Genomic DNA, 55,008 nt, shown 5'->3' with positions numbered 1-55,008 from the left:
GCGGCGTTGCTCTATGTCTTGCGGCGAGCCACCGAGCAGTTGCACCACGCCGGTATCGGCATCATTCAGACCCAGCCACAGCGAGATCGCGGTGGACTTTCCGGCGCCGTTGGGGCCCAGCAGCGCGAGCAGCTCACCGCGCTTGAGTTCCAGGTCCACGCTGCTCAGCGCTTCGAGGGCGCCGTAGCGCTTGGACACGGCGCACAAGGAGGCGACGACATCGCCGCTTGGCTCGATGGGTACTGTTGTCGCGGCCGCCGCGTGGCGTGGGTAGACCTTGCCATTCAAGACCTTGCCGATGACGGTCCTTCGCACGAGGTAGTGATAGCTCAGGAACAGCAAGCCGAGGCTCACGAGCACGACGAAGGGGAACTTCAGGCTCCAGTGCAAGGGCCAGTCACCGACCCAGACCTGCAGCGCGACCACCACGGGCAGATGCGCGAGATAGATCCAGTACGAGGCATCTGCGACATAGCGGCGCACGGGGCTGTGGCTTGGGAGGAAACGCAGCGCGAGGCCGGTGAGGGCGAATGTCCAGCCCCAAGCCGACACGCCATAGGCCAGCGCGAAGGTGATCTTCATGTTCTGGGGCATCGCCATCAGCGGCTGCGTCTTCATCAGGTAAAGGCAGACCGCCGAGGCGGTGATCGCCAGCAGCAGATGCGGCAGCCAGCGCGCCGTGAGCGCTTGCAGTGCGCCGTTGGAGCGATGCACCAGCCAGCCGAATGCGAAGGCGGTGCCGAAGCCGACCGTGGCCGGCAGCTGTGGCACGAGCGTCTGGTCCGGCGTTGGAATGCCAAGCCACGGGAACCACATCGGCAACGACAAGAGGCTGGCCACCAGCGGCAGGCCGAGCAGCAAGGCGCCGAGCGGCCAGCGCAGCGAGGTGACGACGGCCTTGTCCACCAGCGACCGCAGCGCCTGATTCGGGTCCAGCTTCGCGACGATGCCGCGTATCAAGAGCGCACCGGCATAAAGCCACAACAGTTGATAGAGGAACCACAGATGGAACAGCGGCAGTGCGCCAAACTCCTTGCCCATCGCCGGTGGTGCCGGCGGCGCGCCGTTGAACACCTTCTGCAGGCCGAGGTACCAGACGAAGACGATGGCCGGGAACAGCAAGAGCCAGCCGACGATCATCGGCACCGCGATGCGCTTGCCGCGATTGGCCCAGAAGCCGGCCGTGCCGGCTCGCTGATGCAAGAGGCGCGCGAAGTAGCCGGCGATGAAGAAGAACAGCAGCATGCGGAAGCTGTGCGCCACGAAGCCGGCGTCGGCCAGGAAGGGGCTCGGCGAGTTGTCGCTCATGGCCCAGAGCCCCTTGGGCATGTCGGGCAGGAAGGACAAGGTGGCGTGGAAGGCCACGCCCAAGAGCAGCGCGAAGCCGCGCAGGGCGTCTAGCGCGTGCAGCCGCTCGGGACTTGAGGCTTGCGAAGGGCTCATGGCCGACTCCTCAGGAGATGTCGCGGCGGCGCGCGGCGAAGCACAGGGGCAGGCAAAGCAGCAGCAGCGTGATGCCGATCTCGGCACCCAGCACCTGCCAGAAGCTGAGGCTCCAGACCGGTGTGGGCGAGAGCATGTGGGCCGCGATCTCTGGCAGCCGGCCCACGCCCATCATGAACAGCGTGACCGACATATTGGTCAGGATGATCACGCCGCCCATGCCCGCGTCCGAGCTGACGTGCAGGGCGCTACAGAGCACCAGCACATAGTTCAGGAGCAGGTAGAAGCACAGCAGCAGGGCGTAGACCAGCAAGCCGTCCGGAATGCCGGGCATCAGGAGGATCAGCGTGGCCGCACCGGCCGTCAGCAAGGCCCAGGGAATGAAGAAGCAGAGCAGGAGGCCCAGCAGCTTGGCCCGCACATAGTCGCGCGGCGAGAGCGGCAGGCTCATCACGAACAGCAGCGCGCGGTCCTTGCGTTCCTGCGAGACGCCGAACAGCGCGAGCATCACGCCCAGGGCGATCAGGGCCGTCATCCAGAGCAGGAAGCCGACGTTGAACGCGACCTCGCCACCTGCAGCGACCACGAGCCCCACAAAGCCTGCAGCCACGACGCCGATCAGCAGCCAGCGGTAGAGATAGAGCTCCTTGAGCACGAGCTTGCGCATGACGGTGTTCATTGGCCCAGCGCCTCCCGCGCTTCCCGGTTGTGCATGACAGTGGCGACGAAGATCTCTTCCAGGCTCATGCGCTGCACGGTCTGCACGCTGTTGCCGAAGCGGGCCAGCAGTTCTTCGGAGTAGCGGTTGGTGGTGAGCGTGGCAAAGCTGCCGTCGAGCTCGCTGCGAACGATCTCGGCAAAGGCCGGCAGGGCCGTGTCTGCGGGCAGGCGCAACTGGATGCGGCGCCAGCTCTCCAGGAAATCTTCCTTGTCGCTGGCGGCCACGACCCGGCCGCGGTCGATGAAGGTGATGCGGTCCGAGATGCGCTCCACGTCCACCGTGTTGTGCGAGGAGAAGAGGATGGAGCGGCTGTCGTCGCGCAGCACGTCCATGAGCTCGGTCAGCAGCTCATGGCGTGCCACCGGGTCGAGGCCGGAGGTGGGCTCGTCCAGCACCAGCAGGCGAGGGCGGCGGGCCAGCGCGAGCAAGAGCAGCGCCTTGACCTGCTCGCCGCTGGAGAGGCTCTTCATCGTCTGCGCGGCATGCAGGTTGAAGCGCTTGAGGAGGAGGGCGGCATAGGCCGGGTCCCAGCCCGGGTAGAGGGACGCGACGAAGTCCATGTGCCAGGCCAGCGTGGCGTGCGGGAACAGGCGCATGTCGTCGCTGACGAAGGCCACGTCGCGCTTGGCGGCGGCCTGCTCGTCGGGCATGGCGTGGCCCATCAGGCGGATCCCGCCGGCCTCGGGCGCGAGCAAGCCCATCAGCAGCCGGATGGTGGTGCTCTTGCCGGCGCCATTGGGGCCCACGAGGCCCATGATCTGGCCATGCTCCAGCTCCAGCGAGACATCGTCCAGCGTGAAGAAGCGGAAGCTCTTGCGCACGCCGTTCATCGCGATCGCCTTGGCGTTCATTGGTGCACCCTTCGCGCTACGCGCTGTCCCGCCAAGCGGGAGTGAGCCCCTACGGGCGGCCGGGCGGTGCTCATTCGGCTTTCTCCTCGTCGCGCATCGCTTGGCGCAGTCGGTCTATCAGTTCGCTGGGTTTCATGGCGAGGCTGCGGGCGATGCCGGCGGCAGCGCGCAGATGGGTTTCGAGTTCGGCGTGGTGCATGCCGATGGCGAGGTCCTGCGCATCGGCCACGAAGGAGCCCTTGCCATGCCGCGTGACGATCACGCCCTCGGACTCCAGGTCCAGGTAGGCACGCTTGACGGTGATGACGCTGACCTGCAGGTCGGCCGCCAGCGCCCGGATCGAGGGCAGTTCCTTGCCGGCCGGCCAGTCGCCCGCGGCAATGCGCAGCCGGATCTGCTCCATGATCTGCAGGTACATCGGCCGGGCGTCGGCCTGGGAGATGATCAGTCCACTGTGCATAATGTATATACATAGTATGCGAGGCGACTCGCCCTCGCAAGCAGTGACCCCCGCCTGGCGGGGGTAAATTGCCGGCCTCAGCTTCAAGCACCTCCTCAATCACCTCCTCATGCGCCTCTCCGCCTCCTCGCTCACTCTCGCCTTGCTGCTTGCGGCCAGCCTGGCCGCCCAGGCCCACGAGCCGCTGCCGCAACTGCAGGCCTACACGGTCCAGCCGAGCTGGCTGACGCCTATCGAGCCCTTGCAGATCAGCGACCATGTCTGGCAGATCGGCACGGCCAACATCACGGCTTTGCTGGTCAAGACTTCAGAGGGTGCGGTGCTGATCGACGGTGGCATGCCGCAGGTGGCGGGCCTGCTGCTGGCGAACATGAAGAAGCTGGGCGTGGCGCCCGGTGAGCTGCGCTACATCCTGCACACCCATGCCCATGCCGACCACGCCGGGCCGCTGGCTGCCATCAAGCGAGCCACCGGTGCGCCGCTGATCAGCAATGCCGAGTCGGCCGTGTTGCTGGCGCGAGGCGGCAGCAACGACATCCATTTCGGCGACGACATCGTGTTCCCGCCGGTGCAGGCCGACCGCCTCTTGCAAGACGGCGAGGTGGTCAAGCTGGGCAGCATGGCGTTCACCGTCTCCTTCACCCCGGGCCACACGCCGGGCAGCATGAGCTGGGCCTGGACCGATACCCGCAAGGGCGCCGCCGTGCGCACCGTGTACGCCGACAGCCTCAGCGCGCCCGGCTATCAGCTGGCGGGCAACCCGGCCTATCCCAAGCTGCTGGAAACCTATCTGCGCAGTGCCGAGGTCGTCCGCAAGCTGCCCTGCGACCTGCTGCTGACGCCCCATCCGGACCAGAGCGGCTGGAACTATGCCGACGCTGCCCAGCCGCATCCCAAGCCTTTGACCTGCGCGGCCTATGCCGATGCGGCGGAGCAGCGTTGGCGGCAGCAGGTGCAAGAGCAGAAGGCCAAGGCCAAGCCCTGAGTTCAGGCCTTGCGGGACGATCCTTGCCAATGACCTCCGAAGCTGCCCAGGACGCAGACCCCATGCCCCAGCCGCCGCATCAGCCGGACCTCGATGCCTGCTGTGGCAATGGCTGCGATCCCTGCGTCTTCGATCTGCATGACCTGGCGATGGATGCCTACCGTCAGGCGATGCGGGCCTGGCGGGCCCGCCATCCCGAACCTATGCCGGACGCCGCCAGCCGCTAGTGGCGGCGAGAGAGTTCAGCCCCGGCCGCGCTTGGCGTCGAAGCTCCAGGCGCCGGCACCGCAGGCCGCCAGGATGAAGAGCCCGCCGGCCACGGCGATGTTCTTGTTGAAGAGCAGTTGCACCATCATTTGCGCATCCGCCGGTGCTGCCCAGTAGGCATGGAACAGGAAAGACGCCACCAGGGTGAACAGCGCGAGCGCCAGCGCTGCCCAACGCGTGCAAAGGCCGAGGATCAGGGCGATGCCGCCGGCGATCTCCGCCACCAGCGCAGCGGCCGCTGCCACCTGCGGCATCGGCAGGCCGACCGAGGTGATGTAGCCCACGGTGCCGGCAAAGCCCATCAGCTTGGCAATGCCGGCCGGCAGGAACAGATAGGCCATCATTAGCCGGCCCATGAGCAGGGCGAGGTTTTGCAGGGAGCTGTTGTTCATAGGGTTAGTCCTTGCTGTGAGAAGCCAACAGCTTGCCACGAGCCGGCCTTGCTCGGCAGCGGGCCGGCCCTGGGTCTTTCCCTCTGTGCCGAGGGTGGCTAGCCGATCCTGTAGGGGCCCGCAATCGGCCTTCTCCCTCAATGCAATCCGGCACTCCAGCGCAGTTCGGCGCCTCGCCATCATGCGTGCGCCTGTCATTGCGTCCGCTGCGCTGAGCCCGCCTGCCGTGGGTGTTTCGCTGCTAAGGTTGCCGCCGTTCGCGCTGGTCCCGGTGATTTGAAGTTTTTCGTGCCCCTCGTCCGGGCTCTTTGGCTTTCGTCTCAGGAGATTCCCTCTATGGAACGCCGTTCTTTCCTCAATGTCAGCGGCCTGGCCGTTGGTTCCTTGCTGCTGCCCGTGTTCGGGCGCGCCGTGGCGGCGGAAGACCTGCTGAGCCCGATGGCGGTGAAGCTCAAGAAGACCCTGGCCGATGTGGCGCTGAATGCCGCCACGGCCGCTGGCGCCAGCTACTGCGATGTGCGCATCGGCCGCTACCTGAACCAGTTCATCACCACGCGCGACCTCAATGTCGAGAACGTGGTCAACACCGAATCGGCCGGCGTCGGCGTGCGCGTGATCGCCGGGGGTGCCTACGGCTTCGCGGCCACCAACGACATGTCGCCCGATGCCGTGGCCAATGCCGCGCGCCAGGCCGTGGCCATCGCCAAGGCCAATGCCAAGCTGCTGACCGAGCCGGTGCGCCTCGCGCCGGTCAAGGGCGTGGGCGAGGTCTCGTGGGCCACGCCCATCAAGAAGGACTGGCGCGCCGTGCCCATCAAGGACAAGGCCGAGCTCTTGATCGCCGCCAACAAGGCCGGCATGGATGCTGGCGCGAGCTTCATGCAGTCGGTGATGTTCCAGGTCAACCAGCAGAAGTACTTCGCCTCGACCGATGGCTCCTACATCGACCAGGACGTGCACCGCATCTGGATGCCGGTGTTCGCCACGGCCGTGGACAAGACCACAGGCAAGTTCCGTTCGCGCCAGGGCCTCTCGTCGCCGGTGGGCATGGGCTATGAATACCTGGACGGCAAGGCCGAAGACAAGGTGCAGGCCGCCGGCGGCGTGGCCACGCTCTACAAGAATTCCTACGACCTGATCGAGGACGCGCGCGCCTCGGGCCGCCAGGCCAAGGAGAAGCTGACCGCCAAGTCGGTGGAGCCGGGCAAGTACGACCTGGTGCTGAGCCCTGAGCACATGTGGCTGACCATCCACGAATCGGTGGGCCACCCGACCGAACTGGACCGCGTGCTGGGCTACGAGGCCAACTTCGCCGGCACCAGCTTTGCGACGATGGACAAGTGGCAGAGCAAGAAGTTCAAGTACGGCGCCGAGCGCGTCAACATCATTGCCGACAAGGTGGTGCCCGGCTCGCTGGGCGCCGTGGGCTACGACGACGAAGGCGTGGCCTGCAAGCGCTGGGACATCGTCAAGGACGGCATCCTCGTCAACTACCAGGCCACGCGCGACCAGGTCCACATGCTGGGCGAGAACGCCTCGCATGGCTGCTCCTACGCCGACAGCTGGAGCAGCGTGCAGTTCCAGCGCATGCCCAACATCTCGCTGGCTGCGGGCAAGACGCCCCTAACGCCCGACCAGATGATCAAGGACGTCAAGAAGGGCATCTACATCGTCGGTGCCGGCTCCTTCTCCATCGACCAGCAGCGCTACAACTTCCAGTTCGGCGGCCAGCTGTTCTACGAGATCAAGGACGGCAAGATCACCCAGCCGCTGGAGGATGTGGCCTACCAGAGCAACACCACGGAGTTCTGGAACGCCTGCACCGCCATCTGCGATGAGCGCGACTGGCGCATGGGCGGTTCCTTCTTCGACGGCAAGGGCCAGCCCTCGCAATCGAGCGCCGTCTCGCATGGCTCCTCGACCACGCGCTTCAATGGCGTGAACGTGATCAACACGGCCCGCAAGATCGGCTGAGGCAGGAGCCCGAGATGAAGCTCCTGAGCCCCGATGAAACCAAGCGCCTGTGCGACAAGATCCTGGCGCTGTCCAAGGCCGATGAGTGCACGGTCAACCTGAACGGCAGCCGCACCGGCAATGTGCGCTTTGCCCGCAACGCCGTGTCCACCGCCGGCCTGGTGGAAGACACGCAGTTGGTGGTGTCCGTCGCCTTCGGCAAGAAGCAGGGCGTGGCCACGATCAATGAGCTGGACGACAAGTCGCTCGAGAAAGTGGTGCGCCGCGCCGAGGACCTGGCGCGCCTGGCGCCCGAGAACCCCGAGTTCATGCCGGCCGTGGCCAAGCAGGCCTACAAGGCGACGCCCACCTTCAGCCAGCGTACGGCCGACATCGATGCCGGCTACCGCGCGCAAGCGGCGGCCTACACCATCGAGGCCTGCCGCAAGAAGGGCCTCACCACGGCCGGCTTTTTCACCGACCAGACGGCTTTCTCGACGGTTGCCAATTCCAACGGCGTCTACGGCCATCAGCTGAGCACCGGCCTCGACTTCACCTGCACCGTGCGCACCGAAGACGGCCGCGGCTCGGGCTGGGTCAAGCGCACGGCCGGCGATGCCGCGCAGTTCGACCCGCGCGAGGCGGCCGAGGTGGCGATTGAAAAGGCCATCCGCTCGGTCGAGGCCAAGGCGCTGGAGCCGGGCCGCTACACGGTCATCCTGGAGCCGGCCGCCACCTCGGAGCTGATCGGCTTCATGCTCGGCGGCTTCGATGCGCGCCAGGCCGACGAAGGCCGCAGCTTCCTCTCCAAGAAGGGCGGCGGCAACCGCCGGGGCGACAAGCTCTTCGACGAGCAGGTCAACATCTGGGCCGACCCCTGGGACAAGGACGTGGGCGTGCTGCCCTGGGACGGCGGCTCGATGCTGGCCCGCGAGCGCACCGACGTGATCAAGAACGGCCGCGTCAATGCGCTGGACTATTCGCTGTTCTGGGCCAAGAAGCAGGGCGTGAAGCCCACTGCAGGCCACGGCAACATGATCATGGCCGGCAGCAAGAAGAGCACGGCCGAGCTGATTGCCAATACCAAGAAGGGCGTGCTGGTGACGCGCACCTGGTACATCCGCCTGGTGGACCCGCAGACCGTGCTGCTGACCGGCCTCACGCGCGACGGCACCTTCTACATCGAGAACGGCAAGATCAAGCACCCGATCAAGAACTTCCGCTTCAACGAGAGCCCGGTCACCATGCTCAACAACATCGAGGAGATCGGCAAGCCCGTGATCATCGGTGGCGACGAGGTGCCCTACCAGATGATGATTCCGGCGATGAAGGTGCGTGACTTCAACTTCACCAGCCTCTCTGACGCGGTCTGAGCCCAATCCCTAGGAGTTGTATGGAGAGGCGTCGTTTTCTGAACCTGTCCGGCCTTGCGGCCGGAACCTTGCTGGTGCCGGTGATGGGCCGCGCGATTGCGGCCGAGGAGCTGCTGAAGCCCGTCGCGCCGGCGCTGAAGAAGACGCTGGCCGACGTGGCGCTCAATGCCGCCACGCAGGCCGGCGCCAGCTACTGCGATGTGCGCATAGGCCGCTACCTGAACCAGTTCGTCACCACACGCGACACCCGCGTGGAAAACATCGTCAACACCGAGTCGCTCGGCGTGGGCGTGCGGGTGATCGCCGGCGGGGCCTATGGCTTTGCCTCGACCAACGACCTCTCGCCCGATGCCGTGGCCGGCACGGCGCGCCAGGCCGTGGCGATTGCCAAGGCCAATGCCAAGCTGCAGAGCGAGCCGCTGCAGCTCGCGCCGGTCAAGGGCGTGGGCGAGGTGGCCTGGGCCACGCCGGTCTTGAAGGACTGGCGTGCCGTGCCGATCAAGGACAAGGCCGACATGCTGATCGCGGCCAACCGGGCGGGCCTGGATGCGGGCGCGAGCTTCATGCAGTCCTCGCTGTTCCAGATCAACCAGCAGAAGTATTTCGCCTCGACCGACGGCTCCTACATCGACCAGGACATCCACCGCCTCTGGTCGCCGATGACGGCCACGGCCGTGGACAAGGCCACCGGCAAGTTCCGCACCCGCGAGAGCCTGGCCTCGCCGGTGGGCATGGGCTTCGAGTATTTCGAAGCGAAGCCGGCCGACCGCATCCAGGCCGCCGGCGGCGTGACCACGCTGTACCGCAACTGCATCGATCTCGCCGAAGAGGCGCGCGCCTGCGGCCGCCAGGCCCGGGACAAGCTCACGGCCAAGTCGGTGGAGCCCGGCAAGTACGACCTGGTGCTGAGCCCCGATCATTTGTTCCTGACCATCCACGAGTCGGTGGGCCACCCGACCGAGCTGGACCGCGTGCTGGGCTATGAGGCCAACTACGCCGGCACCAGCTTTGCCACGCTCGACAAGTGGCGCACCAAGCAGTTCAAGTTCGGCGCGGAGCGCGTCAACTTCTTTGCCGACAAGACCACGCCGGGTTCGCTCGGCGCCGTGGGCTACGACGACGAAGGCGTGGCCTGCAAGCGCTGGGACATCATCAAGGACGGCGTGCTGGTGAACTACCAGGCCACGCGCGACCAGGCCCACATCATCGGCGAGAGCGCCTCGCATGGCTGCTCCTACGCCGACAGCTGGAACAGCGTGCAGTTCCAGCGCATGCCCAATGTCTCGCTGGCCGCTGGCACCGAGCCGCTCACGCCCGACGAGATGGTCAAGGACGTCAAGAAGGGCATCTACATCCTGGGCCGCGGCTCCTATTCCATCGACCAGCAGCGCTACAACTTCCAGTTCGGCGGCCAGCTGTTCTACGAGATCAGGAACGGCAAGATCGTGGGCCCCATCGAAGACGTGGCCTACCAGGCCAACACGCAGGAGTTCTGGAACGCCTGCAGCGCCATCTGCGACCAGCGCGACTGGCGCATGGGCGGTTCCTTCTTCGACGGCAAGGGCCAGCCCAGCCAGGTCAGCGCCGTGTCGCACGGCTCCAGCACCGCCCGTTTCAACGGCATCAATGTCATCAACACCGCTCGCAAGATTGGGTAATCAAGCCATGAAAGCAAAGATCATGCAGGAACAAGCCAAGCTCATCTGCGACAAGGTGCTGGGCTACTCCAAGGCCGATGAGTGCCGCGTCACCATCCAGGGCAGCCGCACCGGCAACATCCGGTACGCGCAGAACAGCGTCTCGACAGCCGGTTTGAACGAAGACACGCAGATCAACGTCAGCGTCTCCTTCGGCAAGCGCCAGGGCTCGGCCTCGCTGAACGAGTTCGACGACAAGTCGCTGGAGAAACTGGTGCGCCGCGCCGAAGACGTGGCCCGCCTCGCGCCCGAGAACCCCGAGTTCACCTCGGCCGTGGGGCCGCAGGCCTTCAAGGCCTCGGCCACCTTTGCCAAGACCACGGCCGCCATCGACCCCGAGTTCCGCGCGCAGGTGGCAGCCCACAGCATCGAGGAGAGCCGGAAGAGCAAGCTGCAGGCGGCCGGCTTCTTCATCGACAGCTCGGGCTTCGAGGCGATCGCCAATTCCAAGGGCGTGTTCGGTTATCAGGAGTCGACCAATGTCGAGTTCACGGTGACCACGCGCACCGAAGACGGCCGGGGTTCCGGCTGGGTCACGCGCAGCGCCAACGACGTGAGCCTGTTCGACCCGCGCGAAGCGTCCAGCGTCGCCATCGAGAAGGCCTTGCGCTCGGTCGATGCTAAGGCGCTGGAGCCGGGCCGCTACACGGTGATCCTGGAGCCGGCCGCTTCGAGCGACATCCTGAGCTTCATGTTCGGCGCCTTCGATGCGCGCCAGGCCGAGGAGGGACGCAGCTTCCTGGCCAAGAAGGGCGGCGGAACGCGCCTCGGCGAAAAGCTGTTCGACGAGCAGGTCAATGTCTGGGCCGACCCCTGGGACAAGGACGCCCCGGTGCGCCCCTGGGACAGCGGATCGATGCAGGCGCGCGAGCGCCAGAGCATCATCAAGAACGGCAAGATCGAGTCGCTCGAATACTCGCCGTTCTGGGCCGAGAAGAAGGGCATCAAGGCACCGGGGCGCAACGGCAATGTGATCATGGCCGGCGGCACGAAGTCACTCGCGGAGCTGATCGCCTCGACCAAGAAGGGCGTGCTGGTCACGCGCACCTGGTACATCCGCTCGGTCGATCCGCAGTCGGTGCTGGTGACCGGCCTCACGCGCGACGGCACCTTCTACATCGAGAACGGCAAGATCCTGTACCCGATCAAGAACTTCCGCTTCAACGAGAGCCCCGTCACGATGCTCAACAACATCGACGAGCTGGGCCGCACGCAGGTGATGGGCGGCGGCCGGCGTGCGGTGGTGCCGGCAATGAAGGTCCGGGACTTCAACTTCACCTCGCTGTCCGACGCAGTCTGAGAGAGCGCTGAGCAGAGGGCATGGCGGGTTCGTTCGATTTCTATTTCACCCGCCTGATTTATGAGTCCGGCGACTGGGATGTCGACATCCGCATGCCCAGCAATGTGCTGAACTCGCTGGTCGAGTACACGACGCTGCGGGTCGATCCGGTCGAGCGTGTGGTGGCGCTGTCCGACCCCAAGATGCTGGAAGCGCCGTTCTGCTACCTGGCTGGGCACAAGCTGGTGCAGTTCACGCCGGCCGAGCGCAAGAACTTCGAGCGCTATGTGAAGGGCGGCGGCTTCCTGTTCGTTGACGACTGCAACCACGACATCGACGGCCTGTTTGCCAAGTCCTTCGAGGCCGAGGTGGCGCGCATGTTTGGCGGCAACGCCTTGCGCAAGATCAGCAACAAGCACCCGATCTATTCCAGCTTCTTCAAGTTCGACGGCCCGCCCAACACCGGCGTGGAGCTGAATGGCTGGGGCGACGACCTGGTGCACGACTACCTGAAGGCCGTGGAGATCAACGGCCGCATCCGCCTGCTCTACAGCAACAAGGACTACGGCTGCGAGTGGGACTACGACTTCCGCAACAAGCGCTGGCTGGCCATCGACAACACGCGCTTTGCCGTCAACATCATTCAATACGCGTTGGGAGCTTGAAGTGTCTGAGATCGATGCGAAGGATTGGAGCGAAGCCGAGGTTGCCTCGCTCACCGTCAAGCTGAAGGAACTGAGCGCCAGCATGTCGCGCGTCATCATCGGCCAGGCCGAGGTGATCGAGTCGCTGGTGATCTGCCTGATCGCCGGCGGCCATGCGCTGGTGGAGGGCGTGCCCGGCCTCGGCAAGACCCTGCTGGTGAAGTCGCTGGCGCAGGCCACCGACATGCAGTTCCGTCGCGTGCAGTTCACGCCCGACCTGATGCCGTCCGACATCGTCGGTACCGAGATCCTGGAAGAAGACCAGAGCACGCATCAGCGCGTCTTCAAGTTCCAGCGCGGCCCGGTGTTCACGCAGGTCTTGCTGGCCGACGAAATCAACCGCGCACCGCCCAAGACGCAATCGGCCCTGCTCGAAGCGATGCAGGAGCGCTCGGTCACCTTCGCTGGCCAGACGCACCGCTTGCCGCAGCCGTTCTTCGTGCTCGCCACCCAGAACCCGATCGAGCAGGCCGGCACCTATCCGCTGCCCGAGGCGCAGCTGGATCGCTTCCTCTTGCGAATTGACGTCGGCTACCCGAGCGAAGACGAAGAGATGCAGATGGTCTCGCGCACCACGCATGCGGGCCTCGCCGATGCCGTGCCCGCGATGGACGTAGCCACGCTGTTGCGCCTGCAGCAGCTGGTGCGCGACATCGAGATCGGCGAGCACCTCTTGCGCTATGCCACCCGCCTGGTACGTGCGACGCGGCCGCAGGAGAGCACGGTCGCGAGCGTCAAGAAGCATGTGGGCTGGGGCGCCGGCCCGCGCGCCGGCCAGGCCCTGGTGCTGGCCTCCAAGGCGCGAGCGTTGATGCACGGCCGCCTGGCCGTCACGCGCGAAGACATCGCCGCCATGCTCCTGCCGGTGCTGGCGCACCGCGTGCTGCGCAACTTCGAGGCCGAGGCCGATGGAGTGGCGATTGCCGAGATCCTGGCGGCGCTGCGCAACGACATCAAAGTGGACTGACGGGCATGCTGGCGACCGCGTCGCTGCTGGCCCAGACGGCCGATCTGGACCTGGTCATCCGCCATGTGCTGGCGGGGCTGGGCCATGGCCTGCATGCGGGCCGCGAGCGCGGCGCAGGCGTCGAGTTTTCCGAGTACCGGGCCTATGTGCCGGGCGATGAATGGCGGCGCGTGGACTGGAAGCTGCTGGCCCGCGTGGACCGCTACTACGTGCGCGAAGCTGAGCGCGACAGCCATGTGGCGATCTGGCTCTTGCTTGACACCAGCGCCTCCATGGCCGAGCCGAGCCGCAGCATCGAGGGCCTCACCAAGCTCTGGTTCGCGCGCACCGTGCTTGGCTGCATCGCGGCCGTGGCCCAGCGCCAGGGCGATGCCTTCGGCCTGATCCTCGCGGGCCAGGACCGCGTGACCTTCACGCCGGCCTCGCGCGGGCCGCGCCAGCTGCACAAGGTGCTGGCGCAGCTGAGCCGGGTGGAGGCGGGCGGTGGCTTGCCTGATGAGCCCACGCTGCGCGCCCACCTGCACTTCGCGCGCTCGCCGAGCCTGATCTTCGCGGTCAGCGATTTCCTCGATTGGCCCTCGCCGTTGTCCGAAGCGCTCTTGCGGCTGCGCCACCTCTCGCATGACGTGCGCTTGCTGAGCCTCTCCACGCAGGCCGAGGAAGAAGCCAGTTTCGCCAGTGGTGGCGCCTACCGCGACCCCGAGCAGGCGGAAGGCCTGCATCGCTTCGACGCCGAGGCAAAGGCGGCCTATCGCGCGGCGCGCGGTGCTCATTTCGAGGCGGTGAAGACCCAGTGCCGGCAGCACGACATGCCGCTGCTCACGGCTTCGATTGAGCAAGCCGTGGGCTCGGTGCTGCGCAGTTGGCTGCAATTGGCGGGGCGGGCATGAGTTCGGCCTTTGTTGCTTGGTGGTGGGCTTTGCCCGTCTTGCTGCTGCCGATCTGGTGGCACCGCGAGAAGCGCCAGCGATTGAAGGCCGAGCTGCTCGCCACCGCTCGCTTCTTGCCCAAGGCGCCGCCGCAGCAGCAGCGCGTGTGGGTCTGGGTCGAGCGCCTGCTGCTGCTCATCCGCTGCCTGCTGCTGATTGGCGTGATTGCGTGGCTGGCCGAGGTAGCCTTTGCTTGGCGAGGCGATACCGTCCTGGTGACCCGCGGCACCGATTCGGCCTGGGTCGAGGCGCAGATCAAGGAGGCCGGCATGCAGGACGCGCGGCGCCTCGAGCTGCCCGAGGGCGATGCGCTCGCCTGGCTGGCTGCGCACGAGCGCGAATGGCAGGCCGAGGCCCGCTGGCTGCTGCTGGCCCGTGGCGATGCCGTGCCCATGGCCATCGAAGCGCCGAAGTTCGCCCACCCACTGGCGCTGCGTGTGCAGCTCGTCCCGCTGCCCGCCGAGAAGCGAGAGCGCCGTATCGTCATCGCCAGTGAGCGTGCCGCCGAATGGCGCGCTTTGTTCAAGGCCTATGAGAGCGCAGGCCAGGGGCGGGATCGCTACCTGATCGACGAAGCACCGAACGAAAGGACCGAGCTGATCGTCTGGGACAAGCCCGAAGCCCCCGACGCACGCTGGCAGGCGCCGCTGTGGTGGGCCACCGAACGCAGTGCCTTGAAGACGAAAGAGGGCGCGCGCGCCGCCGTGCTGGCCGTGGATGCAGCGGCCCTGCAGGACATCACTGCCGCGCGCTCGCTCTACCAGCGCTGGCAGGCACTCGCGCATGCGCCCGAAGCCTATGCCGCACCCACGATGACGCTGGCGGCTGCAGCGGGCGCCACGCCGGCTCTGCTGCCCATTGGCGCGCTGCACGCCTGGCTCGCGCCGCTGCTGGCCCTGCTGTTCGCGCTGGAAAGGGGGCTCGCGCATGTCCGCCGCCGCCGCTGACGCCTACCCGGCCCTGCAGCCGCGCCTCTTGCGCGCGCTGACGTTGCGGCGTTGGCCCTGGTGGCTGGCGCTGCTGCTGCCCTGGCTGCTCTTGCGCTCATGGCCGGGCTTGCTGGTCGCCGTGCTGGTGCTGGCCTTCGATTTCTGGCGCCTGCGCCAACAGGCGGCGAGACAGTGGCCGCGCTGGCTGGACGCTGCCGTGCCGGCGCTGGAAGACAGCAGTGCCTTGCTGCAGCAAGCAGAGTCACCGCTGGCCCGCTTGCAGCAGCAGCGCCTCTTGGGCCGGCTCGCGCAGGCGGTCGATGCCGAGGCGCTGCGTCGCATCGCCAGCGTGCAGGCTCGCTTCGATTGGCGCTGGTTGGCGCTGAGCTTCGCCGCAGCGGCGGTGCTGTGGCTGTGGCCGGCTCGTTCGTCCGGTCTTGCACCGCAGGCGATGCCAGCTGCGGCGGCGGCCGCCAACGAGTTGATGCTGCAGGTCACGCCGCCGGCCTACACCGGCATTGCCGCCTACGAGACCGCGCCCAAGGCCTTGCAGGTGCCCGAGCACAGCGAGATCCGCTGGTGCCTGAAGACCGGGCCCGCAGAAGCCGCGTTCATCGAGCTGAGCGACGGCAGCCGACTGCCACTCTCACCACGCTGCGCGAGCTGGCAGGCCAACGAGGCCATGTTCTGGCGCTGGCAAGGGCAGCGCTACACGGTGCTGGTCACGCCCGACCTGGCGCCGCGCATCACCATCGAATCACCCGATGAGCTGATCCAGGTGCTGGCCCGCGAGGCACGCTCGGCCCGCATCGCCGTGACCGTCAGCGATGACTACAGGATCGACCGCGCCAGCCTGCACTTGACGCTGGCGCGTGGCAGTGGCGAGAACATCCGCTTCAGTGACCGCGAGATGCCACTGCCGCAGTCCAGCGACCCGCGCCAGCGCCGCTGGGACAAGACCTGGCTGCTGTCCGAGCTCGGCATGGAACCGGGCGACGAGCTCTACTTCTTCGTGCGCGTGGCCGACAACGCCGCGCCGCGCCCGCACATCGTCAGCTCGCCCACCTACACCTTGCGGCTGCCGGGCCTGCAAGCGGCCGAGACCGAGAGCTCGGCCCTGCCCATGCTGGCCAAGCCCGAGAACCTGCGCAGCCAGCGCCAGATCATCATCGACACCGAGCAATTGCTCGCCGAGCTGAAGGCCAACCCGCGCTTTCCGCCCGGCCAGCTGCGCGCACGCAGCGAAGCAATCGCGGCCGACCAGTCGCGCCTGCGCCTGCGCTATGGCCAGTTCCTCGGCGAGGAGTCCAGCCTGTTTGGCGATGACCATGGCGATGAGCATGGGGGCCAACATGGTGGTGATGAGAAGCAGGACATCCTGCACCGCTTCGGCCACGCGCATGACCAGGCCGAGAACGCGACGCTGTTCGATGAGGCCACCAAGAAGACCCTGCGACGCGCGCTCTCGGCCATGTGGGACGCCGAGAAGCAGCTGCGCGCTGTTTCTCCGCAGCCGGCCCTGCCGCACGAATACAAGGCGCTGGAGGCGATCAAGCAACTGCAGCAGGCCGACCGCATCTACCTGCACCGCACGGCCTTCGCGCCACCGCCCATCAAGGAAGAAAAACGCATGAGCGGCGATGCCGTGGGCACGGCACCCTACCGCCGCGAGCAGGGCGCGGCACCTGAGACCGTGCCGGCGCCGCTGCGCGAATTGATGTCCGCGCTGGACAGCGAGCAGGCCGCCTTGCCGGCCTTGTGGAGCCGCATCGCGCAGGACTGGATACGCGAACGCATCCGCACCGACGAAGACCGCCTGGCCGCCCAGCGTGCGCTGCAGGACGTGATGGACGGCTGCGGCACCTGCCGTCCCGCGTTGCGCGCCTGGCTGCGCAGCGGCATCACCGAAGCCGGCGTGCGCCTGCAGGCCGAGCCGGCCACGGCCACGCCCTTCAGCAAGGCCTGGCAGCAAAGGCGTGTGCCATGAGCGGGCCCCTGCTGCTGGCAATCGTGGTGGCGCTGATCGGCCTAGCGAGTGCCGGGCTCTACCTGCGCTCGCGCCAATGGGTCAAAGCCGCACTGGTCTTGCTCGCGGCGGCGGGCCTCGCCTTGTTGGTCGCCGATCCGACCGTGCCAGGCGAACGCGCGCAGGCATCCGCGCGAGCGCCTGCTAGCGAACCCAGCATCCAGCTCGACTTCCCGCGCCAGCTGGCCCTGGGCCGCACGTTCAGCTTGACGCTCAAGCGCAGCCAGCCGCTCGCCAGCTGGCGCCTGCAACTGCTCGACGAAAACGGCAGCCTGCTTGCGCAGACCAGCGCCAGCGGCGCTGAGGCGAGCGTGAGCTGGCTGCCGCCGGTGGCTGAAGCCATGGTGCTGCAGGCCCGCGTGCTCGATGCTGCCGGCAAGCCGTTGGAGCAGGGTCCCGTGCCACTGGACGTGCGGGAAAGTGTGCCGCTGCAGGTCCAGGGCCGCTTCGGCGCACCGTCCTTCGACGCGCAGGCGCTCAACCAGCTGCTGCTGACCAGCAATGCCAATCTCGATTGGCAACTGACCCTGGGCAAGACCGTCACCCGCGCCGAAACCCCGCGCAGCACCATGGCCGTGCCCGAACTGATCGTCATCGACGCGGCCCACTTCGAGAGCCTCGCCACCAGTGCGCGCCAAGCCTTGCTGGCGCAAGTGGGGCAGGGCGTGCCGCTGGTTGTGCTGGCCGGCAACGCCCGCGATGCCGGCGTGTGGAGCCGTGAGCTGCTGCTGCCGCTCTCACCGCAGGAACCTGCCGTTCTGCAGCCTTTGCCGGGCTTGGAGCTATCGACGGTTGCGCTGCGGCCTTCATCCAATGCGCGCAGCGCCTGGAGCGCCAACGCGAGCGACAAGCCCTGGCTGTGGCATCGCCCCTGGCAGCGGGGCCGCATCGTCTGGCTCGGCCTCAGCGACTGGCACCGCCACGCGATCAACGCGCCGCAGTTGCTCGGCAGTTGGTGGCAGACCGTGCTTGACCAGGCCGGCTTGCGGCAGCAGCGCGAGGCGCAATGGGTGTTCCCGGATGCCATGCCATTGGTGGGCGATCGTGCGGTGGTTTGCCTGCGCGGTGGGGCGGGTGAGCTGACGGCGGAGGTGCCCGCTGACAAGGTACGGCTGCAACTGCAGCGGCGTGCGGATCGGGCCGACGATGCCTGCGCGGCGCTGTGGCCGCGTGCTGCGGGATGGATGGTGATTGCGCCGGCGGATGGCAAGCTTGCGTCGGCGCGGATGTATGTCTTCAGCCAGGACGCTTGGCCGCAATGGCAGCGGGGGATCAAGCGCGAGGGGGCGGAGGCGTTGGCAGCGGCCGCGGCGCTTGCGGCGGCGCATTCAACTGCCGCGGCCGTGCCAGTGCCTGCGTGGCTGTTTGCGCTGCTGTTCGGCCTTGGGGCGCTGGCGCTGTGGTGGCGCGAGCGGCGGTGATGGGCGGGTGAATCAGAAGGGCCGGCGTCGGACAACTCACATTGCCCTCGCCCGGCGGCGAGATGCCCGCTGCGTTGATGCAGGTCTTGTCGCGCCAGCGCCATGCCGGTCGCTGAATGAGGGGCGTTCGTCGCTTCGGCAAGGCAAATGTGTCACGCCTCCGGCATCCTTTTGTTCATCGGTCGGCATGGTGCCGACCAAAATGAACGGCCACCCGCCACTCCATTCCCAGCGTGCCACGCACGTTATGACGAAATGGTGCGGGTCGAACTTCGCTGCGCCGGCCCGGTCGGCTGATGGTGCCGCCGAGCAATCACCGCCTGTTTCGGGCCATGGTGGCCCTTCGCTCTTGCTTCTCAATGAAATCAAGCGCACCTGCGCTGTAACCGAAAGAAATTGCCTGCAATGAAATACACCCTTCAAAAGATCTTTCTGGCTGTTTTCTGTGGTGCGTTCATTTTGGGCGGCCTGGTCTATTCGCTCCGCGTTCTATCCGGCGATGGACGGCTCGACGACCTCATGATTAGCGTGCCGTTCATGGTGATCGGCCTGCTGGTCCTGGTCACCCAGTGGCGCCAGATCAGCCGTTTCCAGACCATGAACTACCAGTGGTACTGCAAGACCTATCCCAAGCATGCGCAGTCGGGCCGCCTGAGCTGCTTCGCTTGCGGAGGCAACCGGGTCCAAGTGCGCGCGCTGATGAATCGAACCTTTCATCGCGAGCACTTCTGCCCGCAGTGCGGCAAGACCCTGTATTTCTCTCCCGAGCAAGGCTGACGCTGGAGGCGAAATTCGCCACGGGTTCGGCGAGGAATTGAGCGGGCCTGCAATGCCGGCTTGTCAGGCCGCCTCACATCTGTCTGAAATTTGACATGCCGTCACGACGGCAGAGCGTCTCTGAGCGCCGCGATGTCGCAGAAACGGCCGGGCCTCGCGAGACCTTCTGATGCTGCGAGAGTCGGTCTGAGTGGCGGGCTTGTCGCCCGGAGCTTCACCTCCATCAGCGCGGTACGTGCTTTCGCCACATGGGCCGGGCCCCGCGCGCGGCCCTGATCTGTCTTCAGTGACCCTGGCAAAGTCCGAGTATTTGGAAGCTGTTACCGTCAACCCTGTTTTCTGTTCAAGCAACCACGCCTCTCATCACCATGCTGTTCAATCCGATTCAAGTTGGCCCCCTGACCCTGCCTAACCGCATCCTCCTGGCACCGCTGACCCGCACCCGTGCCGACGCTGGCCACATGCCCAACGCGCTGATGGCCGAGTACTACAGCCAGCGTGCCACCGGGGGCCTGCTGATTACCGAATGCACCATGGTGGCGCCCGGGACATCGGCCTTCGTCAATGAGCCTGGCATCTACAACGACGCGCAGATTGCAGCCTGGAAGCAGGTGACCGACGCGGTGCATGCCAAGGGCGGACGCATCTTCATGCAGATATGGCACGCTGGCCGCGCAGCCTACCCGGGCGCCGCCGATGGCGCGCCCATCGTCTCCAGCAGCGCCACCGCCATCGAGGGCGAGATCCACACGCCCCAAGGCAAGGTGCCGCACGCGGTGCCGCGTCCCCTCGCCGCCGAAGAGATTCCTGGCATCGTGGCCGCGTTTGCCCAAGGCGCACGCAACGCCATCGCCGCCGGCTTTGATGGCGTGGAAGTGCACGGCGCCAACGGCTACCTGATCGACCAGTTCCTGCGCGACACGCCCAACCAGCGCAGCGACGCCTATGGCGGTTCGCTGGAAAACCGCGCGCGCTTGCTCTTCGAAGTCCTCACCGCCGTGACCGAGGCCATCGGTGCCGAGCGTGTGGGTTTGCGCCTGTCGCCGCTCAACAGCTACAACAGCATGAAGGACAGCGACCCGGTGGCCCTCATCGGCTTCCTGGCCGACAAGCTCAATGCCTACAAGCTGGCCTACCTGCACGTGATGCGAGCCGACTTCTTCGGCGTGCAGAAGGCCGATGTCATGCCGGTAGCGCGTGAGAAGTACAAGGGCGTGCTGGTAGGCAACATGGGCTACAGCCCTGATGAAGCCGAGGCTGCCATTGCCGCAGGCAAGCTCGACGCGGTGGCCTTTGGCACAGCCTTCCTTGCCAACCCAGACCTGCCTGCACGCATCAAGGCCAAGGCACCGCTGAACGCACCTGACTCCAACACGTTCTACACCGGTGGTGCCAAGGGCTACACGGACTACCCGACACTGCAGGCCGCGTAAATCACCGCCCCAGAAGATCGAAGCAGCGAGCCACTGTCTGCGCATGGCTCTGCGCTTCGGTCTTGCGAAGTTGTGAATCGATGGCGTTTACCGAAAGTTCTGCGCCCTGACGAGCGGGGCAAGCCTGATGTCAGGCCCGCCGAGCCACCCCCTTGGGAAATGGAGCAGCATCAATGGCACTGACGAAGAAGGGCGAGTTCTGGTACGGGACGACGTCCGGCGACACCCAAGCCGAACTGCGCAGCTACAGCATTGAGAATCGCCATGAGGCCACCCGGTTTGCCGCGTCCAAATGCGATTGTGGTTGCCGGACCTTTGCGCTGCAGACCGATGAAGAGGCCGGTGTGGCCATCCGCACCTGCACCGACTGCGGGCAGGAACACCTGATGGGCGACAGTGCAGAGCATGTTGAAGGAGCCGCGCCCGAGACGCACGAATGCCTGTGCGAGAACGAGGTGTTCGAGCTGATGTCCGGCGTCTCCGTGCACCAGGGCACCCATGACGTGCGCTGGTACTACATCGCTTGCCACTGCGTGGAATGCAAGCTGGTTGCCGTGTTCGCGGATTGGCCGTGTGAAGCCGGTGACGCGGCGGCTTTCCTCGCCAAGGTCTGAGCGGCCGCCCCCCCAGTCCTTCGCGTGTGGGTGTCGATGCTTGCGGCTCAATGAACCCGCAGCACTTCGAACTGCTGCCTGACGGAAGCGATCTGTATCGACACCTCGTCGCCTTCACACTTGCCCAGCAGGGCCCTGGCCAATGGGGCTTCGCTGCTGATGACCTGCACAAGCTGATCCTCGATCACCAAGCTCATGCTGCCCCCATCCAGGCCGAGGAAAAGATGCTGCTGCTTGCCGTCTAGGTCCACCAGGCAGACCAGCGCGCCGAGCTGAATGCCTCTGCTGGCGTCGTAGGGGCTGGGGCGGAATTGGCGCCAGTTGGCCATCGCCTGGCGGATGGCCTCGGCGCGACGGGCCTGCCCGGTGGCCAGGTAAGCAGCTTCGAGCCCCAGCGTGTCGTACTTGTTCTCGGCGATGTTCTCCTCGTGAGTCGCCGTTTCATGCGCCGCGCGGGCTGCGCGTTCGACATGCAGCAGGTCTTCGGCGAGCCGTTCCAGCACCTGTTGCTGCAGCAAGAATTTATCCATGATGAGAAGTGGGGAGGGCTGCAAGAAAGCAGAGCACTTGATTGTCGAGGTGCCCGTCACGAACGTCAGCATCCGTGACTCGTGGCAGTATCCGGTCAGTCGGTATCCTTCGAGGACCAACCAACCGGCGCTCAGGTCCTGGCAGTGCAAACGACCAGACCAGCGACCCGGGATGGCATCGACCTTGAGTTCTTCGGTTCAACCGTGGTGGAGTGAGTGAGATTGAAACAAAAGCTGATGGGGTTCTTGCTGGCTCTGGCTTTCGCAACAACTGCGGTTGTTGCGGCGGACTCGGGGGTTGCTTACCCGCCGCCGCTGCAGCCGGCGGCGCAGGATGCGAAGGCGGCCCGGCTGGCTGCAGAGCTGCTTTCTCGCTTTCATTACAAGGCCGTCCCGCTTGATGATGCCTTGTCGAACAAGATGTTCGACCAGTATTTGAAGGCGCTGGACCCCGAGAAGCTCTACTTCCTGCAATCGGACGTCGACCGCCTGGCTGTCGATAAGAGCCGGCTGGACGACGCGATCCTGGGCGGGGACTTGCGGGTGCCCTTCGAGATTTTCAATCTGTACGAACGCCGGGCCGTCGAGCGCATGGCCTATGCCCGCAGCCTGCTGCCCAAGGGCTTCGATTTCAGCGGCGATGAAACGCTGATGATGGACCGCAAGGACCAGCCCTGGCCCGCGACCGAGGCGGAATCGCTGGACCTGTGGCGCAAGCGCGTGAAGAACGATTGGTTGCGGCTCAAGCTCGCCGGGCAGGACGATGCGGCCATCGCCAAGGTGCTCGACAAGCGCTACGACAGCGCCGAGAAGCGCATCGGCAAGATCAAGGCCACCGACGCCTTCCAGGCGTTCATGAATGCCTACACGACGGCGATCGAGCCCCACACCAACTACCTGGGCCCGCGCGCCGCAGAAAACTTCGACATCTCGATGCGCCTGTCCCTGGCGGGCATTGGCGCCGTCCTGACCGATATCGACGGCTACGCCACCATCCGGGAATTGGTGGCCGGCGGGCCCGCCCTCCTGTCTGGGAAGCTGCAGGTGGGCGACCGCATCGTGGGCGTCGCACAAGGTGAGAACCGCCCCCCGGAAGATGTGGTCGGCTGGCGCCTGGACGACACGGTCGCGCTGGTGCGTGGCGCCGTGGGTTCGACGGTGCGTCTGGATGTCCTGCCCGCCGACCAGGGGCCTGATGCGCCGATGAAGACCGTGGTCCTGGTCCGCAAGACCATCACGATGCAGGACAGCGCGGCCAAGGGCAAGGTCTATTCGGTGGCGACGGGTGAAGGCAAGCGCTTGATCGGCGTGATCACCCTGCCATCGTTCTACGAGGATGTGGACGGGCTGCGCAAGGGTGACAAGAACTACCGCAGCGCCGGGCGTGACGTGGCGCAGTTGCTGGCCGACATGAAGGCCCAGAAGGTGGAGGCTGTGCTGATCGACCTGCGCAACAACGGCGGCGGCTCGCTGCGGGAGGCCGTTGGCCTGACCGGCCTGTTCGTCGGCAAGGTGCCGGTGGTCCAGACCCGCAATGCCCGCGGCGAGATCAGCGTCGAAAGGAACGTCAATACCGGCGTGGCCTGGGACGGGCCGATGGGCGTGCTGATCAACAGGTCCTCGGCTTCAGCGTCAGAAATCTTCGCGGCCGCGATTCAGGACTACGGCCGGGGCCTCATCATCGGCGAACCCAGCTTCGGCAAGGGGACGGTCCAGACCGTGGCAGACCTCGACCAGATCGCCAAGAATGCGAGCCCCGTGTATGGCGAATTGAAGCTGACCATCGCGCAGTTCTTCCGGGTGAACGGGGGCACGACGCAATTGCGCGGCGTGACACCGGACATCAGTCTTTTGGCCAGCGGCGACGAGGCCTCGCTCGGCGAATCGAGCTATGGCAACGCCTTGCCGTGGACCCGCATCCAGGCGGTGGACTACGTGCCTGTGGGTCTGGTCACCGCCCAGGTTCCGCGCCTGCTGGCGTGGCACGAGAGCCGGGTGCAACGCGACCGGGAATACCAGGGCCTCCTGGGCGATCTTGCCAAGGCCCAGGAGCGTCGCAAGAGCAATGTGATTTCGCTCAACGAAGCGAAGCGGCGCAAGGAGCGCGCCGATGCAGAGGCTCGACTGAGCGCCATCCTGGGCGCTGGCGGCAGCGGAGCGGCTGGCGTGCTGGCGGACGATGGCTTGCAGTTCAACGAGCGCAAGCTCAGCAAGGACCTGGCCATCGAGAAGACGCAGAAGTCCGTCGTCGACGTGCTCCTGAATGAGGCGGTCAGCATCCTGTCGGACAGCGCTGCCTTGAAGGAGGGCAAGTCTCAGATGGAAGCGAGCGCCCTGTCGACCCGCCCCGTCGTGCTCACGTCACTGCCCGCCGAGCCCAAGAAGCAATAGCCGGTCTACGGTCCTCGAGGTCTCCGAACGTCCCTACCGGCGCGCCAAGGCTCAGGGCCGCTACTTCGGCTGCAACAAGCTCATCACCTTGGTCGTGATGATGTCCACCGCCGGCCCGTTGGCGCCGTGCGGCAGGATCACGTCGGCGTTGCGCTTGGTCGGCTCGATGAACTGCTTGTGCATGGGACGCACGGTTTCCAGGTACTGGTTCATCACCGACTCGGCGCTGCGGCCACGCTCCGACATGTCGCGCTGCAGCCGGCGGATGAAGCGCACGTCCGAGGCCGTGTCCACATAGATCTTCAGGGACATCATGTTGCGCATCCTGGTGTCGTACAGGGCGAACAGGCCCTCGACCACGATCACCGGCGCGGGCTTCACGGTGATGGTCTTGCTGGAGCGGTTGTCGGCCGCGAAGTCGTACACCGGCATCTCGATGGCCTCGCCCTTGCGCAGCGCGGCCAGGTGCTGCGTCATCAGCGGCCAGTCGAAGGCATCGGGATGGTCGTAGTTCTGCTTGCGACGGTCTTCCGGCTCCATGTGGGACTGGTCGTTGTAGTAGTCGTCCTGCATCACCACGGCCACGTTCTCCGCGCCGATGGCGGCCAGCACCTGGCGCGTGACGGTCGATTTGCCGCTGCCGCTGCCCCCTGCGACACCGATGACGAAAGGCTTGTGAGAGGTCTTGGGCATGAAGAGGTCGTACGGCGGGCTGGAAAGCCGCTATTTGACCAAACATCCTGGGCGACCCCTCTAGAGGCAGGTCACCAGCGAGCCCGGCGCCTGCCGCCGGCTCAGCGTGTCAGCCCCGATTCATCTGGCGTGATGCCGTCCTTCAGGCTGTAGCGCGAGCCGATGGCTGCCACCAGCGCGGCCTCTCGGGGCAAGCGCAGCTGCTGGCGCAGGCGGTACACCGCCTCGAAGCCCGTGCAATGGGCACCCAGCAGCCATTTCACGCCGAAGGCCTGCATCTGCCGGCCCGTCCATTCGAGCCGTTCATCCTTCAGCTGAAAGAGGTGGAAGCCGCCGACAAGCGCCACGATGGGGCGGCCGGGCACCACGCGCTCTTGCGAGTACGCCATGGTGTTGACGACGCCCGCGTGCCCGCAGCCGGACAGCAGCACCGTGCCCTTGGCCGTGTTGATCGCAATGGCGGAGTCCTCGGGAATCGTGTCCTCCATCGTCTCGCCGTGCAACACCAGCTTGCCGCTGCCGGACCAGTTGCGTTCGGGAAACTTGCGCGGCACCGGGCCGCTGAACCACAGGCCCGGGAGGAGCTCCACGGGCTCGTCATGCGCGATGAACTGGATGCCGAGCTTCTCCATCTCGGCGCGATGCTGCAGCAGGTAGTTGGACTCCGCACCTGAATGCGGACGGCTGGCGAAGGCGGCCGAGGCCAGATGCACACGGCTCATCGCTCGTGGGTTCTTGGCCCGGAGCGCTTCCCGCAGCGAGAGCAGGCCGCCGGTGTGGTCGTCATGGTTGTGCGTGAGCACCACCTCCTTCACGTCGGAGAGATCAATCCCCAGCGCCTTCGCGTTCTCGAGCACGGTGCCGGGAGCCAGCCCGGTGTCAACGAGCAGCTTGCGCCCATCGGCCTCCACCAGGGCCGAGAAGCCCCATTCGCCCCGCGTGCCGTAGTCGGCCACCATTGTCGAGAGGATGGTGATCTTCAGGGCCTGGACCTGCGCGGGTGCGGCGGCAGCAGCCGCGAAGCTGCCGGGGACGGCAATGCCGAGGAAAAGGGCTATCGCAATGATCACGCCTCGCATGCAGGGCTCCAGGGCTGTCGGGGGGTGCGCGGAGCTTACCCGCAAGCTGCTCGTGCCCGCCCCATCGCAAGCCCTGAAGCCTTCGATAGCGCAGCCGTCGCCCAGCCGTCAGAATCCGCCCATGCTCATCCCCGGTCGATGCCACTGCGGCAACATCCATTTCGAACTGCTCTGGACACCCGAGCCCACGCAGATCCCGGCCCGTGCCTGCGGCTGCAGCTTCTGCCTGAAGCATGGCGGCGTCTGGACGGCCTGCGCCACCGGCGCGCTGAAGGTGCGGGTGCGAGACCCAGCGGCGGTCAGCCGCTATGCGTTCGGCACCAAGACGGCCGAGTTCCATGTCTGCGCGGTCTGCGGCGTGGTGCCGCTGGTGACCAGCGAGATCGAGGGCCGGCTGTATGCCGTGGTCAGCATCAACGCGATGGAAGGGCTGGACCCGGCGCGACTGGCGCGAGGCACGGCGGACTTCGACGGTGAAGGTGTGGGCGACCGGCTCGCACGCCGCCAGCGGAACTGGATTGCTGATGTGGAGTTTGTGCCGGCCGCAAACGGCTGACGCCTCCGCTCAGGCCTGCCGCATGGCGCGGCGGCGGTAAAACTGCAGGATCACGTCTTCGAAATTGCCGATCAGCAGCCGGGCCACGCCATCGGCGTACCAGTTGAACTGGGTGCTGACGCGGTAGCGCATCTGTATGCGCAGCTCGGTCGTCTGTCCTGCCTTGGGGGTCAGGGTGTAGGCCGTGTCGATCAGGTCGAAGTAGTGGCCGCCAATCGTCACGTGATCGTCCAGCGCTCCCGGCGGGATCGAGTCCTTCTGGAAGCGGTAAGTCCAGCGCACGTGGCGGTCCTGTTCCCATTCGGCGGCGACCTGTTCGAAGTGGATGGCCTTGCCCATCGTGACTTTGCGAACCCTGCCTTCGGGCGAGGTTTCGGTGACGCCGGCCAGCGGCAAGGGCACGCCGATGCGATACATCCAGGCATGCTCGACCTCATCGGGGCGGATGTCCCGCGTGCCGTGCAGCTCTTGCCAGATTCGCTCGGGCGGGGCCTCGATCTGCACGGTCCGCTCAATCACCTGGATGCGCGCTGGATTGGGTAGCGGGGCAGGCAGGCCGCCCAACAGCAAGGGCAAGGCGGACAGGCTGAGCGCCACACCTCGTGGGCTCATGGTCAGCCGGCAGGCGATGCCCATGATCAGGCCGCCCGCCGCGCCCAGGAGGCCGAACAGAGGCAGGACGATGATCGCGCAGATGGCGCCTTCGATCAGTATCAGCAGGGTGCCCAGCACGAAGAGCGAGTTGGCCAGCACTGGTGCCCAGAGGTAGTAGCGCCAGGAGCGCCGCTGCCTGGTCTCTGCGACATAGACCGCGAGCCCGCCAACGGCCACCGGCACGAAGTAGATGAAGGCCGTATCCATCGCCGTGAAGGCATTGCCTGCATTGCCGGAGAAGATCAGCCGCAGGACTATGCCCAGCAGGGCGCCGCTCAGGAAGGGCCACCATTTCGCAAACGGCAGGGTGCGTGGCGGCAGTCCGGCGGGCTCACCGGATCCTGCTGGGGGCTGTTCAGGGCTGTCTGTTGGGCAGTTCATCACGCCGATATCTCGGTGGGTTCAAGCTTGATGGGAGGATCGCCTGCCGCGCTAGCCGGTGCGAGGACCACCAACTCGGGGCGTGCCGGAAGGTCGGCCGGCAGGCGCAGCATGCCTACCAAACCCACACGCTGCAGTGCAAGGAGTGCCAACCAGCCCGGATCCCATTCACCCGCGTAGAGCCCCAGCCGTGCCGAGCCGGGGAAGGCATGGTGGTTGTTGTGCCAGCACTCGCCCATTGTCAGCAGGGACGTAAAGCGGACGTTGCGGCCTTGCACCGCCGCGCCGCGCACCTCGTGATGCATGGCCCCGTGGTTGTGGGCGAAGTAGCCGATCAGCCAATGGCCGAAGACGCCGGCCGTGATGCGAGCGCAGACGCCCCAGAAGACCCAGGCCCAGCCGCCGCAAAGGTAGAAGATCAAAGCCACCGGCACTTGCTGAGCCATCCAAGTGCGTTCGATGAAGCGGTAGAAGCGATCGTTGGCGATGCGGGTCTCGATCTCGATGTCTGGTGGATGGTCCAGCCGTATCTCACAGCACAGCTGCCACCAGGCATCGACCCAGAACGAGCGGCCGTGGCGCAGGTAGTCGTGGCAGTGGGTCAAGCGCTGCGCGTAGTCGCGCAGCTCGTGCTGGCGCAGCAGGCCCAAGGGCCCGGCCAAGCCGACCTGCACACCCAGATAGACCAGCAGGTACTCCAGCCAGCGCGGGCATTGGAAGCTGTTGTGAATCAGCTTGCGATGGCTGCCAAGCGAGTGCCCGAACAGCAGCACTGTGCCCGTGGCGACCAAGAACAGCAGCAGGGCGTTCCAGCTGAAGAACAGTGCACCACCGATGCCGGCGGATGACGCCATGCCGATGAACCACAAGGCCTTCAGCGGCGCGAAGCGAACTTCGCCGGCCGTGACGGCACCGAGGGTGGCGGCATGCACGCGGTGCGTTTGTAGGCTCTGGGGAAGCGGGGTCGGGTCGAATGGCACCAGGGTTCGCAGCCTGACTTGTTGGGTCGGGCCGTATGGTGCCATCCGTTGGTGGGTTAGGCCATCTCGTCGCGCAGTTCTTTTGCTGCCGCCACCATCTGCCGCAGCGCTGCCTCGGTCTCCACCCAGCCTCGCGTCTTCAGCCCGCAGTCCGGGTTGACCCAGAGCTGTTCGGGCGGGATCACCTCGGCTGCCTTCTTCATCAGGCGCAGCATCTCGCTGCTCGAGGGCACGCGCGGCGAGTGGATGTCGTAGACGCCGGGGCCGATCTCGTTCGGGTAGTTGAAGTCGCCGAAGCCGCGCAGCAGTTCCATGTCGGAGCGGCTGGTCTCGATGGTGATGACGTCGGCGTCCATTGAGGCGATCTCGGGCAGTATGTCGTTGAACTCGGAGTAGCACATGTGCGTGTGGATCTGCGTTGCATCGCCCACGCCGCTGGCTGACACGCGGAAGGCGCGCGCCGCCCATTGCAGGTAGGCGCGCCACTCGCTGCGGCGCAGCGGCAGGCCTTCACGGATGGCGGGCTCGTCGATCTGGATGATGGCGATGCCGGCGCGCTCCAGGTCCTGCACCTCGTCGCGGATGGCGAGGGCAATCTGCAGGGCGGTGGTGGCGCGCGGCTGGTCGTCGCGCACGAAGGACCATTGCAGGATGGTGATGGGGCCGGTCAGCATGCCTTTCATGGGCTTCGGGGTCAGGCCTTGCGCGTAGGCGGTCCAGTCCACCGTCATCGGCTTGGCGCGCGACACGTCGCCGAACAGCACGGGCGGCTTGACGCAGCGTGAACCGTAGGACTGCACCCAGCCGTTCGCGGTGAAGGCAAAGCCCTCGAGCTGCTCGCCGAAGTACTCGACCATGTCGTTGCGTTCGGCTTCGCCGTGCACCAGCACGTCCAGCCCCAGCGCCTCCTGGCGGGCCACGGCCTCGGCGATCTCATGCTGCATCGCGTCCCGGTAGTCGGCCTCGGCCAGTTGCCCGCGCTTGTAGGCGGCACGGGCGGCGCGGATCTCGGCCGTCTGCGGGAAGGAGCCTATGGTGGTGGTCGGGTAGACGGGCAGGCGCAGGCGGTCACGTTGCAAGGCCTGGCGCGCGGGGAAGGGCGAGTGCCGCTGGTCGATCTTGGCTGGCAGGGTACTTAGGCGTTCAGCGACCTCGGGGTTCTGCACACGGCTGCTTGCGGCGCGCTTGGCCAGCGCGCGGCGCGAGCCGGCCAGGGCGGCGGCCACTTCGAGGCGGTGGCAGTCCCACAGGGCGCGCTCCAGCAGCTTGACCTCGGCCAGCTTCTCCACCGCGCCGGAGAGCCAGCTGGCGAGCTCGCTGTCCAGCGCTGCGTCCTCGCGCAGGCTGATGGGCACATGCAAGAGCGAGCAGGAGGGGGCGATCCACAAACGGCCGCCACGCTGCCACTGCAGCTTGCGCAGGGTCAGCAAGGCCTGGTCGAGGTCCGCGCGCCAGATGTTGCGGCCATCGACGATGCCGACCGAGAGGTCGCGCTCCGCCGGCAGTTGTGCGGCCACGGCCACCAACTCTTCCGGCGCGCGCACGCCATCCACATGCAGCCCGCCTACGGGCAGCTCACAGGCCAGGGCCAGGTTCTCGCGCAGCGGCGAGAAGTAGGTGGCCAGCAGGATGTGCTGGCCGGCAGCGGCCAGGGCGGCATAGGCCTGGCGCAGCGCCTCGGCCCAGGCCGGCGGCAGGTCGAGGCCGAGCACCGGCTCGTCCATCTGCACGCAGGTCACGCCGCGTGCGGCGAGGCGGGTCAGCAGGTCCAGGTAGACCGGGACCAACTGCCCGAGCAGGCTCAGTCGATCAAAGCCTTCATGCTTGGACTTGCCCAGCCACAGAAAGCTGACCGGCCCCACCAGCACGACCTTGGCGCTGTGCTGCAGCGCCTGCGCCTCGGCCAGTTCGGCAAACAGGCGTTCGGCATGCAGGCTGAAGTCGGAGGTGGCATCGAACTCGGGCACCAGGTAGTGGTAGTTGGTGTCGAACCACTTGGTCATTTCCAGCGCATGGACCTCGGCCGCTGCATGGCCCGCGCAGCAGCTGTGGCTGTGTTCGCCAGCCTCGCCGCGCGCCATCGTGAAGTAGCGCTGCAGGGCCGGTTCCTCGCCCGTGAAGCCGAAGCGCGCCGGTTCGCTGCCCAGCAGTTGGATGTGATTGGCCATGTGGTCGTAGAAGGCGAAGTCGCCGACCGTGACGAAATCCAGGCCGGCCTCGCGCTGCAGGGCCCAGTGGCGGGCGCGCAGCTCGCGGCCCGTGGTTTCCAGCGCCTCGGCCGTGATCTCGCCGCGCCAGTGGCGCTCCAACGCCTGCTTCAACTCGCGCTGTGCGCCCATGCGCGGGAAGCCGAGGGTATGAGTACGAATCATGTTTGCAATCGAATCGAATGAATGAACCGGGGGATGTTCCCGGATCCACCTCTATGATTCAAACGAAACCTTTTGCTGATCACTCTGAATCTCGCTCATGCAATCCCTGCTCGAACTGCGCCATCTGAAAACCTTGCAGGCCCTGCGCCAGGCCGGCAACCTCTCGCGGGCCGCGCAGTTGCTGAACCTCACGCAGTCGGCCCTGTCGCACCAGCTGAAGGCGCTGGAGGAGCACTACGGCGCGCCGCTGTTCGAGCGCAAATCGAGCCCGGTGAGCTTCGGGCCGGTGGGCCAGCGGCTGCTGCGCCTGGCCGACCTGGTGCTGCCGCAGCTGGACGAGGCCGAGCGCGATGTGCGCCGCCTGGTCGAGGGTTCGGCCGGCCAACTGCGCATCGCCGTCGAGTGCCACACCTGCTTCGACTGGCTGATGCCAGCGATGGACGCCTTCCGCGCGCGCTGGCCTGAGGTGGAGCTGGACATCGTCTCGGGCTTTCATGCCGACCCGGTGGGCCTGCTGCACCAGGACCGCGCCGAGCTGGCCATCGTGTCCGAGGTCGATGAAGACGAAACCGGCGTGGCCGTCCATCCGCTGTTCAGCTTCGAGATCGTGGCCTTGCTGCAGAAGGGCCATGCCTTGCTCGCCAAGCCCTGGCTGGAAGCGGCCGACTTTGCCGACCACACCTTGATCACCTACCCGGTGCCCGACGAGATGCTGGACCTGGTGCGCCGCGTGCTGCAGCCGGCCGGCATCACGCCGCCGCGGCGCACCAGCGAGCTGACCGTGGCCATGCTGCAGTTGGTAGCCAGCGGCCGGGGCCTGGCGGCCTTGCCGCTGTGGGCGGTGGAGGGCTATCTGGCGCGCGGCTATGTGGCGCGCCAGCGCATCGGCGAGGCGGGGCTTACCGGGCGGCTCTATGCGGTGAGCAGCAGCGAGGGGGCGGGCAAGCCCTTCATGGCCGACTTCGTGCGCATCATGCGCGAGACCTCGCTGCTGAACCTGCCCGGCGTGAGCCTGCTCTGAGGCTCAGCTTCAGGAAGCGTTGCGGGCCTCGATCTCGGCGCGCAGCCGCTCTTCCTGCTCGCGCAGTTCGGGCGTGAATTCGGCGCCGAAGTCCTCGGCCTCGAACAGCGGGCGGATTTCGATCTCCGAGTCGCTGGGCATGGGGTTGGGGCAGCGCTTCACCCATTCGAGGGCCTCGTCCATGGACTTGACCGTCCACAGCCAGTAGCCGGCCACCAGCTCCTTGGTCTCGGTGAAGGGGCCGTCGATCACGGTGCGGCTTGTGCCGGAGAACAGCACGCGCTTGCCCTTGCTGCTCGGGTGCAGGCCGTCGCCGCCCTGCATGATGCCGGCCTTGACCAGTTCCTCGTTGTACTTGCCCATGGCCTCGATCAGGGCCGTGCTCGGCATTTCGCCTGCTTCGGATTGCGGGCTCGCCTTGACCATCACCATCACGCGCATGTCGTTCTCCTTGAATTGAGTTTGCAAGCCGCGGTTGCGGCTCTGACATCACGACGAATGGCGAGCCTGCAAATCGACAAGGGCTTCAGGCGGCCGGCTGCGCTTCCGGCTCCAGCACCTTGCCGAACACCAGCTTCACCGCGAGCAGCAGCACGCCGGCAGCCGCCACCAGGCCCGCATGCAGGGCCCAGAACTGGGTGCCGCTCATCTCGTTCAGGAAGCCGGCCAGCCAGCCGACGAAGGTGTTGCCGATGAACAGGTGCAGGTAATAGATGCCGATGAACATGCCTTCCATGCGGCGCGGTGCGGCGCGCGAGTACAGCGCCAGGCCCACCGGCAGGATGTTGGCAAAGCCGAGGTCGTTCAGGAAGGCATAGCCCATGGTCCAGGCGATGCTGACCTTCTGCTCGGTGCCGGCAATCATCTGCGAGGCAATCACCAGCAAGGCCGGGGCGCTGGCCGCAAGCAGGGCGCCGAGGGCCATCTTGGTCACCTCGTCGGGCTCGCGGCGCTTGGTGGCCCACCAGCGCCAGAAGGCCAGCGAGGCCAGCATGGTGGCGGTGCTGAAGAAGGCGTCGATGGCCTGCAGCCAGGTCACCGGCACCTCGAAGCCCATCAGCACCATGTCCATGTGCTTCTGCGACCACAGCGGGAAGGCATTCTGGAATTGCTGGTTGCCGACGATGGTCAGCATCAGCACCGGGATCAGGCAGACCAGCAACAGGAAGCGGGCCTTGTCGCGGCTGCTCATGGGCACGCGGGGTTCGGCCTCGGCAGCCTTGTTGGCGCCGCGCGGCGTTTCCGGCGGCAACCAGCCGCGCCCGGCCAGGTAGACGAACAGGCCGATCACCATGCCCACGCCGGCGGCGCCGAAGCCCCAGTGCCAGCCGACCTTCTCACCGAGGGTGCCGCAGACGATGGGCGCCAGGATGACGGCGATCTGGACCGCCAGCATGAAGATCTGGAAGGCGCTGGCGCGGCGCTGATCGCCCGGCGCATAGAGCGCGCCGACTTGCGCCGCGATATTGCCCTTGAAGCAACCGACGCCGAGCAACAGGCAGGCCAGGGCCAGCAGGAAGAAGACCTCGAAGGCCATCAGGAAATGGCCGAGCGCCATCAGGCTGGCGCCGAGGACCACGGTCTTGGTGCGGCCGAGCAGGCGGTCAGCCAGCAAGCCGCCGAAGATCGGTGTCAGGTAGACGAGGCCGGCATAGAGGCCGAAAACGATGGAGGCCAGCTGCTGCGTCGAGCGCGGGCCGGTGACGTTCTCGATGGCAGAGCGCAGCGCATGGATGCCAGCGACCTGGCCGATGTTCTCGGGCAGGAACAGGTAGTTGCTGAGGTACAGCACCAGCAGCGTCTGCATGCCGTAGTAGGAGAAGCGCTCCCACAGCTCGCAGAACGACAGCCAGCCGAGGCCAGCCGGATGGCCGAGGAAGGCGCGGTCGCCGCGCATGAAGGGGGCAGGGGTTGCCGGCATGGCGGCAAGAGGTACGGAGGACAAGGCGGGATCCCGGCTCGGATTTGGAATGGGCGCGACTGTCCTCGAATTACGCGACGCTGACAAGCCGGGCGGATGCGGGTTTGCCCGCAAGCCATCGAGGCCTGGCCCCGGCGGCCCTGACGGCCTTTGTGGTCAATAGCTGCGCAGGCCGGCCAGGTCCAGCACCTCGATCCCACGCCGCTCCACCTTCACCAGGCCTTGCTGCTCCAGCAACTGCAGCGCCCGGTTGGCGCGCTGGCGCGAGACGCCGGCCATCTGGCCGAGCTCGGCCTGGCGGATGTCGATGAAGCTGCCAGGGTCCGGATACAGCTCGGGGTTGAACAGGCCGGCCAGCGCATGGGCCACGCGGGCGGTGGAATCGAGCAGGCGGTCATCGCACATGCGGGCAATGAACTGGCCCATGCGGGCGCTCATCAGTACCTGCAGGTGGTGATTGAAGGGCAGGCTGGTGGCGCGCAGCCATTCGAAGGTCTCGCGCGGCACGAGGGCCACGCGGCAGTCGCGCAGGGCCACGGCGTCGTACTGCCAGGAGCCGCGCTTGATCAAAGTGCCCTCGCCGAACCAGCCGCCGCTGGCGATGCTGGTGAGGCTGGTCTCGCGGCCATCGGCCGAGCCCACGCTCATCTTGCCGAAGCCGCTGATCAGGCCGCACCAGTGTTCGGCGGCCTGGCCGCTGCGCACGATGGCATCGCCCGTCGCGACGCTCCGCTCGCGCGCATCGCGCAGCACGCGGCCGAGTTCGGCGGCACCGAGGTTGCGGCCCCAGATCGACTTCGTCAGCATCTCTTGCAGGTCCACGGCGGCGCATTCTAGGGAGGCGCCGCGTGCGGCCTGAGTACACTTTGCCCGCCATGCACAACACACCTCTGATCCACTGGCATTCCATGTTCATGGGCGTCGCCCTGCTGGCCGCCGCCCGCTCCAAGGACGGCCGCAAGCGCAACGGCGCCTGCATTGCGAGCAGCGACAACAAGATCCTCGGCGTCGGCTACAACGGCCTGCCGCGCGGCTGCAACGACGAGGACGAGAGCTACTGGGCCGACGAGGACGACAACCCGCTGCGCTCGCGCCACAGCTACATCGTCCATGCCGAGGTCAATGCCATCCTCAACTGCGTGGTCCTGCCCTTGACCGGCAGCACCATCTACACGACCCAGTTCCCCTGCCCGCGCTGCGCCCAGTCCATCATCCAGGTGGGCATCAAGCGGGTGGTTTTTCTCGAGAAGAAGTCGCACCACGTGGCCAGCAATGGCGCCTCCGACAAGATGCTGCTCGACGCCGGCATCGAGATCCTGCGCCTCGACGAGCTGGAAGCCCCGGCCGCGACTTGGTGCCAGAAGCTGGATGACTTCATCCAGGTGACCGGGCCGGCGCTGCACGGCCGGCCTGGCGTCGGCTGAGGGGCAGTTGGCTTGAGCCGAATAAGCGGGGTCTTTGCCTGCTTATTCGGGCTTAAGTTTTGCGACGGGCCCGCATCATGGCGGCAACAAGCACTCCGTCGTTGAGGCCCCACATGTTCATCCCGCTCGATCTGGTTCCCGCCACCCACGCCGGCGCCCTGTGGCAGGACGACTCCTTCGACCTCGGCAGCCTGATCGCCGGCCCGGTCGCCATGGGCGAGCTCCAGCACTTCGAGCAGCTGATGCAGCGCGAGGGCGCCAGCGTTCAGCCCACGCGCATGATTTACGACCGCCTCTACGCCTTCGAGCGCCTGGCCAAGGGCCATGCCAGCAGCAATGCCGAACTGCGCGAGCTCTCGCTGACCTTGTTCGAGAGCTACCAGAGCGCGGGCGAGTGGATCGGCCTGATCCACTGACCCCAACGGACAAAGGTATTCGGGCCGAGCGCAGGGCCGCTCCCAAGCCGGCCCGCTCAGGCGATGTGATTGCCGGTCAACCCGGCAATCATCGCCGTCCCCTTGGGGGACCGCCCGAGGTACCCCGAGGGCGAGGGGCTAGCAGTTCCTGGTAATCGCAGCGCAAGACGCCGCGCCGGTGCAGCCGCACCCGCGCGGCTGAGTACATTTCGGGCAGCAAATAGGCGGGCAGGCAGACGGCCAGCCATTGCGGCGCGTCCAGCATCAGGGCCACCGGCACGCCCAGCATGCCCATCAGCCAGGCGGTCAGCACCATGTCCCAGGCCTGCAACTCGACCGCATGGCCGCGCGGATGCAGGCGCAGCCAGCGCTTGATCAGGCTCAGTTGGCGCAGGGTCATGATGCGCTCCTGTCAGTTTGGCGTCAGGCTTCTTTATCGCGCGATCAGGGCTCGGATGCCAGGGGATGGGCGGGCCGCCGCAGACTATTTTTTTGTATCGGCTTGCACGGCGCCGGGGTGGGGTGACTTTCGTCATGCGGACAAGCCTTATGGGGAAACCCTTAGATCGATGCTAGTCTTCTGCGCTTTGCTGTTCGGCCCACAAGGCCACTGCTCCCGCGCCAATCCCGGCGCGCCCACCTGGACCTGAAGTCAATGAAAAAGCTCTCCTCGCTGAGCCTGGCCGTCCTGGCCCTGGCTGCCGCCGGTGCCGCCCATGCCGAAGAAGGCATGTGGATGCCTTCGCAACTGCCGCAGATCGCCGGCCCGCTGAAGGCCGCCGGCCTGGCCCTGGACCCGGCCAAGCTGAAGGACCTGACCCAATTCCCGATGAACGCCGTGATCAGCCTGGGTGGCTGCACCGCTTCGTTCGTCTCGCCGCAGGGCCTGGTGGTGACCAACCACCACTGCGCCTACGGCAGCATCCAGTACAACTCGCGCCCGGACCGCGACCTGATCAAGAACGGCTTCCTGGCCGCCACCTTCGCCGATGAGCTGCCGGCCGCTCCGGGCAGCCGCGTCTTCGTGACCTCCGAGGTCAAGGACGTGACCGACCGCGTGATCGACGCCAAGGTCGCCTCGCTGACCGGCAAGGCCCGCGTCGATGCGATGGAAGCCAACGAGAAGGCCCTGGTCGCCGAGTGCGAAAAGGACGCCGGCCACCGCTGCAACGTCTACGGCTTCTACGGTGGCGTGCAGTACCAGCTGATCAAGCAGATGGAAATCCGTGACGTGCGCCTGGTGCACGCACCGGCCGACGGCGTCGGCAAGTTCGGTGGCGACACCGACAACTGGATGTGGCCGCGCCACACCGGCGACTACAGCTTCTACCGCGCCTATGTGGGCCCGGACGGCAAGCCGGCCGATTACAGCAAGGACAACAAGCCCTACCAGCCCAAGTCCTACCTGAAGCTGGCCAGCAGCCCGCTGAAGGAAAACGACTTCGTGATGGTCACCGGCTACCCCGGCCGCACCAACCGCTATCGCCTGCCGGTGGAAGTGGACTTCACGTTCAGCTGGCAGCAGCCCACCGTGATCAGCTCCTTCGAGCAGCGTCTGGCCATCATCAAGGCCGAGACCGAAGGCCGCAAGGACGCCGAGCTGAAGTACGCCAGCACGGTCGCCGGCCTGAACAACACGATGAAGAACTTCCAGGGCCAGCAAGAGAGCTACATCGGCTCCGACATCCTGGACCGCAAGCAAAAGGGCTATGCCGATCTGAAGGCCTGGGTCAATGCCGATCCCAAGCGCGCCAAGGAATGGGCCGCCGACTTCGCCACGGCCGAGAAGCTGATCGCCGAGCGCCAGGCCATCGGCAAGGCCGAGTCCGCCATGGGCATGGGCAGCCCCACGCTGCTGAACACCGCCCGCATGCTGGTGAAGCTGGCCGAAGAGCAACAGAAGCCTGATGCCGAGCGCAAGTCCGGCTACCAGGTCCGCGACATGAGCCGCATCAACGCCGGCCTGCAGTCGCTGGAGCGCCGCTACGACGAGAAGGTCGACAAGGCCATCGCCGCCAACTTCCTGGTCAAGTACCTGGCCCAGCCGGCCAACACGCTGAACCAGACCTTCCTGTCGGCCCTGGGCCTGACGGCAGGCATGAACGAAGCCGCCGTCAAGGCGCGCCTCGATGTGCTGTACGCCGGCTCCAAGCTGGCTGACCGCGCCGAGCGCGCCGCCTGGGTCGGCAAGAAGCCGGCCGACTTCAAGGCCAGCGACGACGCCTTCATCAAGGCCGCCGTGGCCCTGTACGCCGACGACGAAGCCCGCGAGACCCGCGACAAGGAACTGGGCGGCCGCGTGCAGCAGGCCTACACCAGCACCATGAAGGCCCTGATGGCCTACAAGGCGAGCCGCAAGGAAGCCCTGTACCCTGATGCCAACAGCACGCTGCGCGTGAGCTTCGGCAAGGTGACCGGCCGCACGCCGGGCGCCGATGGCAGCAACTGGACGCCGTTCACCACCCTGGCCGGCGTCAGCGCCAAGGCCACGGGCACGGGCGAGTTCAATGCGCCGGTCGCTCAGCTGGCCGCCATCAAGGCCAAGCACTACGACAAGTACGCTGCCAAGGAACTGGGCAATGTGCCGGTCAACTTCCTGGCCACGCTGGACACCACCGGCGGCAACTCCGGCTCGCCGGTGCTGAACGCCAAGGCCGAGCTGGTGGGCCTGCTGTTTGACGGCACGCTGGATGCCGTGATCGCCGACGTGGACTTCAACCCCAAGATGGTCCGCTCCATCGTGCTGGACGCCCGCTACATGCAGTGGCAGATGAAGGTGGTCGACAAGGCCGACAACCTGCTGAAGGAAATGGGCGTGCAGTAATCCTGCAAGCACACTGCCCCCCGGAAAGGCCCGCGCTTGCGGGCCTTTTTTTTGCACGATACTGGTGCCGGCAAGACTCTGCAGGGAGTAGGCGTGGCGCCACCGGCCAGCAAGCCCATCAGCGCGTTCCGGGTGCTGATGGTCGAAGACCAGCAGCAGATGCGGCAGATCATCCGCGAGTCGCTCTACCGGCTCGGCATCCGCCAGGTCGTGATGACCGCGCACGCCGACGAGGCGCTGAAGGCCATGCGCGTTGGCAGCTTCGACCTGGTGCTCTGCGACTACAACCTGGGCGAGGGCGCCGACGGCCAGCAACTGCTCGAGGCTGCGCGCGGCAACCGCCTTGTCAATCCGCTCGCGCCCTGGATCTACATCACCGCGAACTCGCTGCGTGCCGATGTGTTGGCCGCCGGCGACTACCAGCCCGACGGCTACATCCTCAAGCCCTTCACCGACCAGCTGCTGGCCCGCCAGATCGAAGCCCTGGCCGCGCGCAAGCAGCAGCTGGCGCCCTTGCTCGTGGCCATGGATGCACGCGACTGGGACAAGGCCATCGCCGTGGCCGACGAGTTCATCCAGCGCGCCGATGCCACGCGCGGCGAGGGCTACAAGCAGAAGGCCGCCGCGCTGATGAAGCTGGCCCGCTTCGAGGATGCGCGCGCCTGCTACGAGCAGGCCCTCACGCTCAACTCCGAGCTCGCCTGGGCGCAGCTGGGCCAGGCCCAGGCCTTGCGCGCCCTCGGTCGCGCGCCGCAGGCGGAGGGCGTGCTGCAGCGCCTGGTGCAGGGCCAGCCCGACTACGCCGCCGCCTACGACCTGCTGCTCGAGCTGGCCGAGGAGCGTGGCGATGCGGCGGCGGCGCTCGCGCTGGCCCAGACCCTGGCCGAACTGGCGCCCAATGCCGAGCGCAAGATCAAGCTCGGCGAGCTGGCGCAGGCCAACGGCGATGCGGCGCTGGCCGTGCGCGCGCTGGAGTCGGCCGTCACCAAGAATCGCCACGCGCTGCAGCGCAGCCATCACGAGGGCATGCTGCTGGCCCAGGCCCTGATCGACAAGGGCGAGGTCGGCCGTGGCGTGCAGGTGGCACAGGAGCAGGGCCGGCAGTTCGGCGACCTGCCGGCGGCGCGGGCCCTCGGCAACGCCTTGCAGGCCCAGGGCCTGCAGCAGCTGGGCCAGGCCGACAAGGCGGCCGAGCTGATGGCCCAGGCCCAGCAGGGCGGCGGCCTGACGGACCTGCCCGATGCTCACAAGCTCTTGATGGCCCGCTCGGCCCTGGCCACCGGCCATCTGGAGCTGGGCCAGGAGCTGATCCTGGCCGTGGCCCGCAACAATTCCGACCAGCCGATGATGCTGGCCGCCGCGCTGAAATCGGCCAAGGGCACGGCGGTCGAAGAGGCCTGCCGCGAGCAGGTCGAACGCGAAGGCAAGGACGTGGTCGAGGCCCTGCAGCAGCTGCAGCAGGCCAAGCGCGGCGGCGATCTGGCGCAGGCCATCGTCGTTGGCGAGGCGGCGCTGCAGCGCGCGCCGCACAACTTCAGCGTGCAGATCGAGTTGTGCACGCTCTACCTGATCGCGATGAACCGCCTCGGCCAGGCCGAGCAACACGCCGGCCGGGCGCGCGAGCTGCTGGATCAGCTGGCGGCCCGCCATCCCAATCACGACCGCGTGGCGGCGGCGCGCAAGTTCTTCCGCGAGCGGGTGAAGGCATGAGGGCGGAGGCCAAGCGATGAGCGAGCTGCTGGACAGCGTCATCGTCCACGACCTGAAGAACCGGCTGGCCCTGCTGGCCGATTCGCTGGCGCGCCTGCAGCCGCTCACCGACACCGGCGAGGCCCGCGAGCTGGCTGCCTGCAGCCATGCGCAGGCGCTGGCGTTAACGCACCGATTGAGTGGCCTGCTGCTGACCCAGCGCCTGGCCTCGGGCCGGCGCCTGCCGGTGCACCTGCAGGAAGAATCGCCGCTGCAGTTGCTGGAAGAGCTGGCCGACGACGCGCGGCTGCTCAGCGGCGGCCGCCTGCAAATCGAGGCGCAGGCGCTGGAGCAGGCACAACAGCAGCTGCCGGCCGCCTGGGTCTGTGATCGCCACCTGCTTCGCCTCGCGCTGGACTCGGCGCTCTACAACGCCCTGCATTACGCCCGCAGCCATATCCGCCTGACGGTGGCGCTGGACGCAGACGGCATGCTGGTCTTCAGCATTGCCGACGACGGCCCGGGCCCCGAGGCCGCAGCGCCCGGCGAACACAGCAGCGGCCTCGGACTGCAGGTCTGCACGGCCGTGGCCCAGGCGCATCGCAACCGGGCGCGCGAGGGGCAGAGCCGCTTGAGTGCGGGCAGCGGCGGTGGCGCCCTGTACGAGCTGCGGATTCCCTAGGGGGCTCAGCCCAGCTCGATGCGATAGCCCGCCACAAAGGCGCGGCCGGCCGGCAACTGGATGGCAGCCGGCTTGGCCAGGAGCTCCAGCGGCGCTTGCGCGTCGTCGTCGACGCCATACCAGGGAGCGATGCAGACGCCGCCGGCCGTGGGCCACAGGCCCAGGTGCGGCGCACCGCCGGTGTGCAGGGACAGGCGGCGGCCCCGCCGCCTATGCACCAGGTCGAGCCGGCGCGAATTGATGTTCTTGAAGACCAGCGGCCCGGCCTCGAGATGCGGCTGGCCGAGGCGCACGCTTTGCACCTGGCTGAACGCAAAGGCTTGCGGCAAGGCGGCGAGCAGTTCGCCCTCGTGGCGATAGACCTCGGGCGCCTCGGCGTTGTCGAAGACCACCGACCAGTCTTCCAGCGTCTCTCCGGGCGCCAGCGGCAGAGCCAGCGCCGGCTGCGAGCCCAGGCTGAAGGCCAGGCGCTCCAGGCCGCGGTTGTGCACGCGGTAATCCACGGCCAGGCCATCGGCGCGCAGGCAGATGCTGAGCTTCAGTTCGAAGTCGAAGGGGTAGCACTCCCGGCTGTGGGCATCGGCCCGCAGGCTCAGGCTCAGGCTGTGGGCCGTGCGTTCCAGCAGCCGGAACTCGCTGCGTGCTGCCAGGCCGAGCGGCGGCAGCACATAGCGGCGGCCGCCATGCTCGAAGCCGCCGCCCCGGAGCCGGCCCACATGGGGGAACTGCAGCGTGGGCCAGGCGGGCTCATCGCCTTCGGCCGCGACAAGGAGTTCCTCGCTGCCCCGGCGCAGGCTGCGCAGGGCCGCGCCGCAGGCCGCCACCGTGGCCGTGAGTTCGCCCAAACGCAGGGGGTGCAGCATGGTCAGGTGTCAGGGCAATCAAGCAAAGGGAAGGGGAAAGGGGCGGGCGTCCAGCATCGCTGTGGAGTCTCGCAACGCGCGGGCGGCGGGCCGCTAGTGGATTGCCCTCGGTCGGGCGTTCGACAGCCCTGTCCGCGATATTTGGTCTGCCCATGGTCTGCTCCCTGGCTACACTCGCCGCCTGATCGACCCGATGTGGTCTGGCGGCTTGGATTGCTGCTAGACCATCTGCAAACCAATCGCCGCAGCGACGGCCCTGGGGAGACTCTGCCCTCATGAATCCGGACCGCAATCAGAAACGCGAGCAGCTCAAGCTGCGGCTTTTGGAATTGATCCAGCAGAACGGTGAGGGCGGCCGCCTGCCGCCGGAGCGCGAGCTGAGCGAGCGCTTCGAGGTGGCGCGCGAAACCTTGCGCCGCTGCCTCCGTGAGCTCGAGCTAGACGGGCTCTTGCAGCGCCGGCAGGGCGCCGGCACCTTTGTGTCGGGCCAGCCGGTGGTCAAGCAGCCGCTCTTGATGTCCTTCTCCGAAGAGATGCGTCAGCGCGGCCTGATTCCCTCGAGCGAGGTGCTGGGCAGCCGCGTGCTGGCAGCCGGCGCCAAGCTGGCGCAGCGCCTCAAGGTCATGCCCGGCACGCAGCTGCTGGAGCTGCGCCGCCTGCGCCTGGCCAGCGACGAGCCGATGGCGCTGGAGACCGTCTACCTGGTGCAGTCGCGTGTGCCCGGCTTCGATGCGGCCGTGCTGGCCACCGGCTCGCTCTACGAGTTGCTGGAGCAGCGCTACGGCCTGCAGATCCGCGCCGCCAGCCAGCAATTGCAGGCCACGGTGCTGAACGAGGAGGAAGCCGGGGCCCTCGGCGTGGCGCCGTTCTCGCCCTCGCTGCTGGTGGAGCGGCTCTCGCATGCGGGTTCGGGCGAGGTGGTCGAGTACGCCAAGACCCTGTACCGCGCCGACCGCTACCGCTTCGAGGTCCAGGTCATGCGCCCCATCGTGACGACGCGCGAGCCGGCCGAGACCGAGGACGACGGCGATGCATGAGATCCAGCGCCGCCAGTTGCTCGCCTGGGCCGCTGCCTGCGCCGGTGGCAGCCTGAGCCTCCCTGCCCTTGCTGCTGAATCGCTAACGCAAAAATTGCAGTCCTTGCTGGACGACCGCGAGTGCCCGCTGCCCGGGCTCAGCGCCCTGGTGATACGCCGGGGCGAGGTGGTTTTCGAGGGGCAGCTGGGCCAGCGCGTGATGGCGGCTGAAGGCCGGCCGGCGCTGCCGGTCACGCCCGACACGCTGTTCCGCATTGCCTCGGTCACCAAGCTCGTGGTGCTGCTCGGCCTGATGCGCCTGGTGGAGGCGGGCCGCATCGACCTGGACGAGGACGTGTCTGCGCGCCTCGGCTTCAAGCTGCGCCATCCGCGCTTTGCCGAGGTGGCGATCACGCCGCGCCTCTTGCTCAGCCACCGCTCGGGCCTGACCGACGAAGGCGGCCTGTTCTTCGAGCTGCCCGCCACGCTGCAAGGCTTGCTCGGCCCGCAGGGCAGCATCGCGGCCAAGGCCTGGGGCGCGCAGGCGCCGGGTCGCTTCTTCCAGTACTGCAACCTGAACTACGGCGTGCTGGCCTCGCTGATGGAAGTGGCCGCCGGCCAGCGCTTCGACCGCCTGATGCAGCAGCTGGTGCTGGACCCGCTGGGCATGAAGGGTGGCTTCGATGCCTCGGCCTTTTCGCCGGATCAACTGGCCCAGGTGGCCGTGCTCTATCGCAAGCGCACCGGCGAGCAGGCCTACGACACCGCCGGCCCCTGGGTGCCGCAGGTGGACGACTTCAGCCGCGAGCCACCCAAGCCCTTCAAGGGCCTGGCCGGCTACCAACTCGGCAGCAATGGCACGCTTTTCGGCCCGCAGGGTCGGCTGCGCGTGCGCGTGAAGGACCTGGGCGTGATCGCCCGCATGCTCTTGAACGAGGGCCGGCATGGCGGCCAGGCCTTCCTCAGCCCGGCCAGCGTGCGCCAGATGTGCAGCGAGCACTGGCGCTTCGAGGCCAAGGCCGCCGAGCCTGCCAACGGCGACAACCTGGGCGGCCTGTTCCAGGCCTGGGGTCTCGGCTTGCAGCATTTCATCGACCGAAGCAGCGCAGACGGACGCGGTGACCGTGTCTATCCGGGCCTGCAGGCCTGGGGCCACCTGGGCTTTGCCTATGGCCTGCACTCGGGCCTCCTGATCGACCCCGAGCGCGGCCATGCCATCGCCTATGCGATCTCGGGCGAGGGCGCCGACCCCGAGAAGTTCCGCGGCCGGCATTCCAGCCTGCCCTTGTTCGAAGAGCGCCTGCAGCAGCTGCTGTGGGCCCATGCGCGGGAGGCCACATGAGGCGGATGCTGCTGTGCTTGCTGCTGCTGGCCGCACTGGCCGGTTGCGCCAGCGTGCCGGCGCCATTCCAGGCAAACCAAGCAAACCAGCCCGGCCTGGACTACGCGCGCATCAGCCCCTTCCCCGACAGCGTGGTGCATGCGCTGCGCGTGGATCTGCAAACCGTCAGGATCAGCGTCTCGCCGCCCGCCGAGCGCGGTAAATCGGTGGACCAGATGCAGAGCAGCAGCGGCGCGCTGGCCAGCATCAATGTCTCCTTCTTCAACAAGGCTTTCGACGTGCGCGGCATCACGATCAGCGACGGCCAGGCTTGGGCGCCGGTGTTCGAGGTGCCGAAGAGCCCGCTGCTGGCCTGCGATGCCGCCCAGCGCTGCCAGATTGAGCTGAAACCTGAGCAGGCCAGACCGGGTTGGCACAACGTGATGGCGGGCACACCCTGGCTGCTGGACCATGGGCGCCAGCGCACGGCCGAGGACGATGCCAGCTGCAAGAACCTTTGCGCGATGACGCACCCGCGCACGGCCGTGGGCCTGGACGCGACGGGCCGCTACCTGATCATCGCCCTGGCCGAAGGCCGCCGCCCGCCGGTGCTCGGCCTCACGCTCGTCCAGCTTTCGGCCGTCATGGCGCAGTTGGGGGCGGTCGATGCCATCAACCTTGATGGCGGCGGCTCCAGCACCTTGCTGCTGCAGGGCCGTTCGGTGATGGAGCGCCCGTTCAACGAGCCGGCGCTGCGCAAGGTGGCGAACGCCTTGCACCTGTTCGCCAAGCCGCGCTGAGCACCGGCCGGTTTCAGTAGCCGGCCCAGCTGTTGTCGGCGGCGCTCAGAGAGGGGTCCCGCTGCCGGGCCGGCGTCGCGACCCGCGCGAGCCGCAGGGCCGGCGCCCCGTTCGCGAGCCTGAAGCTCGCCACCGACTCGAGCAGCCTGGCTGCCTGGGCCTTGAGGCTTTCGCTGGCGGCCGTGCTTTCTTCCACCAGGGCGGCATTCTGCTGCGTGGCATGGTCCAGCTGGGTGACGGCCTCGCCGATCTGCGCAATCCCCGAGCTCTGCTCGCTGCTGGCGCTGCTGATCTCGCCCACGATGTCGGCCACGCGCTGCACCGAACTGACGATGTCGCCCATGGTCTTGCCGGCACGGTCGACCAACTGGGTGCCGGTCTGCACGCGCTCGACCGAATCACCGATCAGCGTCTTGATCTCCTTGGCCGCCTCGGCGCTGCGCTGGGCCAGCGTGCGCACTTCGCCGGCCACCACGGCAAAGCCGCGACCCTGCTCGCCAGCACGCGCCGCCTCGACCGCCGCATTGAGCGCGAGGATGTTGGTCTGGAAGGCGATGCCATCGATGGTGCCGATGATGTCGGCGATGCGCTTGGAGCTGTCTTCGATGCCGCGCATGGTGCTGACCACCTCGCCCACGACGGCGCCGCCGTCGCGCGCCACCTGGCTCGCGCTCTGGGCCAGCTGGTTGGCCTGCTGGGCGCTGTCGGCGTTCTGGCGCACGGTGGCGCTGAGCTGCTCCATCGTGGCCGAGGTCTGCTCCAGCGAGGAGGCCTGCTCCTCGGTGCGGGCCGACAGGTCCACATTGCCTTGCGCGATTTGCGCGCTGGCGGCGGCCACCGACTCGGCGCCCTGGCGCACCGTGCCCACCGTGCCGGCCAGGGCCTGCTGCATGCGCTGCAGCGCGGCCAGCAGGCGCGCGGTTTCGTCGCTGCCCTCGAAGGCGATGCGCTGGCTCAGATCGCCATCGGCCACCTGGTCGGCCACCTGCACGGCCCGGGCCAGCGGCGCCGTGATGGCGCGAACCAGCGTGATCGCCATCGCGATAGCAGCGGTGGCGGCCAGCGCCGAGACCACGATCAGCCACAGCTGGGCCGACTTGAAGGCCGTCTCCGAATGGTCGGCCGAGGCCTCAGCGCCCTTGGCGTTCAGGTCGACGAGGTCCTGCAGCAGCTTGCTGGCCGCCAGGTAGGCCTGGCGCGCCTCGCCGCCCTGGATCTTGCGGCCCTCGTCCACATTGCCGGCCCTCACGGCCGCCGCGGCGGTGCCGGCGAGTTGCTGGTAGCGCGCCCACTCCGCGCTGAACCTGTCGAAGAGCCGGCGCTCCTCGTCGGTACTGATCAGTGGCCGGTAGTCGGCTTGTGCGGTGCGCAGCTCTTCCTGGGCCTTGGCCATATTGCCTTCGGCGATCTTGGTCTGTTCGGGCGTGGTGGCGGCCATCATCTGCAGGAGGCCGATGCGGAAATCCGAGGCGCTGGCGTCTATCACGCCAGCCAGGCGCACGGCCGGCAGCCAGACACTGCTGATCTGGCGCGAATCATCCTGGACAACTCGCAGACGGCTGTTGGCGAACCAGGCCAGGCCGGCCAGCAGAGCCAGCATGATGACGAAGGCCGCCGTGAGCTTGCGGGCGATGCTGATGTTCTTCAAAGATGGCATGAACGACTCCCTGTTGAAGATCTCGCCGGCCTGCCGAGCGCAACCGGCCCCGCGCCATCGTCGGGGCATAGCCGGGCCAGCGCAAGTCAAGGATTGCTGAAGAACCGTCGGGCGGCCATCAGCTGCAGGTCGCCGCCCAGGGTCACATTGCGGAGCAGCCCCTGGGTGAGCAGGCCGGAGACCCGCTGCGAGCGGGCCGCTCCGCGCTGCGCATAAAGCAGGGCCCAGCCGGTGATGCCGCCGCGCGGCACTTCCTGGCTGAGCCCTGTTCGGGCGACAAACCAGGCCGGGTCGGCGATGCCCGCTGCGGTGCGTTCCACCAGCAGGTCCAGCCGCGCGCCACGCAGCGCGTACCAGTCCTCGCCCTCGCGGGCCGCCAGCTCGGCCATCAGCACCAGCGGCGCGAGGGCGTAGTTGTGATAGGCCAGGGCCTTGCCAGCGCGGGCCAGTTCCTGCGGCAGGCTGCCGTCGTCCTGGATATCGCTCAGGGCTTCGTCGAACAGCTCGCGCGCGTCCTGGCGCAGCGTCGCGTCGCCGGTAGCGCTGGCCGTGGCCATGACGGCCAGGCCGACCCAGTAGTGATGGTTGTTGCGCGCTGCCTTGCTGTGGCGGATGTGTTCCAGCGACGCGCGGGCGACGCGCCGCAGCCAGGCATCGATGGCCTCGCGCTGGGCCGCCTCGGCGCGCGACCGCAGCTTCAGATAGGCCAGCGACAGCGAGGCCAGCGTCCATTTGCGCAGGTACTGGGCCTGGCTGCTGGCGATGTGGCCGAGCATGGCATCGCCTGCTGCCCATTGTTGCAGCCAGGTCAGCGCACATTCGGCGCTATCACCTGCATCGGGCGCGCCGGCCAGCACCCGGTCGGCGCGCCGGCTGACCTGGTCGGCAAAATCGGTGAAGGGCTTGGCCGCTGCCTCGTTCTGCGCCTTGAGCTGCGGGTCGACGATGGAGTGGTTCTTGTCGCTGTAGTAGCCATTGCCCTGCATGTCCTGCAAGGCAGGCGGCGGTGTGGGGCAGGGTGCGGCCTCGGTGAGCTGAGCGGCCGAGGCGAGCAGGGCCAGCAGCAGTGCCGAGACCTGGGATTGCAGGCAAGTCATCGTCATTCTTCAAGCTCCTCACCTTGCCGCAGCGCCGCACGCGCCGCCAGCAGCACCATGCTGGTCAGCCCGTCGAGCAGGCCCGAGGCGGCGCGCGCGTGCTGCCAGTGCAGCGGCACGTCGAGCGGCAGATCGCTGACCAGCTCGACCAGGGTGCCCTCGGCCAGGTGCTCGGCGATCAGCGATTCGGGATGCAGGGCCCAGCCCATGCCGGCCAGCGTGGCGGTGACGAAGGCCTGGGTCGAGGGCAGGCGGTGGCTGGGCAGCTCCACATGCCGGTGGCAGAGGCGGCGCACCCAGCGCTCCTGCAACTCATCCTTGGCATCGAAGGCCAGGCTGGGCGCGCGCGCCAGACTGCCGGCACCCACGCCCTCGGCAAAGTGCTGGCGCATGAAGGCGGGGCTCGCGGCTGCGCGGTAGCGCATCGCACCCAGCGGCCGGCTGTTGCAGCCGGCGGCCGGGCGTGCCGAGCCGGTGATGGCGGCCAGCACGGCGCCGCTGCGCAGGCGCTCGGCCGTGTGGTCCTGGTCGTCGATCAGCACCTGCAGCAGCACCGGCTGGCTCGCGCCGAACACGGCCAGGGCCGGCGCGGCCCAGGTGGCCAGGCTGTCGGCATTGACAGCGATCGGCAGTGGCACGCGCGGCAAGGCCTCTTCCGGGCTCAGCGCTGGCAAGGCCGTCTGCAACTGCTGCTCCAGCAGGCGCACCTCGTCCACATGCCGGCAGAGCCGACGGCCGGCCTCGGTGGCCGTGCAGGGCTGGCCGCGCACGATCAGGGCGCCGCCCATGCGCTCCTCCAGCAGGCGGATGCGCTGCGAGATGGCCGAGGGCGTTACATGCAGCGAACGGGCGGCGCGCTCGAAGCTGCCCTCTCGAACGACGGCGGCCAGGGCGGCGAGAGCGGCATAGTCCAGCATGCTTGGCGATGAAGTTTTGCTGAAGCAGGTTTAGTGGAATTAGTTTGGCTTCATCGTAGCGGCCCGGCAGACTGGACGCATGAGTTTTCCAGTTCCAAGCGCCTCGCCGCTCATCGCCGTCTTCTTCCAGGGCCTTGCGCTGAGCCTGGGCCTGATCGTCGCCATAGGAGCGCAGAACGCCTTCGTGCTGCGCCAGGGTCTGCGACGCGAGCATGTGGGCACCATCGTGATGTTCTGCGCCCTGGCCGATGCCAGCCTGATCACGGCCGGCGTGCTGGGCATGGCGCAGGCGCTGGGCGCGCGGCCGGGCCTCGCGCGGGCGCTGTCGCTGGCCGGTGCCTGCTTCCTCGCCTGGTATGGCTGGCAGGCGCTGCAGCGGGCGCGGCAGTCGAATGAACTGCGAACGACCGAGGGCGGGGCGGGCCTGCACCTCGCCGCCGCTCTCGCCCAAGCGGCGGCCTTCACCCTGCTCAATCCGCATGTCTACCTGGACACGGTCCTGCTGGTCGGCAGCCTGGGCGCGCAGCAACCGGCGGCGCTGCAGCCCTGGTTCATTGCCGGCGCCTGCACGGCCAGCGCGCTGTGGTTCAGCGCTCTCGGCTATGGCGCGCGCTGGCTGGCGCCCTGGTTCGCGCGGCCGCGCGCCTGGCAGGTGCTCGATCTGTTGATCGCGCTGACGATGTTTGTGCTGGCCGCGCTGTTGCTGGTGCCCTTGCTGGTGCCCTTGCTGCGGCCCTTGCTGCTCGCGATGGCGGCCTGAGCTCAGGCCGTCGGGAACGTGCCCGGCAGCAGGATGCTGCGGTCCACCTTCTTGAGCTGCGTGTGGCCGCAGAAGGCCATGGTCACGTCGAGCTCCTTGTGGAGGATCTGCAGGGCCTTGGTCACGCCCGGTTGGCCCATGGCGCCGAGGCCGTAGAGGAAGGCTCGGCCTATCCAGGCGCCGCGCGCACCCAGGGCCCAGGCCTTGAGTACGTCCTGGCCGGAGCGCACGCCGCCGTCCATGTGGACCTCGATCTGGCTGCCCACCGCATCGATGATGCGCGGCAGCGCATGGATGCTGGATTCGGCGCCATCCAGCTGTCGGCCGCCATGGTTGCTGACGACCAGGGCGTCGGCACCGGAGTTGGCGGCGAGCTTGGCGTCTTCCACATCCATGATGCCCTTGAGGATCAGCTTGCCGCCCCAGCGCTGCTTGACCCATTCCACGTCGGCCCAGGAGAGGCGCGGGTCGAACTGCTCATTGGTCCAGGAGGCGAGCGACTTCATGTCGGTGACCGCCTTCACATGGCCCACGAGGTTGCCAAAAGTGCGGCGCTTCGTGCCCAGCATGCCCAGGCACCAGCGCGGCTTGGTGGCCAGGTTGATCAGGTTGGCGAGGGTGGGGCGGGGCGGGGCGGTGAGGCCGTTCTTCAAATCCTTGTGGCGCTGGCCGATGACCTGCAGGTCCAGCGTCAGCACGAGGGCGCTGCAGCGGGCGGCGCGGGCGCGCTCGATCATGCGTTCCATCGCATCGCGGTCGCGCATCATGTAGAGCTGGAACCAGAAGGGTGCCTTGGTGTGGGCGGCGATGTCCTCGATGGAGCAGATGCTCATCGTCGACAGCGTGAACGGGATGCCGAAGGCCTCGGCCGCCTTGGCTGCGAGGATCTCGCCGTCGGCATGCTGCATGCCGGTGAGGCCGGTGGGCGCGATGGCCACCGGCATCTTGGCGGCCTGGCCGACCAGTTCGACCGCCGTGCTGCGGTTTTCCATGTTGACCGCCACGCGCTGGCGCAGCTTGATGGCCTGGAAGTCGGCCTCGTTGGCGCGGTAGGTGCCCTCGGTCCAGGAACCTGAGTCGGCATAGTCGTAGAACATGCGTGGCACGCGCTTTTGGGCCAGGACGCGCAGATCTTCGATGCAGGTGATGGTGGGCATGGAGGGGTCCGGTGCAGGGCGGGGTTGCGCAGGACTCTACACTGCGCCCATGGACGGAAACTTACTTCACGACACCCTGCAACAGGCGCTGCGCGAGCGCGGCGAAGGCCGCATCGAGGCTGCTGAACAGCGCCTCCACAAGGCCTTGGAAGCCCTGCCCAAGCAGCCCGATCTGATGCGTCTGCTGGGGCTTTGCGCCCAGGACCGGCGCGACTTCATGGCCGCCGAGCAATGGCTCAGCCAGAGCCTGGAGCAGGAGGTGCGTCAGCCCCAGGTCTGGCGCGAGATGGGCGATCTGCAGGAGGACCTGGGCCGCTGGCCACAGGCCGAGGCCTGCTACCGCCAGGCCATCGAGCTGAAGCCGGATTTCATGGAAGCCCATTACAGCCGCGCCCGCGCGCTGCACCAATTGGGCCAGCAGCAGGCCGCTTTGGGCTCACTGGCCGATGCGCTGCGCTTGCGGCCGCCCGCCCAGGAGCTGCTGGCGCAATGCCTGCAACTGCGCGCCATGATCGAGCAGGAGCAGGGGCGGCTGGAGGTCGCGCTGCGCACGCTGGATCAGGCCCTGGAGGTGGAGCCGCGCCGCGCGGCCTTGCACCACAACGCCGGCACGGTGATGCAGGCCCTCGGTCACCACGCACAGGCCCTGCATGCCTATGACGAAACCCTGCGCCTCGGCCTTGACGTGGCCGATGCCCACTACAACCGGGCCAACAGCCTGCAGAACCTGGGCCGCCTGGATGAGGCTCTGGCCGGCTACAGCGAAGCGCTGAAGCGCCAGCCGCTGCATGCGCTGTCGCTGTACGACCTGGCCCGGCTGCGCTGGCGTCTCGGCCATGAGGATTTCTGTGCCGAGCTGGAGGCAGCGGCCGCCAGTCATCCGCATCCGCTGCCGCTGGGCATTCAGGGGCGCTTGCTCTTGCAGGCCGGCCGGCATGAGCAGGCGGTGGCTGCCTTCCAGGCTGCGCTGGCGCGGGCCGAGGCCAGCGGATATCACGATGGACTCGGTCAGGCCCTGATGCGGCTGGGCCGGCGCGACGAGGCCTTGAAGGCCCATCGCCGTGCCGTCGAGTTGGGCCCGGAGGACGCCTCGGCCCGCGCCAATTTCGCCAGCAGCCTGCTGCAGGCCGGCGAGGCCACGATGGCCACAGCCCAGGCCGAGCGGGCCGTGCGCCTGAACCCCTTCGACCAACAGGCCTGGGCCTTGCTCGGCACGGCTTGGCGTGCCAGCGGCAACCAGGCGCAGTCCGACTGGCTGAACGACCCGGCCCGGCAGATCCAGGTCTTCGACCTGGCGCCGCCCGAAGGCTTTGCGGACATGGAGAGCTTCAATGCCGCGCTGGCGGCCGAGCTGGAATCGCTGCACCGCGACGCCCGCGCACCGATCGACCAGACGCTGCGCCACGGCAGCCAGACCTTGGGCAACGTGCTGGACCTGAACCTGCCGCTCGTGCAGGCGCTGAAGCGCCGCATCGCCGAAGCGGTGGACAGCTATGTGGCCTCGCTGCGCCAGCTGCCGCCCGACACCGGCCATCCGCTGCGCGCCCGCGTGGCCAAGGGCTGGCGCTTCAACAGCTCCTGGTCCTCGCGCCTGGACAGCAGCGGCTACCACACCAACCACCTGCATCCGCAAGGCTGGATCAGCTCCTGCTACTACGTGGCCTTGCCGCAGGCCGTGGCCGATGAGGAGAAGAAGGCCGGCTGGATTCGCTTCGGCCAGCCCGATTTCGAGTCCACCCACTTCGACCTCGGCGCGCAGCAGGCCGTGCAGCCGCGCGTCGGCCGCCTGGTGCTGTTCCCGTCCTTCATGTGGCATGGCACCGTGCCCTTCGAGGATGAGTCGCCGCGCCTGACGGTGGCCTTCGACGTGCTGCCCACGGCATGAGCGTTCACAGGCCGCTCTGGGTGCGCGGCCTGTGGCTGCTGGCCGGCTTCGCGGCCCTGGCGCTCGGTGTGATCGGCATCTTCGTGCCACTCTTGCCGACCACGCCCTTCGTGCTGCTCGCTGCCTTCTGTTTTGCACGCGGCAGCGAGCGCTGCGAGACCTGGCTGCTCAACCACCGCAGCTTTGGGCCCATGGTGCGCAACTGGCGCGAGCGCGGCGCCATCCCGCTGCGCGCCAAGCAACTGGCCTGGACCATGATGGCCTTCGGCTCCGCGATGGCGGCCTGGCGATTGCCGCTGGCCTGGTGCTGGCTGCCGGCGGCGATCTGCCTTTGCGTGGCGGTGTGGATGTACCGGCTGCCCAGCCGCTAGGCGCCTCGAACAAGGGCTGAAAGGGGCGCCCTGGGATAATCCCGCGATGAACACGTCCCCGCAGTCTTTCTCCGTCCTGCCGCTGTCCGCCGCGATGCAGGCCAATCTCGCCCAGCTGGGCTTCACCGAGATGACGGCGATCCAGGCGCTCTCGCTGCCCAAGTCGCTCGCCGGCAGCGACCTGATCGCCCAGGCCCAGACCGGCAGCGGCAAGACCGTGGCTTTTGGTCTTTCGCTGCTGCATCGCCTCGACGGCGCGCGCCTGAACGTGCAGTCCTTGGTGCTGTGCCCCACGCGCGAGCTGGCCGACCAGGTGGCCGAGGTGCTGCGCCAGCTGGCCCGCGCGGCCGACAACATCAAGATCCTGACCGTTTGCGGCGGTGTGCCCATGCGCAACCAGATCGCCAGCCTGGAGTTCGGCGCCCATGTGGTGGTCGGCACGCCGGGCCGCATCCTGGACCACCTGGAGCGCGGCACGCTGGATCTCTCTCAGCTCAACACCTTGGTGCTGGATGAGGCCGACCGCATGCTGGACATGGGCTTCGTCGAAGACATCGCCACCGTGGCCAAGGCCGCGCCCAAGAACCGCCAGACGCTGCTGTTCTCGGCCACGTGGCCGGAAGGTGTGGCCGGCCTTGCGCAGCGCTTCATGCGCGATCCGCAGACGGTCAAGGCAGAGAGCGCCGCCGCGCCGCGCCAGATCAAGCAGATCGCCTTTGAAGTGGCGGAGGGCGAGCGCCTGCATGCGGTCTCGCAATTGCTGCTGCACTTCCGCCCGGCGCGCACCCTGGCCTTCTGCAACACGCGCCAGCAATGCCGCGACCTCGTGGACGTGCTGCAGGCGCAAGGCATCGTGGCCTTGGCCCTGCATGGCGAGCTGGAGCAGCGCGAGCGTGACCAGGTCCTGATCCAGTTCACCAACAGCAGCTGCTCGGTGCTGGTGGCCACCGACGTGGCGGCGCGCGGCCTCGACATCGAGGAGCTGGAATGCGTGATCAACGTGGACATCGCGGCCGATGCCGAGAGCCATCTGCACCGCATTGGCCGTACCGGCCGTGCCGGCGCTGAAGGCCTGGCGCTGAACCTGGCCAGCCTCGATGAGATGGGCCGCATCGGCCGCATCGAACAGCTGCTCGGCCATGCCCTGAAGTGGCAGCCGCTCGCCGAGATGACAGCTGCCTCGAAAGAGCCGCTGCTGCCGGCGATGGACACCTTGCAGATCCTCGGCGGCAAGAAGGAAAAGATCCGCCGGGGCGACATCCTCGGGGCGCTGACCGGCGAGGCCGGCTTCGCGGCCGCGCAGATCGGCAAGATCCACGTCACCGACTTCCATTGCTATGTGGCGGTGGAGCGCTCCATTGCCCGTGAGGTGGTGAAGCGGCTCTCGAACGGCAAGCTCAAGGGCCGCAAGGTCAAAGTGCGCAGGCTGGCTGATCTGGCGCCCCTCGACTGAAGGGTGCCGTTCGTCCGCCATCCCCCCGGGTCGCGGGCTTGAATCGCGGGTGGCGGGGAAAGCTGCGGCTTATTGCACGCTCGCTTCCGCCAAGGGCTCCTAGTCTTGTACTCAAGAGGCAGTCATGCCGAGCAGGAGCCCACCATGGAAAGCAACAGCAAGCACGGTCTTTCGATGCAGTCCGCCGCTCACTTCGAGCTGCGCTTCCAGTCGCTGTATCACAGCGGCCGCGCACTGGCCTTCCCCTGTGATGCCCGTGGCGAAGTGCCGCTGGACGACCTGAGCCCACGTGCGCTGGAGAACTACCTGTTCGCCCGTGCGGTGATAGGCGACGAGTACTCGGCCCCCAAAGTCCGTGAGTGCGGTGACTGAAGTCATGGGGTGAGCCCCGCATGGTGGGCGCTGCCGGCAGCGCTTAGCATGCGGCATGCGCAAACCCCTGACCCTCACCCTGCTGGCCGCTGCCCTGGCCGCCAGCGCCGCCCCGCTGCTGGCCGCCCCGGCCGCAGCCAATGAACTGACCCTGGACCGCATCTATGCCGATCCGCCGCTGGCGGGCCGCCTGCCGCGTGCCGCCAGCGTCTCGCCGGCCGGCCAGTGGCTGACCTTCCTGCAGCCTTCGGAATCCGACAGCGAAGTGATGGAGCTGTGGGGCCAGCCGCTGCCGGCGGGCAAGCCGCGCCGCCTGCTGGCCATGTCCGACCTGATCGGCAACGCCAAGGCCGAACTGACCGAAGCCGAGAAGATGGCCCTGGAGCGCCGCCGCATCAGCGGTGGCGGCATCCTCTCCTACCAATGGTGCGGCGAGGAAGACAAGCGCCTGCTGGTGCCGATGTCGGGCGCCTTGTATGCCGTCGAGCTGAATGGCGATGCCGCC

Annotated in this window: 52 protein-coding genes (2 of these 52 only partly in view); 32 read left to right on the top strand and 20 right to left on the bottom strand. The window is 67.3% G+C overall.

The window, feature by feature from the left end; translation table 11 throughout:
* From J7U46_RS04335 to J7U46_RS04320, 4 genes are all read right to left on the bottom strand, one after another.
* Nucleotides 1-1,443: the 5' portion of an acyltransferase family protein gene (locus J7U46_RS04335; protein ID WP_282823602.1), read on the bottom strand. It extends 660 nt beyond the left edge of the window; only the first 1,443 of its 2,103 coding nucleotides appear in the window; it begins with the start codon at nucleotides 1,441-1,443; the stop codon falls past the left edge of the window.
* A 10-nt stretch (nucleotides 1,444-1,453) separates the two neighbouring features.
* Nucleotides 1,454-2,122 (bottom strand): ABC transporter permease, encoded by a 669-nt coding sequence (locus tag J7U46_RS04330; RefSeq protein WP_282823601.1) that lies wholly within the window; start codon nucleotides 2,120-2,122, stop codon nucleotides 1,454-1,456.
* On the bottom strand, nucleotides 2,119-3,015 hold the full coding sequence (locus J7U46_RS04325; RefSeq protein ID WP_282823600.1) for an ABC transporter ATP-binding protein: 897 nt from the start codon (nucleotides 3,013-3,015) through the stop codon (nucleotides 2,119-2,121). Before J7U46_RS04325 ends, J7U46_RS04330 begins: the two co-directional genes overlap by 4 nt.
* Before the next feature lie 70 nt (nucleotides 3,016-3,085).
* Nucleotides 3,086-3,433, bottom strand: a complete 348-nt coding sequence (locus tag J7U46_RS04320) for a GntR family transcriptional regulator (RefSeq protein ID WP_282823599.1) — start codon at nucleotides 3,431-3,433, stop codon at nucleotides 3,086-3,088.
* 151 nt (nucleotides 3,434-3,584) lie between these two features.
* Here J7U46_RS04320 and bla point away from each other — a divergent pair, with 151 nt between their 5' ends.
* Together bla and J7U46_RS04310 are read left to right on the top strand one after the other, a co-directional pair.
* Nucleotides 3,585-4,460 (top strand): subclass B3 metallo-beta-lactamase, encoded by an 876-nt coding sequence (gene bla / locus J7U46_RS04315; protein WP_282823598.1) that lies wholly within the window; start codon nucleotides 3,585-3,587, stop codon nucleotides 4,458-4,460.
* Between the two features lie 29 nt (nucleotides 4,461-4,489).
* On the top strand, nucleotides 4,490-4,687 hold the full coding sequence (locus J7U46_RS04310; RefSeq protein WP_282823597.1) for an oxidoreductase-like domain-containing protein: 198 nt from the start codon (nucleotides 4,490-4,492) through the stop codon (nucleotides 4,685-4,687).
* A gap of 15 nt (nucleotides 4,688-4,702) precedes the next feature.
* On the opposite strand, the gene J7U46_RS04305 is transcribed toward J7U46_RS04310, so the two are convergent.
* Nucleotides 4,703-5,119, bottom strand: a complete 417-nt coding sequence (locus J7U46_RS04305) for a DoxX family protein (protein WP_282823596.1) — start codon at nucleotides 5,117-5,119, stop codon at nucleotides 4,703-4,705.
* Between the two features lie 336 nt (nucleotides 5,120-5,455).
* Between J7U46_RS04305 and J7U46_RS04300 the strand changes: the two genes are divergently transcribed.
* The 13 genes from J7U46_RS04300 to J7U46_RS04240 all read left to right on the top strand — a co-directional run bounded on the left by J7U46_RS04300 (nucleotide 5,456) and on the right by J7U46_RS04240 (nucleotide 21,221).
* Nucleotides 5,456-7,093 (top strand): TldD/PmbA family protein, encoded by a 1,638-nt coding sequence (locus J7U46_RS04300; RefSeq protein ID WP_282823595.1) that lies wholly within the window; start codon nucleotides 5,456-5,458, stop codon nucleotides 7,091-7,093.
* Nucleotides 7,094-7,107: 14 nt separating this feature from the next.
* The gene (locus J7U46_RS04295; protein ID WP_282823594.1) at nucleotides 7,108-8,445 is read left to right on the top strand and encodes a TldD/PmbA family protein; all 1,338 of its coding nucleotides are present in this window, start codon (nucleotides 7,108-7,110) and stop codon (nucleotides 8,443-8,445) included.
* 20 nt (nucleotides 8,446-8,465) lie between these two features.
* A complete protein-coding gene (locus J7U46_RS04290; RefSeq protein ID WP_282823593.1) occupies nucleotides 8,466-10,103 on the top strand; it encodes a TldD/PmbA family protein in 1,638 nt (545 codons plus the stop codon).
* 7 nt (nucleotides 10,104-10,110) lie between these two features.
* Nucleotides 10,111-11,442 (top strand): TldD/PmbA family protein, encoded by a 1,332-nt coding sequence (locus J7U46_RS04285; RefSeq protein ID WP_282823592.1) that lies wholly within the window; start codon nucleotides 10,111-10,113, stop codon nucleotides 11,440-11,442.
* Between the two features lie 20 nt (nucleotides 11,443-11,462).
* Complete coding sequence (locus J7U46_RS04280) at nucleotides 11,463-12,086, top strand: DUF4159 domain-containing protein (protein ID WP_282823591.1); 624 nt, start codon at nucleotides 11,463-11,465, stop codon at nucleotides 12,084-12,086.
* A 10-nt stretch (nucleotides 12,087-12,096) separates the two neighbouring features.
* Nucleotides 12,097-13,092 (top strand): MoxR family ATPase, encoded by a 996-nt coding sequence (locus J7U46_RS04275; RefSeq protein WP_282824966.1) that lies wholly within the window; start codon nucleotides 12,097-12,099, stop codon nucleotides 13,090-13,092.
* Nucleotides 13,093-13,097: 5 nt separating this feature from the next.
* Entirely contained in the window at nucleotides 13,098-13,982 is an 885-nt protein-coding gene (locus J7U46_RS04270; RefSeq protein WP_282823590.1) for a DUF58 domain-containing protein, read from the top strand.
* Complete coding sequence (locus tag J7U46_RS04265; protein ID WP_282823589.1) at nucleotides 13,979-14,968, top strand: hypothetical protein; 990 nt, start codon at nucleotides 13,979-13,981, stop codon at nucleotides 14,966-14,968. Before J7U46_RS04270 ends, J7U46_RS04265 begins: the two co-directional genes overlap by 4 nt.
* Complete coding sequence (locus J7U46_RS04260; protein ID WP_282823588.1) at nucleotides 14,949-16,937, top strand: hypothetical protein; 1,989 nt, start codon at nucleotides 14,949-14,951, stop codon at nucleotides 16,935-16,937. Before J7U46_RS04265 ends, J7U46_RS04260 begins: the two co-directional genes overlap by 20 nt.
* Entirely contained in the window at nucleotides 16,934-18,397 is a 1,464-nt protein-coding gene (locus J7U46_RS04255; protein ID WP_282823587.1) for a hypothetical protein, read from the top strand. The genes J7U46_RS04260 and J7U46_RS04255 overlap by 4 nt, the downstream gene beginning before the upstream one ends.
* A gap of 405 nt (nucleotides 18,398-18,802) precedes the next feature.
* Nucleotides 18,803-19,174, top strand: coding sequence for a hypothetical protein (locus J7U46_RS04250; protein ID WP_282823586.1), 372 nt, complete (start codon nucleotides 18,803-18,805; stop codon nucleotides 19,172-19,174).
* 368 nt (nucleotides 19,175-19,542) lie between these two features.
* Complete coding sequence (locus J7U46_RS04245) at nucleotides 19,543-20,607, top strand: alkene reductase (protein ID WP_282823585.1); 1,065 nt, start codon at nucleotides 19,543-19,545, stop codon at nucleotides 20,605-20,607.
* Between the two features lie 173 nt (nucleotides 20,608-20,780).
* Complete coding sequence (locus J7U46_RS04240) at nucleotides 20,781-21,221, top strand: hypothetical protein (protein ID WP_282823584.1); 441 nt, start codon at nucleotides 20,781-20,783, stop codon at nucleotides 21,219-21,221.
* Between the two features lie 47 nt (nucleotides 21,222-21,268).
* Here J7U46_RS04240 and J7U46_RS04235 read toward each other — a convergent pair whose 3' ends face one another.
* A complete protein-coding gene (locus J7U46_RS04235) occupies nucleotides 21,269-21,751 on the bottom strand; it encodes a GreA/GreB family elongation factor (RefSeq protein ID WP_282824964.1) in 483 nt (160 codons plus the stop codon).
* 237 nt (nucleotides 21,752-21,988) lie between these two features.
* On the opposite strand from J7U46_RS04235, the gene J7U46_RS04230 reads away from it, so the two are divergent.
* A complete protein-coding gene (locus J7U46_RS04230; protein WP_282823583.1) occupies nucleotides 21,989-24,142 on the top strand; it encodes a carboxy terminal-processing peptidase in 2,154 nt (717 codons plus the stop codon).
* Between the two features lie 60 nt (nucleotides 24,143-24,202).
* On the opposite strand, the gene udk is transcribed toward J7U46_RS04230, so the two are convergent.
* Together udk and J7U46_RS04220 are read right to left on the bottom strand one after the other, a co-directional pair.
* Nucleotides 24,203-24,835, bottom strand: coding sequence for a uridine kinase (gene udk, locus J7U46_RS04225; RefSeq protein ID WP_282823582.1), 633 nt, complete (start codon nucleotides 24,833-24,835; stop codon nucleotides 24,203-24,205).
* Between the two features lie 101 nt (nucleotides 24,836-24,936).
* The gene (locus tag J7U46_RS04220; RefSeq protein ID WP_282823581.1) at nucleotides 24,937-25,914 is read right to left on the bottom strand and encodes an MBL fold metallo-hydrolase; all 978 of its coding nucleotides are present in this window, start codon (nucleotides 25,912-25,914) and stop codon (nucleotides 24,937-24,939) included.
* 121 nt (nucleotides 25,915-26,035) lie between these two features.
* Here J7U46_RS04220 and J7U46_RS04215 point away from each other — a divergent pair, with 121 nt between their 5' ends.
* Nucleotides 26,036-26,470 (top strand): hypothetical protein, encoded by a 435-nt coding sequence (locus tag J7U46_RS04215; RefSeq protein WP_282823580.1) that lies wholly within the window; start codon nucleotides 26,036-26,038, stop codon nucleotides 26,468-26,470.
* Between the two features lie 9 nt (nucleotides 26,471-26,479).
* Here J7U46_RS04215 and J7U46_RS04210 read toward each other — a convergent pair whose 3' ends face one another.
* The 3 genes from J7U46_RS04210 to metE form a co-directional block, all read right to left on the bottom strand.
* A complete protein-coding gene (locus J7U46_RS04210) occupies nucleotides 26,480-27,505 on the bottom strand; it encodes an SRPBCC domain-containing protein (RefSeq protein WP_282823579.1) in 1,026 nt (341 codons plus the stop codon).
* Nucleotides 27,505-28,437: an acyl-CoA desaturase gene (locus J7U46_RS04205; RefSeq protein ID WP_282823578.1), complete on the bottom strand. Its 933-nt coding sequence runs from the start codon at nucleotides 28,435-28,437 to the stop codon at nucleotides 27,505-27,507. The genes J7U46_RS04210 and J7U46_RS04205 overlap by 1 nt, the downstream gene beginning before the upstream one ends.
* A 104-nt stretch (nucleotides 28,438-28,541) precedes the next feature.
* Nucleotides 28,542-30,857, bottom strand: coding sequence for a 5-methyltetrahydropteroyltriglutamate--homocysteine S-methyltransferase (gene metE / locus J7U46_RS04200; protein WP_282823577.1), 2,316 nt, complete (start codon nucleotides 30,855-30,857; stop codon nucleotides 28,542-28,544).
* Nucleotides 30,858-30,954: 97 nt separating this feature from the next.
* Here metE and J7U46_RS04195 point away from each other — a divergent pair, with 97 nt between their 5' ends.
* A complete protein-coding gene (locus tag J7U46_RS04195) occupies nucleotides 30,955-31,878 on the top strand; it encodes a LysR family transcriptional regulator (RefSeq protein WP_282823576.1) in 924 nt (307 codons plus the stop codon).
* Between the two features lie 9 nt (nucleotides 31,879-31,887).
* Here the strand turns inward: J7U46_RS04195 and J7U46_RS04190 are convergent, their stop codons facing one another.
* The 3 genes from J7U46_RS04190 to J7U46_RS04180 all read right to left on the bottom strand — a co-directional run bounded on the left by J7U46_RS04190 (nucleotide 31,888) and on the right by J7U46_RS04180 (nucleotide 34,621).
* Nucleotides 31,888-32,319 (bottom strand): YciI family protein, encoded by a 432-nt coding sequence (locus J7U46_RS04190; RefSeq protein ID WP_282824962.1) that lies wholly within the window; start codon nucleotides 32,317-32,319, stop codon nucleotides 31,888-31,890.
* A gap of 85 nt (nucleotides 32,320-32,404) precedes the next feature.
* A complete protein-coding gene (locus J7U46_RS04185) occupies nucleotides 32,405-33,799 on the bottom strand; it encodes a peptide MFS transporter (RefSeq protein WP_282823575.1) in 1,395 nt (464 codons plus the stop codon).
* A 156-nt stretch (nucleotides 33,800-33,955) separates the two neighbouring features.
* A complete protein-coding gene (locus tag J7U46_RS04180) occupies nucleotides 33,956-34,621 on the bottom strand; it encodes a Crp/Fnr family transcriptional regulator (RefSeq protein ID WP_282823574.1) in 666 nt (221 codons plus the stop codon).
* 53 nt (nucleotides 34,622-34,674) lie between these two features.
* Here J7U46_RS04180 and J7U46_RS04175 point away from each other — a divergent pair, with 53 nt between their 5' ends.
* Together J7U46_RS04175 and J7U46_RS04170 are read left to right on the top strand one after the other, a co-directional pair.
* A complete protein-coding gene (locus J7U46_RS04175) occupies nucleotides 34,675-35,223 on the top strand; it encodes a dCMP deaminase family protein (RefSeq protein ID WP_282823573.1) in 549 nt (182 codons plus the stop codon).
* A gap of 113 nt (nucleotides 35,224-35,336) precedes the next feature.
* The gene (locus tag J7U46_RS04170) at nucleotides 35,337-35,639 is read left to right on the top strand and encodes a hypothetical protein (RefSeq protein WP_282823572.1); all 303 of its coding nucleotides are present in this window, start codon (nucleotides 35,337-35,339) and stop codon (nucleotides 35,637-35,639) included.
* An 88-nt stretch (nucleotides 35,640-35,727) separates the two neighbouring features.
* Here J7U46_RS04170 and J7U46_RS04165 read toward each other — a convergent pair whose 3' ends face one another.
* Nucleotides 35,728-36,039 (bottom strand): hypothetical protein, encoded by a 312-nt coding sequence (locus J7U46_RS04165; RefSeq protein WP_282823571.1) that lies wholly within the window; start codon nucleotides 36,037-36,039, stop codon nucleotides 35,728-35,730.
* A gap of 255 nt (nucleotides 36,040-36,294) precedes the next feature.
* Here J7U46_RS04165 and J7U46_RS04160 point away from each other — a divergent pair, with 255 nt between their 5' ends.
* The 3 genes from J7U46_RS04160 to J7U46_RS04150 all read left to right on the top strand — a co-directional run bounded on the left by J7U46_RS04160 (nucleotide 36,295) and on the right by J7U46_RS04150 (nucleotide 40,834).
* Nucleotides 36,295-38,463: a S46 family peptidase gene (locus tag J7U46_RS04160; protein ID WP_282823570.1), complete on the top strand. Its 2,169-nt coding sequence runs from the start codon at nucleotides 36,295-36,297 to the stop codon at nucleotides 38,461-38,463.
* A gap of 93 nt (nucleotides 38,464-38,556) precedes the next feature.
* Nucleotides 38,557-40,173, top strand: a complete 1,617-nt coding sequence (locus J7U46_RS04155) for a response regulator (RefSeq protein WP_282823569.1) — start codon at nucleotides 38,557-38,559, stop codon at nucleotides 40,171-40,173.
* A 16-nt stretch (nucleotides 40,174-40,189) separates the two neighbouring features.
* On the top strand, nucleotides 40,190-40,834 hold the full coding sequence (locus tag J7U46_RS04150; RefSeq protein WP_282823568.1) for an ATP-binding protein: 645 nt from the start codon (nucleotides 40,190-40,192) through the stop codon (nucleotides 40,832-40,834).
* 5 nt (nucleotides 40,835-40,839) lie between these two features.
* Here J7U46_RS04150 and J7U46_RS04145 read toward each other — a convergent pair whose 3' ends face one another.
* Nucleotides 40,840-41,697, bottom strand: coding sequence for a hypothetical protein (locus J7U46_RS04145; protein ID WP_282823567.1), 858 nt, complete (start codon nucleotides 41,695-41,697; stop codon nucleotides 40,840-40,842).
* Between the two features lie 275 nt (nucleotides 41,698-41,972).
* On the opposite strand from J7U46_RS04145, the gene J7U46_RS04140 reads away from it, so the two are divergent.
* From J7U46_RS04140 to J7U46_RS04130, 3 genes are read left to right on the top strand one after another with little or no spacing between them, the layout of a single operon-like run.
* Nucleotides 41,973-42,734, top strand: a complete 762-nt coding sequence (locus tag J7U46_RS04140; protein ID WP_282823566.1) for a GntR family transcriptional regulator — start codon at nucleotides 41,973-41,975, stop codon at nucleotides 42,732-42,734.
* The gene (locus J7U46_RS04135; protein ID WP_282823565.1) at nucleotides 42,727-44,055 is read left to right on the top strand and encodes a serine hydrolase domain-containing protein; all 1,329 of its coding nucleotides are present in this window, start codon (nucleotides 42,727-42,729) and stop codon (nucleotides 44,053-44,055) included. Before J7U46_RS04140 ends, J7U46_RS04135 begins: the two co-directional genes overlap by 8 nt.
* Complete coding sequence (locus J7U46_RS04130; RefSeq protein ID WP_282823564.1) at nucleotides 44,052-44,834, top strand: phosphodiester glycosidase family protein; 783 nt, start codon at nucleotides 44,052-44,054, stop codon at nucleotides 44,832-44,834. Before J7U46_RS04135 ends, J7U46_RS04130 begins: the two co-directional genes overlap by 4 nt.
* Nucleotides 44,835-44,847: 13 nt before the next feature.
* Here the strand turns inward: J7U46_RS04130 and J7U46_RS04125 are convergent, their stop codons facing one another.
* The 3 genes from J7U46_RS04125 to J7U46_RS04115 form a co-directional block, all read right to left on the bottom strand.
* Nucleotides 44,848-46,491 carry a methyl-accepting chemotaxis protein gene (locus J7U46_RS04125; RefSeq protein ID WP_282823563.1) on the bottom strand — a complete coding sequence of 548 codons (1,644 nt, stop codon included), beginning with the start codon at nucleotides 46,489-46,491 and terminating at the stop codon, nucleotides 44,848-44,850.
* A gap of 86 nt (nucleotides 46,492-46,577) precedes the next feature.
* Entirely contained in the window at nucleotides 46,578-47,594 is a 1,017-nt protein-coding gene (locus J7U46_RS04120; RefSeq protein ID WP_282823562.1) for an alginate lyase family protein, read from the bottom strand.
* Nucleotides 47,591-48,505 (bottom strand): LysR family transcriptional regulator ArgP, encoded by a 915-nt coding sequence (locus J7U46_RS04115; protein WP_282823561.1) that lies wholly within the window; start codon nucleotides 48,503-48,505, stop codon nucleotides 47,591-47,593. The genes J7U46_RS04120 and J7U46_RS04115 overlap by 4 nt, the downstream gene beginning before the upstream one ends.
* A gap of 79 nt (nucleotides 48,506-48,584) precedes the next feature.
* Here J7U46_RS04115 and J7U46_RS04110 point away from each other — a divergent pair, with 79 nt between their 5' ends.
* Nucleotides 48,585-49,265, top strand: a complete 681-nt coding sequence (locus J7U46_RS04110) for a LysE/ArgO family amino acid transporter (protein WP_282823560.1) — start codon at nucleotides 48,585-48,587, stop codon at nucleotides 49,263-49,265.
* A gap of 2 nt (nucleotides 49,266-49,267) precedes the next feature.
* Here the strand turns inward: J7U46_RS04110 and J7U46_RS04105 are convergent, their stop codons facing one another.
* On the bottom strand, nucleotides 49,268-50,422 hold the full coding sequence (locus J7U46_RS04105; protein WP_282823559.1) for an alpha-hydroxy acid oxidase: 1,155 nt from the start codon (nucleotides 50,420-50,422) through the stop codon (nucleotides 49,268-49,270).
* A gap of 49 nt (nucleotides 50,423-50,471) precedes the next feature.
* Here J7U46_RS04105 and J7U46_RS04100 point away from each other — a divergent pair, with 49 nt between their 5' ends.
* The 5 genes from J7U46_RS04100 to J7U46_RS04080 all read left to right on the top strand — a co-directional run.
* Nucleotides 50,472-52,307, top strand: coding sequence for a tetratricopeptide repeat protein (locus tag J7U46_RS04100; protein ID WP_282823558.1), 1,836 nt, complete (start codon nucleotides 50,472-50,474; stop codon nucleotides 52,305-52,307).
* Nucleotides 52,304-52,678 carry a YbaN family protein gene (locus tag J7U46_RS04095; RefSeq protein WP_282823557.1) on the top strand — a complete coding sequence of 125 codons (375 nt, stop codon included), beginning with the start codon at nucleotides 52,304-52,306 and terminating at the stop codon, nucleotides 52,676-52,678. The genes J7U46_RS04100 and J7U46_RS04095 overlap by 4 nt, the downstream gene beginning before the upstream one ends.
* Before the next feature lie 46 nt (nucleotides 52,679-52,724).
* On the top strand, nucleotides 52,725-54,131 hold the full coding sequence (gene dbpA / locus J7U46_RS04090; protein ID WP_282823556.1) for an ATP-dependent RNA helicase DbpA: 1,407 nt from the start codon (nucleotides 52,725-52,727) through the stop codon (nucleotides 54,129-54,131).
* Between the two features lie 144 nt (nucleotides 54,132-54,275).
* A complete protein-coding gene (locus tag J7U46_RS04085) occupies nucleotides 54,276-54,503 on the top strand; it encodes a hypothetical protein (protein ID WP_282823555.1) in 228 nt (75 codons plus the stop codon).
* A 55-nt stretch (nucleotides 54,504-54,558) separates the two neighbouring features.
* On the top strand, nucleotides 54,559-55,008 hold the start of the coding sequence (locus J7U46_RS04080; RefSeq protein ID WP_282823554.1) for an alpha/beta fold hydrolase. Its footprint extends 1,803 nt past the window's final position; 450 of the gene's 2,253 nt are visible here — the first part of the coding sequence; the start codon lies at nucleotides 54,559-54,561; its stop codon lies off the right edge, out of view.

The sequence above is a fragment of the Pelomonas sp. V22 genome, from assembly GCF_030014915.1.
GTDB lineage: Bacteria > Pseudomonadota > Gammaproteobacteria > Burkholderiales > Burkholderiaceae_C > JAUASW01.
This window is presented reverse-complemented; position numbering and strand designations above follow the sequence as displayed.

What these genes read in the sequence shown, in the direction of transcription:
- J7U46_RS04330 (WP_282823601.1), bottom strand. Translation starts at nt 2,122, where the DNA reads ATGAACACCGTCATGCGCAAGCTCGTGCTCAAGGAGCTCTATCTCTAC.
- J7U46_RS04325 (WP_282823600.1), bottom strand. Translation starts at nt 3,015, where the DNA reads ATGAACGCCAAGGCGATCGCGATGAACGGCGTGCGCAAGAGCTTCCGC.
- J7U46_RS04320 (WP_282823599.1), bottom strand. Translation starts at nt 3,433, where the DNA reads ATGTACCTGCAGATCATGGAGCAGATCCGGCTGCGCATTGCCGCGGGC.
- bla (WP_282823598.1), top strand. Translation starts at nt 3,585, where the DNA reads ATGCGCCTCTCCGCCTCCTCGCTCACTCTCGCCTTGCTGCTTGCGGCC.
- J7U46_RS04310 (WP_282823597.1), top strand. Translation starts at nt 4,490, where the DNA reads ATGACCTCCGAAGCTGCCCAGGACGCAGACCCCATGCCCCAGCCGCCG.
- J7U46_RS04305 (WP_282823596.1), bottom strand. Translation starts at nt 5,119, where the DNA reads ATGAACAACAGCTCCCTGCAAAACCTCGCCCTGCTCATGGGCCGGCTA.
- J7U46_RS04300 (WP_282823595.1), top strand. Translation starts at nt 5,456, where the DNA reads ATGGAACGCCGTTCTTTCCTCAATGTCAGCGGCCTGGCCGTTGGTTCC.
- J7U46_RS04295 (WP_282823594.1), top strand. Translation starts at nt 7,108, where the DNA reads ATGAAGCTCCTGAGCCCCGATGAAACCAAGCGCCTGTGCGACAAGATC.
- J7U46_RS04290 (WP_282823593.1), top strand. Translation starts at nt 8,466, where the DNA reads ATGGAGAGGCGTCGTTTTCTGAACCTGTCCGGCCTTGCGGCCGGAACC.
- J7U46_RS04285 (WP_282823592.1), top strand. Translation starts at nt 10,111, where the DNA reads ATGAAAGCAAAGATCATGCAGGAACAAGCCAAGCTCATCTGCGACAAG.
- J7U46_RS04280 (WP_282823591.1), top strand. Translation starts at nt 11,463, where the DNA reads ATGGCGGGTTCGTTCGATTTCTATTTCACCCGCCTGATTTATGAGTCC.
- J7U46_RS04270 (WP_282823590.1), top strand. Translation starts at nt 13,098, where the DNA reads ATGCTGGCGACCGCGTCGCTGCTGGCCCAGACGGCCGATCTGGACCTG.
- J7U46_RS04265 (WP_282823589.1), top strand. Translation starts at nt 13,979, where the DNA reads ATGAGTTCGGCCTTTGTTGCTTGGTGGTGGGCTTTGCCCGTCTTGCTG.
- J7U46_RS04260 (WP_282823588.1), top strand. Translation starts at nt 14,949, where the DNA reads ATGTCCGCCGCCGCCGCTGACGCCTACCCGGCCCTGCAGCCGCGCCTC.
- J7U46_RS04255 (WP_282823587.1), top strand. Translation starts at nt 16,934, where the DNA reads ATGAGCGGGCCCCTGCTGCTGGCAATCGTGGTGGCGCTGATCGGCCTA.
- J7U46_RS04250 (WP_282823586.1), top strand. Translation starts at nt 18,803, where the DNA reads ATGAAATACACCCTTCAAAAGATCTTTCTGGCTGTTTTCTGTGGTGCG.
- J7U46_RS04245 (WP_282823585.1), top strand. Translation starts at nt 19,543, where the DNA reads ATGCTGTTCAATCCGATTCAAGTTGGCCCCCTGACCCTGCCTAACCGC.
- J7U46_RS04240 (WP_282823584.1), top strand. Translation starts at nt 20,781, where the DNA reads ATGGCACTGACGAAGAAGGGCGAGTTCTGGTACGGGACGACGTCCGGC.
- J7U46_RS04235 (WP_282824964.1), bottom strand. Translation starts at nt 21,751, where the DNA reads ATGGATAAATTCTTGCTGCAGCAACAGGTGCTGGAACGGCTCGCCGAA.
- J7U46_RS04230 (WP_282823583.1), top strand. Translation starts at nt 21,989, where the DNA reads ATGGGGTTCTTGCTGGCTCTGGCTTTCGCAACAACTGCGGTTGTTGCG.
- udk (WP_282823582.1), bottom strand. Translation starts at nt 24,835, where the DNA reads ATGCCCAAGACCTCTCACAAGCCTTTCGTCATCGGTGTCGCAGGGGGC.
- J7U46_RS04220 (WP_282823581.1), bottom strand. Translation starts at nt 25,914, where the DNA reads ATGCGAGGCGTGATCATTGCGATAGCCCTTTTCCTCGGCATTGCCGTC.
- J7U46_RS04215 (WP_282823580.1), top strand. Translation starts at nt 26,036, where the DNA reads ATGCTCATCCCCGGTCGATGCCACTGCGGCAACATCCATTTCGAACTG.
- J7U46_RS04210 (WP_282823579.1), bottom strand. Translation starts at nt 27,505, where the DNA reads ATGAACTGCCCAACAGACAGCCCTGAACAGCCCCCAGCAGGATCCGGT.
- metE (WP_282823577.1), bottom strand. Translation starts at nt 30,857, where the DNA reads ATGATTCGTACTCATACCCTCGGCTTCCCGCGCATGGGCGCACAGCGC.
- J7U46_RS04195 (WP_282823576.1), top strand. Translation starts at nt 30,955, where the DNA reads ATGCAATCCCTGCTCGAACTGCGCCATCTGAAAACCTTGCAGGCCCTG.
- J7U46_RS04190 (WP_282824962.1), bottom strand. Translation starts at nt 32,319, where the DNA reads ATGCGCGTGATGGTGATGGTCAAGGCGAGCCCGCAATCCGAAGCAGGC.
- J7U46_RS04185 (WP_282823575.1), bottom strand. Translation starts at nt 33,799, where the DNA reads ATGCCGGCAACCCCTGCCCCCTTCATGCGCGGCGACCGCGCCTTCCTC.
- J7U46_RS04175 (WP_282823573.1), top strand. Translation starts at nt 34,675, where the DNA reads ATGCACAACACACCTCTGATCCACTGGCATTCCATGTTCATGGGCGTC.
- J7U46_RS04170 (WP_282823572.1), top strand. Translation starts at nt 35,337, where the DNA reads ATGTTCATCCCGCTCGATCTGGTTCCCGCCACCCACGCCGGCGCCCTG.
- J7U46_RS04165 (WP_282823571.1), bottom strand. Translation starts at nt 36,039, where the DNA reads ATGACCCTGCGCCAACTGAGCCTGATCAAGCGCTGGCTGCGCCTGCAT.
- J7U46_RS04160 (WP_282823570.1), top strand. Translation starts at nt 36,295, where the DNA reads ATGAAAAAGCTCTCCTCGCTGAGCCTGGCCGTCCTGGCCCTGGCTGCC.
- J7U46_RS04150 (WP_282823568.1), top strand. Translation starts at nt 40,190, where the DNA reads ATGAGCGAGCTGCTGGACAGCGTCATCGTCCACGACCTGAAGAACCGG.
- J7U46_RS04145 (WP_282823567.1), bottom strand. Translation starts at nt 41,697, where the DNA reads ATGCTGCACCCCCTGCGTTTGGGCGAACTCACGGCCACGGTGGCGGCC.
- J7U46_RS04140 (WP_282823566.1), top strand. Translation starts at nt 41,973, where the DNA reads ATGAATCCGGACCGCAATCAGAAACGCGAGCAGCTCAAGCTGCGGCTT.
- J7U46_RS04135 (WP_282823565.1), top strand. Translation starts at nt 42,727, where the DNA reads ATGCATGAGATCCAGCGCCGCCAGTTGCTCGCCTGGGCCGCTGCCTGC.
- J7U46_RS04130 (WP_282823564.1), top strand. Translation starts at nt 44,052, where the DNA reads ATGAGGCGGATGCTGCTGTGCTTGCTGCTGCTGGCCGCACTGGCCGGT.
- J7U46_RS04125 (WP_282823563.1), bottom strand. Translation starts at nt 46,491, where the DNA reads ATGCCATCTTTGAAGAACATCAGCATCGCCCGCAAGCTCACGGCGGCC.
- J7U46_RS04120 (WP_282823562.1), bottom strand. Translation starts at nt 47,594, where the DNA reads ATGACGATGACTTGCCTGCAATCCCAGGTCTCGGCACTGCTGCTGGCC.
- J7U46_RS04115 (WP_282823561.1), bottom strand. Translation starts at nt 48,505, where the DNA reads ATGCTGGACTATGCCGCTCTCGCCGCCCTGGCCGCCGTCGTTCGAGAG.
- J7U46_RS04110 (WP_282823560.1), top strand. Translation starts at nt 48,585, where the DNA reads ATGAGTTTTCCAGTTCCAAGCGCCTCGCCGCTCATCGCCGTCTTCTTC.
- J7U46_RS04105 (WP_282823559.1), bottom strand. Translation starts at nt 50,422, where the DNA reads ATGCCCACCATCACCTGCATCGAAGATCTGCGCGTCCTGGCCCAAAAG.
- J7U46_RS04100 (WP_282823558.1), top strand. Translation starts at nt 50,472, where the DNA reads ATGGACGGAAACTTACTTCACGACACCCTGCAACAGGCGCTGCGCGAG.
- J7U46_RS04095 (WP_282823557.1), top strand. Translation starts at nt 52,304, where the DNA reads ATGAGCGTTCACAGGCCGCTCTGGGTGCGCGGCCTGTGGCTGCTGGCC.
- dbpA (WP_282823556.1), top strand. Translation starts at nt 52,725, where the DNA reads ATGAACACGTCCCCGCAGTCTTTCTCCGTCCTGCCGCTGTCCGCCGCG.
- J7U46_RS04085 (WP_282823555.1), top strand. Translation starts at nt 54,276, where the DNA reads ATGGAAAGCAACAGCAAGCACGGTCTTTCGATGCAGTCCGCCGCTCAC.